56 protein-coding genes and 3 tRNA genes (1 of these 59 running past the window's edge) are annotated in these 56,933 nt (G+C 52.6%); 42 read left to right on the forward strand and 17 right to left on the reverse strand.

What is annotated here, in order from left to right:
* Positions 1-305 precede the first annotated feature (305 nt).
* A complete protein-coding gene (locus G8770_RS06650) occupies positions 306-1,328 on the reverse strand; it encodes an AraC family transcriptional regulator (protein ID WP_167183687.1) in 1,023 nt (340 codons plus the stop codon).
* Positions 1,329-1,513: 185 nt separating this feature from the next.
* Between G8770_RS06650 and G8770_RS06655 the strand changes: the two genes are divergently transcribed.
* The 14 genes from G8770_RS06655 (at position 1,514) to G8770_RS06720 (ending at position 14,833) form a co-directional block, all read left to right on the forward strand.
* Positions 1,514-1,990: a flavodoxin family protein gene (locus tag G8770_RS06655; protein WP_167183690.1), complete on the forward strand. Its 477-nt coding sequence runs from the start codon at positions 1,514-1,516 to the stop codon at positions 1,988-1,990.
* 59 nt (positions 1,991-2,049) lie between these two features.
* Positions 2,050-4,590 (forward strand): DNA internalization-related competence protein ComEC/Rec2, encoded by a 2,541-nt coding sequence (locus G8770_RS06660; protein ID WP_167183693.1) that lies wholly within the window; start codon positions 2,050-2,052, stop codon positions 4,588-4,590.
* 180 nt (positions 4,591-4,770) lie between these two features.
* Positions 4,771-5,397 (forward strand): MotA/TolQ/ExbB proton channel family protein, encoded by a 627-nt coding sequence (locus G8770_RS06665; protein ID WP_167184810.1) that lies wholly within the window; start codon positions 4,771-4,773, stop codon positions 5,395-5,397.
* A gap of 10 nt (positions 5,398-5,407) precedes the next feature.
* Positions 5,408-5,833 carry a biopolymer transporter ExbD gene (locus tag G8770_RS06670; protein ID WP_167183696.1) on the forward strand — a complete coding sequence of 142 codons (426 nt, stop codon included), beginning with the start codon at positions 5,408-5,410 and terminating at the stop codon, positions 5,831-5,833.
* Between the two features lie 3 nt (positions 5,834-5,836).
* The gene (lpxK, locus tag G8770_RS06675) at positions 5,837-6,928 is read left to right on the forward strand and encodes a tetraacyldisaccharide 4'-kinase (RefSeq protein WP_167183699.1); all 1,092 of its coding nucleotides are present in this window, start codon (positions 5,837-5,839) and stop codon (positions 6,926-6,928) included.
* A gap of 268 nt (positions 6,929-7,196) precedes the next feature.
* Entirely contained in the window at positions 7,197-7,961 is a 765-nt protein-coding gene (gene kdsB / locus G8770_RS06680; protein ID WP_167183702.1) for a 3-deoxy-manno-octulosonate cytidylyltransferase, read from the forward strand.
* Positions 7,962-8,158: 197 nt separating this feature from the next.
* The gene (locus G8770_RS06685; RefSeq protein ID WP_425050045.1) at positions 8,159-8,668 is read left to right on the forward strand and encodes a low molecular weight protein-tyrosine-phosphatase; all 510 of its coding nucleotides are present in this window, start codon (positions 8,159-8,161) and stop codon (positions 8,666-8,668) included.
* Entirely contained in the window at positions 8,668-9,729 is a 1,062-nt protein-coding gene (gene murB, locus G8770_RS06690; RefSeq protein WP_167183708.1) for a UDP-N-acetylmuramate dehydrogenase, read from the forward strand. Before G8770_RS06685 ends, murB begins: the two co-directional genes overlap by 1 nt.
* A 78-nt stretch (positions 9,730-9,807) precedes the next feature.
* Positions 9,808-10,425, forward strand: a complete 618-nt coding sequence (locus G8770_RS06695; RefSeq protein WP_167183711.1) for an alpha-ketoglutarate-dependent dioxygenase AlkB family protein — start codon at positions 9,808-9,810, stop codon at positions 10,423-10,425.
* A gap of 477 nt (positions 10,426-10,902) precedes the next feature.
* Complete coding sequence (locus tag G8770_RS06700; protein WP_167183714.1) at positions 10,903-11,556, forward strand: response regulator; 654 nt, start codon at positions 10,903-10,905, stop codon at positions 11,554-11,556.
* 191 nt (positions 11,557-11,747) lie between these two features.
* Positions 11,748-13,661 (forward strand): excinuclease ABC subunit UvrC, encoded by a 1,914-nt coding sequence (gene uvrC, locus G8770_RS06705; RefSeq protein ID WP_167183717.1) that lies wholly within the window; start codon positions 11,748-11,750, stop codon positions 13,659-13,661.
* Positions 13,662-13,763: 102 nt separating this feature from the next.
* Complete coding sequence (gene pgsA / locus G8770_RS06710) at positions 13,764-14,330, forward strand: CDP-diacylglycerol--glycerol-3-phosphate 3-phosphatidyltransferase (RefSeq protein ID WP_167183721.1); 567 nt, start codon at positions 13,764-13,766, stop codon at positions 14,328-14,330.
* Positions 14,331-14,560: 230 nt separating this feature from the next.
* A tRNA-Cys gene (locus tag G8770_RS06715) sits at positions 14,561-14,634 on the forward strand.
* A 112-nt stretch (positions 14,635-14,746) separates the two neighbouring features.
* Positions 14,747-14,833, forward strand: a tRNA-Leu gene (locus tag G8770_RS06720).
* Positions 14,834-15,083: 250 nt separating this feature from the next.
* Here G8770_RS06720 and G8770_RS06725 read toward each other — a convergent pair.
* The 3 genes from G8770_RS06725 to G8770_RS06735 form a co-directional block, all read right to left on the reverse strand.
* Complete coding sequence (locus G8770_RS06725; RefSeq protein WP_167183724.1) at positions 15,084-17,441, reverse strand: fatty acid cis/trans isomerase; 2,358 nt, start codon at positions 17,439-17,441, stop codon at positions 15,084-15,086.
* Positions 17,442-17,541: 100 nt separating this feature from the next.
* The gene (locus G8770_RS06730) at positions 17,542-18,375 is read right to left on the reverse strand and encodes a hypothetical protein (RefSeq protein WP_167183727.1); all 834 of its coding nucleotides are present in this window, start codon (positions 18,373-18,375) and stop codon (positions 17,542-17,544) included.
* Positions 18,376-18,719: 344 nt separating this feature from the next.
* Positions 18,720-19,304 (reverse strand): Maf family protein, encoded by a 585-nt coding sequence (locus tag G8770_RS06735; protein WP_167183730.1) that lies wholly within the window; start codon positions 19,302-19,304, stop codon positions 18,720-18,722.
* Positions 19,305-19,430: 126 nt separating this feature from the next.
* On the opposite strand from G8770_RS06735, the gene G8770_RS06740 reads away from it, so the two are divergent.
* The 10 genes from G8770_RS06740 to tmk all read left to right on the forward strand — a co-directional run bounded on the left by G8770_RS06740 (position 19,431) and on the right by tmk (position 27,810).
* Positions 19,431-19,967: a YceD family protein gene (locus tag G8770_RS06740; RefSeq protein ID WP_167183733.1), complete on the forward strand. Its 537-nt coding sequence runs from the start codon at positions 19,431-19,433 to the stop codon at positions 19,965-19,967.
* 42 nt (positions 19,968-20,009) lie between these two features.
* On the forward strand, positions 20,010-20,192 hold the full coding sequence (gene rpmF, locus G8770_RS06745; RefSeq protein WP_167183736.1) for a 50S ribosomal protein L32: 183 nt from the start codon (positions 20,010-20,012) through the stop codon (positions 20,190-20,192).
* A 15-nt stretch (positions 20,193-20,207) separates the two neighbouring features.
* Complete coding sequence (plsX, locus tag G8770_RS06750; RefSeq protein WP_167183739.1) at positions 20,208-21,200, forward strand: phosphate acyltransferase PlsX; 993 nt, start codon at positions 20,208-20,210, stop codon at positions 21,198-21,200.
* 155 nt (positions 21,201-21,355) lie between these two features.
* Positions 21,356-22,306: an ACP S-malonyltransferase gene (gene fabD / locus G8770_RS06755; RefSeq protein ID WP_167183742.1), complete on the forward strand. Its 951-nt coding sequence runs from the start codon at positions 21,356-21,358 to the stop codon at positions 22,304-22,306.
* 238 nt (positions 22,307-22,544) lie between these two features.
* Complete coding sequence (gene fabG / locus G8770_RS06760; protein WP_167183745.1) at positions 22,545-23,288, forward strand: 3-oxoacyl-ACP reductase FabG; 744 nt, start codon at positions 22,545-22,547, stop codon at positions 23,286-23,288.
* Positions 23,289-23,471: 183 nt separating this feature from the next.
* Entirely contained in the window at positions 23,472-23,708 is a 237-nt protein-coding gene (acpP, locus tag G8770_RS06765) for an acyl carrier protein (protein ID WP_167183748.1), read from the forward strand.
* Between the two features lie 209 nt (positions 23,709-23,917).
* Positions 23,918-25,159 carry a beta-ketoacyl-ACP synthase II gene (fabF, locus tag G8770_RS06770; RefSeq protein ID WP_167183751.1) on the forward strand — a complete coding sequence of 414 codons (1,242 nt, stop codon included), beginning with the start codon at positions 23,918-23,920 and terminating at the stop codon, positions 25,157-25,159.
* Positions 25,160-25,200: 41 nt separating this feature from the next.
* Entirely contained in the window at positions 25,201-26,028 is an 828-nt protein-coding gene (gene pabC, locus G8770_RS06775) for an aminodeoxychorismate lyase (RefSeq protein ID WP_167183754.1), read from the forward strand.
* Positions 26,025-27,062 carry an endolytic transglycosylase MltG gene (gene mltG, locus G8770_RS06780; protein ID WP_167183757.1) on the forward strand — a complete coding sequence of 346 codons (1,038 nt, stop codon included), beginning with the start codon at positions 26,025-26,027 and terminating at the stop codon, positions 27,060-27,062. The genes pabC and mltG overlap by 4 nt, the downstream gene beginning before the upstream one ends.
* A gap of 79 nt (positions 27,063-27,141) precedes the next feature.
* On the forward strand, positions 27,142-27,810 hold the full coding sequence (gene tmk, locus G8770_RS06785; RefSeq protein ID WP_167184813.1) for a dTMP kinase: 669 nt from the start codon (positions 27,142-27,144) through the stop codon (positions 27,808-27,810).
* A 60-nt stretch (positions 27,811-27,870) separates the two neighbouring features.
* Here tmk and G8770_RS06790 read toward each other — a convergent pair whose 3' ends face one another.
* Positions 27,871-28,524: a pseudouridine synthase gene (locus tag G8770_RS06790; protein WP_208022101.1), complete on the reverse strand. Its 654-nt coding sequence runs from the start codon at positions 28,522-28,524 to the stop codon at positions 27,871-27,873.
* Positions 28,525-28,646: 122 nt separating this feature from the next.
* Here G8770_RS06790 and G8770_RS06795 point away from each other — a divergent pair, with 122 nt between their 5' ends.
* The 3 genes from G8770_RS06795 (at position 28,647) to G8770_RS06805 (ending at position 31,076) form a co-directional block, all read left to right on the forward strand.
* A complete protein-coding gene (locus G8770_RS06795; RefSeq protein ID WP_167183760.1) occupies positions 28,647-29,762 on the forward strand; it encodes a DNA polymerase III subunit delta' in 1,116 nt (371 codons plus the stop codon).
* Positions 29,763-29,799: 37 nt separating this feature from the next.
* Entirely contained in the window at positions 29,800-30,156 is a 357-nt protein-coding gene (locus tag G8770_RS06800) for a PilZ domain-containing protein (protein WP_167183763.1), read from the forward strand.
* Between the two features lie 146 nt (positions 30,157-30,302).
* A complete protein-coding gene (locus G8770_RS06805) occupies positions 30,303-31,076 on the forward strand; it encodes a TatD family hydrolase (RefSeq protein ID WP_167183766.1) in 774 nt (257 codons plus the stop codon).
* A gap of 53 nt (positions 31,077-31,129) precedes the next feature.
* Here G8770_RS06805 and G8770_RS06810 read toward each other — a convergent pair whose 3' ends face one another.
* Both G8770_RS06810 and G8770_RS06815 read right to left on the reverse strand, forming a co-directional pair.
* On the reverse strand, positions 31,130-32,314 hold the full coding sequence (locus G8770_RS06810) for an MJ1255/VC2487 family glycosyltransferase (protein ID WP_167183769.1): 1,185 nt from the start codon (positions 32,312-32,314) through the stop codon (positions 31,130-31,132).
* Positions 32,315-32,480: 166 nt separating this feature from the next.
* Entirely contained in the window at positions 32,481-33,002 is a 522-nt protein-coding gene (locus tag G8770_RS06815) for a phosphatase PAP2 family protein (RefSeq protein ID WP_167183771.1), read from the reverse strand.
* Between the two features lie 264 nt (positions 33,003-33,266).
* Here G8770_RS06815 and G8770_RS06820 point away from each other — a divergent pair, with 264 nt between their 5' ends.
* From G8770_RS06820 to G8770_RS06860, 9 genes are all read left to right on the forward strand, one after another.
* Complete coding sequence (locus tag G8770_RS06820; protein WP_243760314.1) at positions 33,267-33,902, forward strand: dUTP diphosphatase; 636 nt, start codon at positions 33,267-33,269, stop codon at positions 33,900-33,902.
* A 291-nt stretch (positions 33,903-34,193) separates the two neighbouring features.
* Positions 34,194-35,174, forward strand: a complete 981-nt coding sequence (locus tag G8770_RS06825; RefSeq protein ID WP_167183774.1) for a malate dehydrogenase — start codon at positions 34,194-34,196, stop codon at positions 35,172-35,174.
* Positions 35,175-35,517: 343 nt separating this feature from the next.
* Positions 35,518-36,024 carry a DUF2244 domain-containing protein gene (locus tag G8770_RS06830; protein ID WP_167183808.1) on the forward strand — a complete coding sequence of 169 codons (507 nt, stop codon included), beginning with the start codon at positions 35,518-35,520 and terminating at the stop codon, positions 36,022-36,024.
* A gap of 133 nt (positions 36,025-36,157) precedes the next feature.
* The gene (gene bcp, locus G8770_RS06835) at positions 36,158-36,634 is read left to right on the forward strand and encodes a thioredoxin-dependent thiol peroxidase (protein ID WP_167183811.1); all 477 of its coding nucleotides are present in this window, start codon (positions 36,158-36,160) and stop codon (positions 36,632-36,634) included.
* 635 nt (positions 36,635-37,269) lie between these two features.
* The gene (locus G8770_RS06840; RefSeq protein WP_167183814.1) at positions 37,270-38,262 is read left to right on the forward strand and encodes a helix-turn-helix domain-containing protein; all 993 of its coding nucleotides are present in this window, start codon (positions 37,270-37,272) and stop codon (positions 38,260-38,262) included.
* A gap of 105 nt (positions 38,263-38,367) precedes the next feature.
* Complete coding sequence (yajC, locus tag G8770_RS06845) at positions 38,368-38,700, forward strand: preprotein translocase subunit YajC (protein ID WP_167183817.1); 333 nt, start codon at positions 38,368-38,370, stop codon at positions 38,698-38,700.
* 147 nt (positions 38,701-38,847) lie between these two features.
* Positions 38,848-39,846 carry a 1-aminocyclopropane-1-carboxylate deaminase/D-cysteine desulfhydrase gene (locus G8770_RS06850; RefSeq protein ID WP_167183820.1) on the forward strand — a complete coding sequence of 333 codons (999 nt, stop codon included), beginning with the start codon at positions 38,848-38,850 and terminating at the stop codon, positions 39,844-39,846.
* Between the two features lie 76 nt (positions 39,847-39,922).
* The gene (locus G8770_RS06855; RefSeq protein ID WP_167183823.1) at positions 39,923-40,843 is read left to right on the forward strand and encodes a 5'-nucleotidase; all 921 of its coding nucleotides are present in this window, start codon (positions 39,923-39,925) and stop codon (positions 40,841-40,843) included.
* A 191-nt stretch (positions 40,844-41,034) separates the two neighbouring features.
* Entirely contained in the window at positions 41,035-41,538 is a 504-nt protein-coding gene (locus G8770_RS06860) for a universal stress protein (protein ID WP_167183826.1), read from the forward strand.
* 159 nt (positions 41,539-41,697) lie between these two features.
* On the opposite strand, the gene G8770_RS06865 is transcribed toward G8770_RS06860, so the two are convergent.
* The gene (locus tag G8770_RS06865; protein WP_167183829.1) at positions 41,698-42,480 is read right to left on the reverse strand and encodes a sulfite exporter TauE/SafE family protein; all 783 of its coding nucleotides are present in this window, start codon (positions 42,478-42,480) and stop codon (positions 41,698-41,700) included.
* Between the two features lie 152 nt (positions 42,481-42,632).
* On the opposite strand from G8770_RS06865, the gene cysB reads away from it, so the two are divergent.
* Positions 42,633-43,607 carry an HTH-type transcriptional regulator CysB gene (gene cysB, locus G8770_RS06870; RefSeq protein WP_167183845.1) on the forward strand — a complete coding sequence of 325 codons (975 nt, stop codon included), beginning with the start codon at positions 42,633-42,635 and terminating at the stop codon, positions 43,605-43,607.
* Between the two features lie 240 nt (positions 43,608-43,847).
* On the opposite strand, the gene G8770_RS06875 is transcribed toward cysB, so the two are convergent.
* Complete coding sequence (locus tag G8770_RS06875; RefSeq protein WP_167183849.1) at positions 43,848-44,183, reverse strand: hypothetical protein; 336 nt, start codon at positions 44,181-44,183, stop codon at positions 43,848-43,850.
* Between the two features lie 44 nt (positions 44,184-44,227).
* Positions 44,228-44,953 carry a phosphoadenylyl-sulfate reductase gene (locus tag G8770_RS06880; protein WP_167183851.1) on the reverse strand — a complete coding sequence of 242 codons (726 nt, stop codon included), beginning with the start codon at positions 44,951-44,953 and terminating at the stop codon, positions 44,228-44,230.
* A 479-nt stretch (positions 44,954-45,432) separates the two neighbouring features.
* Between G8770_RS06880 and thrH the strand changes: the two genes are divergently transcribed.
* Positions 45,433-46,050: a bifunctional phosphoserine phosphatase/homoserine phosphotransferase ThrH gene (gene thrH, locus G8770_RS06885; protein ID WP_167183854.1), complete on the forward strand. Its 618-nt coding sequence runs from the start codon at positions 45,433-45,435 to the stop codon at positions 46,048-46,050.
* Between the two features lie 156 nt (positions 46,051-46,206).
* On the opposite strand, the gene pabB is transcribed toward thrH, so the two are convergent.
* Entirely contained in the window at positions 46,207-47,649 is a 1,443-nt protein-coding gene (pabB, locus tag G8770_RS06890) for an aminodeoxychorismate synthase component I (protein WP_167183857.1), read from the reverse strand.
* 737 nt (positions 47,650-48,386) lie between these two features.
* On the opposite strand from pabB, the gene G8770_RS06895 reads away from it, so the two are divergent.
* Genes G8770_RS06895 through rraA form a run of 3 tightly spaced genes read left to right on the forward strand, consistent with a single transcriptional unit; the run spans position 48,387 to position 50,115 of the window.
* The gene (locus tag G8770_RS06895) at positions 48,387-49,349 is read left to right on the forward strand and encodes an alpha/beta hydrolase (RefSeq protein WP_167183860.1); all 963 of its coding nucleotides are present in this window, start codon (positions 48,387-48,389) and stop codon (positions 49,347-49,349) included.
* A complete protein-coding gene (locus G8770_RS06900; protein WP_167183863.1) occupies positions 49,291-49,593 on the forward strand; it encodes a Rieske 2Fe-2S domain-containing protein in 303 nt (100 codons plus the stop codon). Before G8770_RS06895 ends, G8770_RS06900 begins: the two co-directional genes overlap by 59 nt.
* Positions 49,594-49,626: 33 nt before the next feature.
* Positions 49,627-50,115, forward strand: coding sequence for a ribonuclease E activity regulator RraA (gene rraA / locus G8770_RS06905; protein ID WP_167183868.1), 489 nt, complete (start codon positions 49,627-49,629; stop codon positions 50,113-50,115).
* Between the two features lie 349 nt (positions 50,116-50,464).
* Here rraA and G8770_RS06910 read toward each other — a convergent pair whose 3' ends face one another.
* From G8770_RS06910 to rne, 6 genes are all read right to left on the reverse strand, one after another.
* The gene (locus tag G8770_RS06910) at positions 50,465-50,728 is read right to left on the reverse strand and encodes a DsrH/TusB family sulfur relay protein (RefSeq protein WP_167183870.1); all 264 of its coding nucleotides are present in this window, start codon (positions 50,726-50,728) and stop codon (positions 50,465-50,467) included.
* A gap of 10 nt (positions 50,729-50,738) precedes the next feature.
* A complete protein-coding gene (locus G8770_RS06915) occupies positions 50,739-51,077 on the reverse strand; it encodes a DsrE family protein (protein WP_167183873.1) in 339 nt (112 codons plus the stop codon).
* 6 nt (positions 51,078-51,083) lie between these two features.
* Entirely contained in the window at positions 51,084-51,545 is a 462-nt protein-coding gene (gene tusD / locus G8770_RS06920) for a sulfurtransferase complex subunit TusD (RefSeq protein WP_167183876.1), read from the reverse strand.
* 89 nt (positions 51,546-51,634) lie between these two features.
* Positions 51,635-52,312 carry a Bax inhibitor-1/YccA family protein gene (locus G8770_RS06925; RefSeq protein ID WP_167183879.1) on the reverse strand — a complete coding sequence of 226 codons (678 nt, stop codon included), beginning with the start codon at positions 52,310-52,312 and terminating at the stop codon, positions 51,635-51,637.
* 178 nt (positions 52,313-52,490) lie between these two features.
* Positions 52,491-52,578, reverse strand: a tRNA-Ser gene (locus G8770_RS06930).
* 280 nt (positions 52,579-52,858) lie between these two features.
* Positions 52,859-56,005, reverse strand: a complete 3,147-nt coding sequence (gene rne / locus G8770_RS06935) for a ribonuclease E (protein WP_167183881.1) — start codon at positions 56,003-56,005, stop codon at positions 52,859-52,861.
* Between the two features lie 803 nt (positions 56,006-56,808).
* On the opposite strand from rne, the gene rluC reads away from it, so the two are divergent.
* A protein-coding gene (gene rluC, locus G8770_RS06940) for a 23S rRNA pseudouridine(955/2504/2580) synthase RluC (RefSeq protein ID WP_167183884.1) crosses the window boundary here: on the forward strand, positions 56,809-56,933 show its start. Its footprint extends 871 nt past the window's final position; the window shows 125 of its 996 coding nt (coding positions 1-125); it begins with the start codon at positions 56,809-56,811; its stop codon lies beyond the right edge, outside the window.

Consider the following 56,933-nt stretch of genomic DNA (forward strand, 5'->3'; position numbering starts at 1 on the left):
TCTTCACTACCATCCTGTCTCGTCTGAACACCTCATAACTCCTCAAAGAGTGCTGCCCCGGCATGCTGACAAATACTGGGGGTAAGGGGGAGTTGTGCCCTGAAAAAGGAAATCGTTCAAATAGTAAACTGAATCAGGGCTTGAAGCTCAAACTGGCCGCTGGCGCGGCCTTGATTGCGACGAAGCTGGGTATTGGTGAAACATCCGGGTTAGCGGTTGTTTGGCGGTTGTCACAGCAGGCTGCGTGCAGATGAGCGGTCGCGTGTTGGCAGGGGCAGTGTCTGTTCGGGGCCGGACTTGAGCTCTTATGACAGGGTTTTGCTGCGAGACTGTCGCTCTGAGCGAAATGCGCGGGGGGTTTGACCGGACCATTGCTTGAACGCCCGAGTGAAAGCCCTTGGTTCACTGAAATCCAGCAGGCGCGCCACTTCCGCGATGTTGAGGCTGCGGTTGGCTAGCAGTTTGTTGGCCAGATCACTGCGCAAGTTGTCTTTTATTTGTTGGTAGCTGGTGCCTTCGGCATTCAGCTTGCGTCTCAGGGTTTGTTCGCTGATGTCCAGTTGTTCGGCAATTTCCTGGGATTTGGGCAGCTTTAAGATGGTGTTGGGTCTGGGCTGCAGCATTTGATTGATGCGGGCCGTCAGGCTGGTGTCTTCGCCAGGAATGGTGAGCAGGTCAATGGGGGCTCGACGCAGAAACACCTGCAGTTCACGCTGGCTTTTCACCAGGGGTTGATTGAGATAATGGCGGTGAAAAACCAGCCGATTTACTTTGCTCTTGAGGTAGGTTGGGCAGCGATAAAGTACCCGGAATTCATTGGCGTCGAGCGGTGTGTAATTGATGTAGGTGCCCAGCAACTTGATGGGTTTGCCAATATACCAGCTGGCAAACCGGTGCCAGATGACGTGCCAGTATTCAATGTAAAAATGTTCAAAATCCAGCTCCGGCCGTCGAAACACCGTGGTCAGGTAAACGTGGTCTCCTTCATATTCAAGACTCATCTGCAATTCGTCAGTGATCTGATTGTAGAAGCGAATGCCTTTTTGAAGCAGTTCCTCCAGGGTTTCGGCGGTGGAGACCCAGTCGGCCATCAGGGCAAAAGTCCCATGTTTGCAGGGGTGTTCGGTAAACCCCATAAATTCATCGTTCATGGCACGACTGATGTCACCGTACAGCTTGGCCACCAGATCTACGTGAATGCGTGCTTTGGGATCTTTCAGGGGCTTTTCGGGAATGCGAGCCTGGCGCAACAGGGCCTTGGTGTCTAACCCTTTGGCAGCGGCGCCGCCCAATGCACTTTTAATGTAATGAACACCGATTGTGGCCATGGAATTGCGTTCTTGTACGACTCGATCGCTTTAGGAGTCCAAAGCTTAACAGAACTTGGCGCCTGAATAACAGGTTTTGGGGCCTGGCACCGGCCTATTGGGGGGAATCGTTATGGCGAGCGGTGATCATTCCGGCAGGGTGGGCGCCGGTGGCGATGGTGAAGGGCTTTCCGTACAATTGGATTATGACTACGCCCACCGCTAAAAAACATCTTTTGATTGTCTATCACACCCAGTCTGGCAATACCGGGCAGCTGGCAGAAGCTGTGTGGCGCGGCGCCTCCCTGGAGTCAGAGTCCGTGGAAACCCGGCTCGTGCGTGCTGCGGACGGCCAGCTGGAGGATTTGTTGTGGTGCGATGCAGTGCTGTTCGGTACACCGGAAAATTTCGGCTACATGAGCGGGATGCTCAAGGATTTTTTTGATCGCACCTATTACCCGGCAGAGCCCTATGAGTTAAATCGACCCTACGGGCTGTTCATCTCAGCGGGAAACGATGGCACTGGTGCCGTGCGCGAATGCGATCGGATCTTACTGGGCTATCCGATGAAAAAGGTGCTCGAGCCCCTGATCGCCCGGGGTGAGATTACTGCCGAGCACCTCGCCAGTGCCGAAGAGCTGGGGCAGACCCTGGCCTGTGGTTTGAGTATGGGTGTGTTTTAACCTGTTATCGTTCATTATGTGTTGAACGCGTCACGATCAGCCATCAAGGATGAAGGCTTGTGAAATTCCCAATTGTTTCTGTTCCGCTCGTTGCGGCGGCAATCTTCCGCGCCCTGTGCGTCGGTGCCTTTGCTCTGGCTGCCGGTCTTCCCCGGTTGCCGTCCTTAAACCTCTGCGTGCTTGCTGCCGTGTTGATCCTTGTCGCAACGACTTGCGTCTGGGGTGGTCTCGCCTCCGATTCCCGGAAGATAGTGTTGATAAAGGTGTGCACTGTTGCGCTGGTGTTTGTTTGGGCCATCAGCTGGGGGCGCTGGCAACTGGACGGTCGCCTGAAGCCGTCGCTTGAGGGGCAGGATGTCTGGGTGGAGGGGCGGATCGATGGCCTGGTGAGCCGCCAGGAACAGGGAGGTAATCACCAAAGCCCCGGTCGGGTCGTGCAGCGCTTCACCTTCAAGGTTGACGGTTTTTATGGTCCTGAACATCAGCGCCTGAATCATCGGCTTTCAAGGTTGCGCTTATCCGTTTACGGCGGGCCTCCTGTCTCAGGGGGGGAGGGCTGGCGTTTTCTGGTTCGCTTAAAGCGACCTCACGGTTTTGCCAACCCCGGGGGGTTTGACTACGAGCGTTGGCTGCTCAGTCGCTCGATTGCCGCCACGGGTTATGTCCGTCTCGGGAAGGTGGCCGGGGGGATTGGGGCTGTCTCCTCTGCTGAACTCGCCACTGGGGCGCGTGCCTTCCCCGGGGCGCAAAGGCTGGTGCAGAAGGATTCGCGGTTTCAGCGCTGGCGCTCCGGTTTAAGGCAGCGTCTCACCGCATCGTTGGGCGAGGGTCGGTCGTTGGCTGTTTTGCTGGCCTTAACGATGGGCGATCGGTCGCTGTTGGCTGATCAGGATACTCGAGTCATTCAGCAGATGGGATTGAGTCATTTGCTGGCAATTTCCGGTTTGCACATAGGCCTGGCGGCGGCCTTGGGTTTTTGGATTGGCCGCGGTATTGGCGCCGGGTTGAGCGTGTGTTGGCCTCTGCGGTTTTACGGACCGCATTGCGCCTGGCTGGGCGCGCTGCTCACCGCTTTTCTGTACGCCTCTCTGGCGGGGTTCTCACTGGCGACTCAGCGAGCCGTAGTGGTATTGATGGTGGCGGCGGTCTGGTATTGCTCCTACCGCCGCTACAGCGTCTGGCTGGGGTGGTGGTTGTCGATGATGGTGGTGTTGATGTTGCACCCACTGTCGATTCTGGAGCCGGGTTTCTGGTTTTCCTTCGTCGCTGTGGCCTTGCTGATGCTGGTGTTGTCACGACCCGTGAACGGATTTTCAGCCAAGGTGTGGATGCTGTTGAAAGTCCAGTTCTGTCTGTTTTTGTTTATGGGGGCTCTGCAGCTGTACTGGGGGATGGCCGTGAGCACGGTTGCCCCGCTGGTCAATATGATCGCGGTGCCCTACGTCAGTGTGCTGATTGTTCCTTTAATATTGCTGTCGTTGTTCTTCAGTGTGTTCTCTGACGGCGTATCAGGGGCTCTGTGGAAAACGGTTCATGGGTTGATCGATGGTTTTTGGTGGGGGTTGGACCTGACGCAGAGGGTGGCGACTGAGCTGTTGTTCGAGCCCGGTTATCCATTGCACCCAGGGCTGCTAATGATGGGGGGCTTGGGGTTGCTGCTGGCGATCTTGCCGGCATTCCCCGTCACCCGCCTGCTGGGATTGATGGTGGTGGTGGCGTTAGTGATGCCGGCAACGAAAGGTGACCCGCACACCGGGGTGACGGTATTGGATGTTGGGCAGGGGTTGTCGGTATTGGCCAGCAGTCAAAATAAGCACCTGCTTTACGACACCGGGCCGGGCGACTCTTCAGGCTTTAATGCGGGTGATGCTGTGGTGTTGCCGTTGCTCTATTCACGCGGGATACAAAGGATAGATCGGGGCGTGATCAGTCATTGGGATTCGGACCACAGTGGCGGTTTTGAATCTGTCAGGGCACAGGTTGGGGCGAAGCAATGGCTGAGTGGTGAAGAGCTGCCAGAGGAGGCTGGCGAGTGGGCTCGGTCTTTCAGCTTCTGCAATAAAGACCAGCGCGCTCGTGTCGGGGATTGGCGGGTGTTTGTGATCGCCGCAGGCTCTGACCGATGGCCGGAAGGAAACAACGCCTCCTGTGTTATCTTGCTGGAGAGCCAGGGGGTCAGAGTGTTGTTGCCCGGAGATGTGGAGGCGCAGAGGGAGCGGCTGTTACTGTCTCACCCCAGACTTCAGCAGCCGGTGGATGTGTTGCTGGCCGCGCACCATGGCAGCAATACCTCATCGATTCAGCCCTGGATTGATCAGTTATCCCCCCAGTGGGTGGTTTTCAGTGCTGGCTATCGCAACCGCTATGGCCACCCGCACCCCAAGGTCGTTGACCGGTATCGTCAAGCCGGCGCGCGGATTTTAACCACAGCGGATTTGGGGGCTATTGAATTTCGGCTGAGCAGTGACCGCCCCCTGAAACCTTCGCTGTCCGTCCGTCCCTACCGGCTTCAGAAACGCCGTTACTGGCGCTCTTATAACCATCCGTTTGCAGGGCTGAACAATCAACTTGCGGACCGTCTCAAATTTGAAGTGAATTAGGTATCCTATTGATACCGCTGGTGTTTTTTTGACCGCAATTAGGTTGTAATTCTCTATAGCGGGGAGTTCTAAAGGCTGGCGAGTGTGGTAAAGTCCGTCGCCTATTTGTTTTGTCGTCACTCCACGGTCAACGGCGCGAGTGACCAGGGTTTTAATAAGAAAGTTTGGGAGCAAGAAGACGTGCTGGAAATTGTATCTGCCGGTGGCTGGTTAATGTTGCCGATTATATTGTGTTCAATCGCGGTTATAGCCATCAGCATTGAACGCTACTGGACATTGAATGCTCAGAAGATTGCGCCGAAGCAGTTGCTGGCACAGGTGTGGGGCTGGATTAAAAATAACCAGCTGGACGCGGGCAAGCTCAAAGATCTGAAGCAATCATCAGAGCTGGGACAGATTCTGGCCGCTGGCCTGAGTAATTCCCGCCACGGACGGGATGTGATGAAGGACAGTATTGAAGAGGCGGCCAGTAAAGTGGTGCACGACCTGGAACGTTATCTGGGGGCGCTGGGCACCATCGCTGCCGTGGCGCCTCTGTTAGGCTTATTGGGTACCGTACTGGGGATGATTAAAGTCTTTACCGCCATCATGATGCAGGGAACCGGTAACGCCGGGGTGCTGGCCGGAGGGATTTCCGAGGCGCTGGTGACGACGGCCGCGGGGCTGTGCGTGGCTATCCCGGCAATGATTGTTCACCGCTTTTTTAGCCGTAAAGTGGATGGCCTGGTGGTCACCATGGAGCAGGAAGCGGTTAAGCTGGTGGACGCTTTGCACAGCGAACGCCGGGTCGATGTGAAGTCTTCCTGAGGGTGCCAGTGTGAAGTTTAAGCGTCAGCATCAAACGGAAGACTCCGTCAATCTAACGCCATTGATTGATGTGGTGTTCCTGCTGCTCATTTTTTTCATGGTTTCAACGACGTTCACCAAGGAAACTCATCTCACGGTAGACCTGCCAGAGGCCAGCGGACAGCCAGCGGTTGAGAATCAGCAGAATCTCGATGTTCTCATCTCCGCCGATGGCAGTTACTCGGTGAACGGTCAGTCGCTGATTAACCAGAAAACAGAAACCTTGAAAGCCGCCATCCAAAAAATCTCGGAGGGTGATTATACCAAGCCGATGACCATTACCGCCGACGCCAAGGCCACGCATCAGGCCGTGGTTACCGCGATGGACGTCGCCGGGCAGCTGGGCTTCGTTCACCTGAGCATTACCACTCGCAAACCTGCGGAAGACGGAGCTTAAGCGATGTCTTCCCCTCGGGATGGCGGTTCTGCAAACAGCGGCTCCCTTCCTCGCCCCAGAGGGCAATCGTCCTCTGGGCAGGAATTCTGGCTGAATGCCTGGTATGAAGGGCGCTGGTGGCTATGGTTGTTGTGGCCATTGAGCCTGATCCTGCAAGGCATTGCCGGCTGGCGTCGCACAAGATTGATGCGTCACGCCCAGACTCTGCCGGCCCCTGTGTTGGTGGTGGGCAACATCACCTTGGGGGGGACCGGTAAAACTCCCGTTATCATCACCTTGGTTCGTTACCTTCGCTCTTTGGGGCTCAACCCGGGTGTGATCAGTCGCGGCTACGGTGGTCATGCGCCATATTTCCCCTACTTGGTGACCCCGCAATCCCCGGTTGACGAAAGCGGCGATGAACCGTTGCTTATCGCATTGGAAACCGGCTGTCCGGTCATGGTCGGGGCCAATCGGGTGCAGTCGGTTGAAACTCTGGCGGCCCGGCATCACTGTGACATCATCCTGAGCGATGACGGGATGCAGCATTACAAGCTTGCAAGGGATTGGGAGCTCTGCCTGCTCGATGGGCAACGTCTGTTGGGAAATGGGCTGTGTTTACCTGCCGGCCCCTTGCGCGAGGCTCCCGGGCGTCTGCGGGAAGTCGACTGTGTCATACTTAACGGCGGCACGGATAAGCCTGATTTGCCGGTTGATGTGGAAGCGTTGCGCATGTCACTCATTCCTAAATACTGGTGCAATGTGTTGACGGGGGAGCGGGTTGGGCTGGATCAACTGCCTTTTCTTGCGCTGCCGGGCGTTCATGCCGTCACGGGTATTGGCAATCCGGAACGCTTTTTTACGACCCTCAGAGAGTTGGGGATTGCGGTGGAGGGGCAGGCGTTTCCCGACCACTACGCTTTCTCGGAAGCTGACTTGGCGCATATAGGCACAAAACCACTTTTGATGACAGCCAAAGACGCGGTAAAATGCCGTAACTTTGCCAAACCAGACTGGTGGTACCTGTCGGTAGAGGCTGAACTGCCGCAGGCTTTTTACACCCAATTGCATGCGTTTTTGTCAGTCACCGGGTTGAGCATAAGCGTGGCTGACTGACCTGTGGTGCAGTCAGGCAGCAGGTAGAACTTTGCTGATACGGGACGTGCTGTTTTTCAATATGCCTTTTTCTGGCGAACTATTCCAAACGACAAGCTTTAGCCGTTAGTGCCAACTCAGCAGCGACACGAGCCGTGTTGTTTTCAGCGATCTGTTTTGTGCCGGCCGCAGGTGGCGTTTGGTTTTCTGTCCCGAAGTGTCGGCCAGCAATTTTTAAGACACATGTTTTAACGAACACCTCTCCACGTATATTGACAGAGAAGAGTTTATGAAGTTTACGGTTGTGATTCCGGCGCGTTACGCCTCTACAAGACTACCGGCCAAGCCACTCAAAGAGATTGCCGGGAAGCCAATGGTTCAGTGGGTCTACGAACAGGCCTGCTGCAGTAAAGCCCATCAGGTGGTGGTGGCAACAGACGATAGCCGCATTGAAGCCGCCGTACGGGCCTTTGGTGGGCAGGTCTGTATGACCTCGGAGCAACACGAGTCTGGCACCGACCGGTTACAGGAGGTTGCTGAAAAGTTGCAGCTGGCAGCGGACGATATTGTGGTGAACGTTCAGGGGGATGAGCCGTTGATTCCCCCGGCGGTGATCAATCAGGTGGCACTCAATCTGGCCAGTGTCAAAGACGCCAGCGTGGCAACATTGTGTGAACCGATTCGCTCAAAAGAGGATCTGCTTAACCCCAATGTGGTCAAGGTGGTTGCCGATAGCGCCGGTCTCGCACTCAATTTTAGTCGCGCCCCGATGCCTTGGCCAAGAGATCATTTCGCCGCAGGTCCGGATGCGGTTGCCGGGCTGCCGGACAGTGATTTGTTTCAGCGTCACATTGGTATCTATGCTTACCGTGTGAGTCTGTTGAATCAGTTTGTCCAATGGCCGATGGCTGCTCTGGAGGCTATGGAATGCCTCGAGCAGCTGCGGGTGTTGTGGAATGGCCACCGCATCCATGTTCAGGCGTCTGTCGAGCCGGTTCCTGGCGGGGTAGATACCGAGGCTGATCTGGAGCGGGTAAGGCGGCTATTGTCGTAGAGACGATGGTCTTAGAGGCGGTGGTCGAACAAACGGCTGTTGTGGAAACGGGTGTTGCAGAAACGGGTGTTGCACTCAAGCTTGTTGTAAACCACGCTTGCCTGCAGTGAAACGCGAGCTGGGGCTGAGCGTTGAGAGAGATCCGGGCTATGCCCAGCCGGTGGCTCAACAGGAGAGGTGACCAAACGGAGGTAGCTGTGGCCGAGAAAGTAAAAGTGTTATTCGTGTGTTTGGGCAATATTTGCCGTTCACCCACCGCTCATGGTGTGTTTGCCGGTTTGGTGAAATCACAGGGGCTGGAGAAACAAATTTTGGTCAATTCAGCGGGAACCAGCGGTTGGCATATCGGGCAGCGGCCGGACGCTCGTTCTGTTGCTGCTGCCCGGGAGCGCGGAATCGATTTGTCGCGGCTGCGCGGCAGCCAGGTCAAACTGAAAGATTTTCAGGTGTACGATTATATTTTGGCGATGGACAAGAAAAACCTGGCCGATCTCAAAGCCCTTGCCCCGGATGACTTTGACGGCTGTCTGGAGCTGCTGTTGAATTTTGACCCGTTGGCGGGCCTGAATGAGGTGCCGGATCCTTATTACGGGGCACGAGATGGCTTCGAGCGCGTCATTGCTATGATCGAGTCCGCATCGTCTGCTTTGCTGGAGCATATTCAAACCCGTGATCTTGGGTATGACCAGAGTCAGGGGTCACGTTGATGAGCCGCTCACTAATCAATGACAACTCTGTTCCCTTGGTAGAAACGGCGGCTCCTTTACAGCACCGCAATACCCTCGCCGTTCCGGCCGTTGCAGAACATTTGGCGCGGGTCCAGTCGGTTGGCGAGCTCCGTGCCGCTTTGCAGTGGTGGCAGCTCCACGGGGGCGAGGCGCCAGTCATGGCCTTGGGGGGCGGCAGTAATCTGGTGTTGGCGGGGAATGTGGGTGGCCTGGTTTTGCAGATTGAGATTCCTGGCCGGGAAGTGCTGCGCGAAGATGAGGAGCACGTTTGGCTAAAGGTCGGGGCGGGTGAAAACTGGCACGACCTTGTCGAATATTGTGTCAATTGCCAGTACTGGGGGTTGGAAAATCTCGCCCTGATTCCCGGCTCCGTGGGGGCGGCACCCATTCAGAATATTGGCGCCTATGGGGTTGAATTGTGTGATGTTTTTAGCGAGTTGACGGCACTGGAGGTCAGCAGCGGCAAGCAAGTCATGTTTGGCCGTGAAGCCTGTGAGTTTGGCTATCGGGACAGCGTATTCAAGCGCGCGTTGCGGGATCAATTTATCATTACGTCTGTGACCTTCAGACTCAATAAAAAACCTGCGACTAAAGCTGCATACCCGGCATTGAAAGCATACTTCGCTGAGCATAAAGTTGACCGTCCAACGTCGCAACAGGTCTTTGAGGCTGTCGTTGCAGTGCGTCGCAGCAAGTTACCCGACCCCGGGGATATTCCTAATGCGGGCAGCTTTTTTAAAAACCCGCTGGTGTCACTGGAGCAATTTAATCAGCTTCAGCGGCGCTATCCCGATTTGGTGGGTTACCCTGCTGAGGCCAATAGGGTCAAACTGGCCGCCGGATGGTTGATTGATCGCGCGGGTTGGCGAGGTTATCGGCACGGGCCCGTGGGCGTTCACAATCACCAGGCGCTCGTCATTATCAACCCAGGTTGCGGCACCGGTGACGAGGTGCTGGCTTTGGCGAGGTCTATTCAGGCTGATGTCCAGAAAAAATACGGAGTCGTTCTGGAAATCGAACCCAGAGTTTACGGAGCCTAAGAGGAAGGGTTTGGGTTTTTGTAAGCGTTATTTTGAGTCTTCGACCGTTTAGATGCCATAATAAATGAGAGGGGTGTTATGCAGTCATCGCTTTTTGCCTCTGCTGAACCGCAGCGTTTTATGTTACAGGGGGGGGAGTTGACGCTTTACCCTCAATGGGTTTCCGAGAGGAAAGCCTGTTCGCTGTTCCGCTGGTTAGAGAAAAGTTTGGCTTGGGAGCAGTCGGTTATCCAGATTTATGGGCGCCCGGTGGTGATCCCCAGGTTAAATGCCTGGTACGGTGACCCTGGGTGTAACTACCAGTATTCAGGCTACCGGTTGCCGCTGAATGCATGGCTTGACCCCTTGTCCGAGATCAGAACGCGATTACATGATGAGCTGGGGGTTGAAACCAACTCGGTGTTGGCAAACCTCTATCGGGATGGTCAGGACAGTGTGGGATGGCACAGTGATGACGAGCCTGAATTAGGGCAAAACCCGGTGATTGCCTCCCTGAGTCTGGGGGGCGAGCGACGTTTCAGCTTTCGGCATCGCCGTGATAAAACAATGCCTCCCTTGCATTTGACATTAACACCGGGCTCTTTATTGGTAATGTCTGGGGCCGTGCAGCACAACTGGCACCATTGCTTGCCCAAGTCACGCAAGGTCACTGCGCCAAGAATTAACCTGACCTACCGAAAGGTCGTTACCGTTTAGTGCAACAGGCAGACAACGATTTGAAGAAAGTAATGTACGATCGTCATGTTTTTTCACAATCGGGGTTTATGGTGAGGCTAGGGGAGTACTCGCTACATTCTGCTCAACTCAATGTGCACCAGCGCCTGTAGTGCGCGGGCAATCAATCTTGTTAACCGGCCCGGGCAAGTCAGGTGGCTCAATTGTCCTTCCATTTGTCTGTTTCGACCGTCTGCGAGTTTGAAGGGGTGGGATAATAATAGCGCCGATTGGGAGCGTTGAATGGATCAGTTATTACCCGTAAATCGAGATGCTGTGAAAATTGTTTCTGGGACGGAGTAAAACGCTATAAAATGATAGCTTTATACCACTTGGATCTAGGATTAGTGTTATCCAAATGGTACATTCTGGCATTATCAAGGAACCAGTCTCATATCAGGGAAAAAAGAAGAAAACCAACCTAGTGAAGAGCCCTGTGTGTGGGCCGGAGACGTTGCTTTGACTAAAATATTGGTGGTCGATGACCACGAACTTGTCCGGATGGGATTGGTTCGCATGCTGTCCGATGTCAGCGAATTTGATATCGTCGGCGAGGCAAGCTGTGGGGAAGAGGCTTTAACTTTAACCCGTGAGCTATCACCCGATGTGGTGCTGATGGATGTAAAAATGCCGGGTATCGGTGGCATTGAGGCCACCAAAAAGCTGTTGGCCGTTCACGATTATGTGAAAATCATTGCGGTGACAGCCTGTGATGACGATCTCTTCCCTACGCGCCTTCTGCAGGCCGGGGCAATGGGGTATGTCACCAAGGGCGCTGGCCTCAATGAAATGATTAAGGCGATTCGCGCAGTGTGTGCCGGTGAGCTTTATATGAGCAACAGTGTGGCCCAGCAACTGGCGCTGAAAAACTTTGGTGGCAACCAGGCTAAAAAATCACCGTTTGAGTCTTTGTCAGAACGGGAGCTGCAGACCGCCATGTTAATTGCCAACGGCAAAAAAGCGCAGGAAATTGCAGACACCTTCTGTGTGAGTCCTAAAACGGTCAACAGTTACCGATATCGTATTTTTGACAAGTTGAGCATCAACAGCGATGTTGAGCTGACCTTGTTGGCCGTCAAGTACAACATTTTAGACGTTGAGACCATTATTTAATCTCCTGCCTGAATAGAACCCTCTGCCTGACAGGGTAAGAGGGGATTCGACGTTTGTTGTTTTGACCCCGGCGGGGCCCATGCGAATGCTTCGGGCTGAATTCACTGTTGCTTAATCCTCTGCTTTCGGCCAGCTGAATGGTACACTGGCAGCGATAATATATTTGGATTGATCGCACCCGACGTACCATTATGGCTAGTTCAGATCGTAACCCCCTTTCTGCTGAGGCTGACAACTCTGAGTCAGTCGCTGCGAGTGTTGCTGAAAAATCACGCGCGACAACTTCTGAATTTGACGCCAAGGGCTTTCTTAAGCAGGTCACACGTCAATCCGGCGTTTATCAAATGTACGGCAGTGAAGGCAACATCCTTTATGTCGGCAAAGCCAAAAACCTCAAAAGTCGTCTTGCCAGTTACTTTCAGTCCTCAGGTCTGGCGCCTAAAACACGGGCTCTGGTGGCCCGTATCCGGCATGTGGAAGTGACCATAACGCCGACTGAGATGGAGGCGCTGCTGCTTGAGCAAAATCTCATCAAGCAGCAGCGCCCGCCCTATAATATCCTGTTGCGCGATGATAAATCATACCCCTATATCATGTTCACCAGCGGTGATGCATTTCCTCGCCTGGCCATGCATCGGGGCTTGAAGCGCAAAGGAATAAGCTATTTTGGCCCCTTCCCGAATGTGGGGGCGGTGAAGTCCAGCCTGTCTTTCCTGCAAAAAACTTTTCGTTTGCGCCAATGCGAGGACAGTGTTTTTCACAATCGCACGCGGCCATGTTTGCAGCATCAAATTAATCGCTGCACGGCGCCCTGTGTCGGTTTGATCAATGAAAAAGAGTATCGCGACGATATTCGCCACGCAGAAATGTTTTTACTGGGAAAAAGCGATGTCCTGGTGAAAGAGCTGGCGGATCTTATGGAGGCGGCATCGGCCGAGCTCGATTTTGAAAAGGCGGCTGAGTACAGAGACCAGATTTCAGCCCTGAAGCGCATCCAGGCTCAACAAATTGTAGAGAGTGGGTCGGCGGATGTGGATGTGATTGCCCTTCACCAGGAGGGAGGTTTGGCCTGTGTTCATGTCCTCTACATACGCCAGGGGCGGATTATGGGGAGCAAAAGTCATTTCCCCAAGGGGCAGCTGATTGGCGAAGAAAGTGAAATCTTACAGGCCTTCCTTGGGCAGTTTTATTTGCAGTCTGTCGAGCGGGATTTCCCCAAAGTCGTTTTGTTAAGTCACACAGCCGAAGATCTGGATGTGCTCAGTGAGGCGATACAGGCGCAAACTGGTCGGCAAATTGTTTTTCAAAGTAATTATCGGGGTCAGCGGCTGCAGTGGATGCAGCTGGCAGCGTCCGCCGCGAAAGAAAACCTTCAGGCGCAGATCGCCAGTAAACAAAACACTTTACAGCGGTTTGAAGCGCTGCAGGATGTGTTGGGGCTTGAGTCCATGCCTGAGCGGTTGGAGTGTTTTGACATCAGCCACAGTCACGGTGAGCTGACGGTGGCTTCCTGTGTCGTGTTTGATATCAATGGTCCGCTAAAAAGTGATTACCGCAGATTCAATATCGAGGGCATTACCGGTGGTGACGATTACGCGGCAATGGAGCAGGCTTTACGTCGGCGTTATACCCGCTTGCAAAAGGGGGAGGGGGCCCTGCCGGACATTCTATTGATTGACGGCGGTAAGGGGCAGTTGCGTCGGGCGGAAGAGGTCTTGTCGGATTTGGCGGTCACAGGCGTGTTGATGATTGGTGTAGCCAAAGGTACGACGCGCAAGGCGGGGTTTGAAACCCTGATATTACCGGATAACGCGGGGGAGATGACGCTGGCCTCCGACTCGGCGGCCTTGCACCTGATTCAGCACATACGCGACGAGTCTCACCGGTTTGCCATTACCGGGCATAAACAGCGCAGGGACAAAAAGCGCCGAACCTCACGGCTGGAGGACATCCCGGGCATTGGCGCCAAGCGGCGACGTGAACTGTTGAGGCATTTTGGTGGATTGCAGGAAGTGAAAAAGGCCAGTGTCGGAGATTTGGCCAAAGTGCCCTTGATCAGTAAAAAAATGGCGGAAGATATTTACAGTGCACTAAACACCGAGTAACTTTCAGACCCTTAAAGGCAGTGATATGTCATTATTAAAAGTGATATAGACACTGTTTCCTTGAAATCAAGACCAACCGTTGGTTGGCGTAAACGAGCTGTTATGAACCTTGCCAACCAACTGACCTTATTCCGTATTGCCCTGATTCCTCTGCTGGTGCTGGTCTTTTACTTGCCGTTTGATTGGAGTTACCCCTTGTCGGCAGCCGTATTCACGATCGCCGCGGTGACCGATTGGCTGGACGGCTATGTGGCTCGGCGCTACGATCAGTCCACACCTTTTGGCGCATTTCTGGACCCTGTGGCGGATAAGCTGATGGTGGCAGTGGCCCTTGTCTTGCTGGTTGGCGACCACGCCAATGCCTGGTTTGCCATTCCGGCAGTGATTATTGTGGGGCGGGAGATTGTCATCTCGGCCTTGCGGGAGTGGATGGCAGAGCTGGGTAAGCGGGCGAGTGTCGCGGTCTCTTTCCTGGGCAAATTCAAAACTACCATGCAGATGGTGGCAATCATTGTCTTGCTGGCTTTCAATCCGGATCAATATCCGAATTGGCGACTTGTGGGGTACGTGACCTTGTATCTTGCTGCGGGCCTGACGTTGTGGTCTATGATTATTTACCTGAAGGCCGCCTGGCCTGAGTTGATGGCAGAAGAGGGCGTGACGAAATAGTCAGCCAGTTGAAGGCACACACTTCTTTAGCATTAAAGGGTCGTGTTTTCGTCAGTGGGATCAAGGCATTGCAGGTTCAAGCAAAGAAAGACTATTAACTCCTTGACTCTAAAAGAGATATCCGTAAAATGCCTCCCACTTCACCGGCAGGTGAAATCAGTAACTTGAATGGGTGCTCTTTACTGCCCATATCAAGGTACACATTGTTCAGGAGTCCTCCTGAGCTCGAAGGCGCGGTGGCAGAGTGGTCATGCAGCGGACTGCAACTCCGTGTACGCCGGTTCGATTCCGACCCGCGCCTCCATTTTCTTGTTTTGGATCAACGATGTATTGATCAGACTCCGGGCTTACAACGCCTGACTCTGGTGATCCAGTGACAAGTAGGGTGCCATCCCTACTATAAAAAACCTCCCTTAGCCCGGATGGTGGAATTGGTAGACACAGGAGACTTAAAATCTCCCGATAGCAATATCGTGCCGGTTCAAGTCCGGCTCCGGGCACCATTTCAAAGATCTTCTCCAGAGCTGTTGCTCTAGCAAGATAACCGACCACAAAATGCAGGCTACTCGCCACAAGTCCTGACTCTTCAGTCCGGCTATCTGTTCTCCAGACTCCTTTGATGTAACTGCCTGTCACTGTGCCGGCATTTTAGCCTGATCGGGCCCGCAGCGACGCCTTGCTCGTTAGCCTTCAGTGGTGACGCTCTTCGTTTGAAGTTGGCACTTGGGGGTGAAGCCACTTGCAGTTGAGAGGTCAGCGGTTCTCGAGTCGACTCAAGTCGTAGAGTCCCGCCGTTATGGGGTTCGTTTGGCGGTTGAGTTTGTGCAGTTGGTCGCTGTAAGCCCAGAAGTTCGGGTTTGTTCTGCGAATGCCATGCCTGGACATGAACAACTCATAATCACGGTCATTCTTGATTGCCTGTGCGTCCCGAACCAGCAGAGGCAGTTGGTTGTGGGTGGTGTACCAAAAGGCTCCAGGGTATGAGCTGATCAGCCCTTTGGCGACTGTGACCGAATCTTCCTCAGGGATTCGATTGGAGCTCTCCTTGAGCAGGCTGGTGATATTGGTGTGAGCGTTATTGTGCAAAACGCTGAACAATTGTACCTGTCCCTGATCGTCTTCGAGGAACAGAATGACTGCCTGCGGAAGTTGGGCTGCGGCGAGACCGGACACGTTTCCCAGCAGTTGCAGGTTATGCTTGATGTCTGCAGTCAGTTTGGCCTTTTCCGGGTAATGTGAGGTGTCGATAACCGGCGCCAGATGTTGCTGCAGTCGATCATAGAGTTCATTGAGCGGTGTATCCGTTTTGTAGGTGATGTCGGTGGGTTTGAAGTAGTTGCGGCTGCCTTCGTTGACAAAGTTGCGGCTGGCGCTGTCGGCGCCCCGGTACCATTCCGCCCACTGCGCTTCCTGGTTTTGGGCTGGCAGCAGGGACAGAAAATTCATCTCACTTTCCATGCGCAAAAAGTCCATGTAGAGACGTGTGATTAACTGATGGCCGACATTTCCGTAGACATCGAAACCGGCGACCAGGAGGTAGTGGATACGTTCGAGAATTGGGTAATTGATGATCCAGGCGGTTTTGGGTTTGGTGCCAACGAGCCCTTTAACGACACTGGCGCTGTCAAAGTGGCGAAACACGGTCAGAGCGGCATTGGGGTTCTTGCCATCGCCATCCCAAATGATTTTTTCGTCAAGGCTGATGTGGTTTTTTTCAACAAAGCGTTTGTTGGCTTCATATTGGGCTTTCAGGTAATTCTTGTGGAGAGAGGAGTACTTCACCCAGTTCGAGATTGGCCGAAGGGTGCTACCGGTTTCGGTGGGCAGCCGTAAGTGAGCGCCTTGTGAAGCAAGGAATTTGCTGGCGGCTTCCGGGTCTACGAGGTCCGGGCTCATAAAATAAACCCAAAAGCGATCACGAATCACATTGAGAGCGACCTGTCCTCGACAGACGGGCCCTTTGATAAACCCCATGATGGTAAATTCCGCTTCTTCCAGCATAAAGCGGTATCGCGATTGAGGTGGGATTTGCTCAAATGCAATGAAAGGATTGCCGGCGACCATAGGGTCGTAGGACGGGAGCGAGGTGACCTGGTAGCTATCGTTGAGAAACCACTTTTCCCAGTCGTTCAGCCTTTTTTCATTTAAAGCGTAGGGCATGTGAGTCTTGTCGAGCCGGGTGCTGACGCTGTGCTGCAGGCGGTAGTAAAACTCATCGGTGTTGGGGGAGTCATAGGGCCGTCGGGAGGCAATGATTTTGATGGGCTTTCCCGGTGGCGTGGTGGAGCGCACCAGCTTGAAAAAATGTTCCGATGAGACTTCGTCAAAATACAATGCCCCTAAAAACAGGTGCTCATATATGTATCGACTGACCAGTTGGTTCTTGAGCGGGGTTTGGTTGAAAAATTGTTCCCATTGATGGATTTTAATGTGCAGCTCTGAAGGTAGGGGGGGCTCATCGGGTAAGGGTGCACCGTTGGCAAGCCAAGAGATAATGGCGTTGTGCTCTTGCGAGCTGAGGGGCGGCAGGCCGTATGGCATGCCCCAGTTGGCATGCTTTTGGGCGAAGCTGTCAAACTCCTCGATTTTGGGGCACTGATAGTCACGGTCTATATTGACAGTGATGTCGCTGGGCAGCAGGGCTTGCGTGTTGGCTGGGTGTTGTTTTTTGAGCTCCAGCATCTTGAATATCAGGCTGCCTTCAAGGTTGGCGTTGACAGACTGTAGGCGTTCATTCAGGACCGGGTGAAATTCGGCTTCGCGCCATTCTTCGATGGTGTCGTGATCAACAAATAACCGGCTCGGTGAACTGGCCGTTAAGCGCAGGCCATCGTACACCAGTTCTTTGCTGGCCCCCCGCTGTATGCCTGTGGTGGAGGACATTTTCAGTTGGCAGGGGGCGTCGTAGCAGCCGTGGCAAACAGTGCAGCGGTTTTCCAGTATGGGTTTGATCTTTTGGTTGAAGTTTTCGCCCAGTGGCTGGTTGTAGGCGACGGTTCTTTCTCTGGGGTGTGGGGCGCCGTAGAGTTCGTCCAAAGAGCTGCTTAAAAGTGCAGCACAGCCCGTTAGAAAAAAGATCAGACTGAGGAAGGCAGCATGCTTAAAGGACATTCCGTTTCTCTTCTGTGTTGATTTGTCTGTCAATCACAGTATAGGGAGTTTTGCTGGAATGACACGGAATGTGGCGGGTGAATTAAGCGCCACAACTGTATTAAATGATACCGCGCGTCTGGCTTTTCAGTTGAAGCTGTTGGGCAATCCCGGCGCAGGCATCGATATAGTCGACACCGCGCAGGCGCCGGATGCGAGCCTTTTGTTGTTCAAACCAATTGCTGCAAAAGGCGAGTTCAACCGAGTTGTTTAGCGTGTGGTGCGCTGTGGGGTGGTCGTCTTCAATGAGCAGCCAGTGGACCGGTAGGTTCTCAATTCGATACTCCAGTCCTGAGTCCAATAAGGCTTCGAATAAGTTCTTCAATGCCGGGTCGCGCTTTTCCATGGAATAGTTAATGACCTGGGCGCCCTTATTCTGCAGCGCCTCTTTGGCCGCTGTTGGGGAGAGTGCGCGCACGGCAAGGTACTTTGTTCTTCCTTCCGGGGTTTCCTCCGTCGGAGCTCTCTCTGGTTGTGGTGTTAAATGCCGCGTCGCAGCTGCTTGTTTGACGGCTTCGATGGTTTTGACCGTTGTTTCGGGTTCGATTTTGGCTTTGGCTTTGGCTTTGGCTTTGGCTTTGGCTTTGGCTTTGGCTTTGGCGTTGGTTGTGGGTGACGATGGGTGGGCTGTTATGGGTGAGGCTTCGGGTTTTGGGACGGCTGGCGACTCAATCAGCAAGTCAATAGATTGCTGCAGGGCGGGCTTGGCCGTTTCTGCTTTTGCGGCGTGCGACCTCTTGTGGGTGGCGCGCTGCTTGGCTGTTTGAGCGGTGCGTTCGGCTCTTGCCTTTGGCGTGGATGGGGTGGCTGAGGCTCTCGCTTCGGGTGCGGAGCCAAACAGGTCGAGGTTTTCCTGAAGGACATTAATTTCATTGTTGGTCAGAAATTTTGACATGGGGTCAGTGTCTTTCTCGGTGCTGTTGTTGGTGTTGGGCGGTCATGGCTAAAGGTCGGCTGCTGGATGGCATTGAGCTGTGTCTGCGGTGTTGAGCGCGCCTTGATGTAAAATTCTGCTATTAATCCTTGGCCCACCTAATTTAAAGCGCAACACGGCTTAAGGTGTTTAATGTTCAGCATGGGCTGATTGGTTGCCCGGGTTCTTTCAAGGCTCGATCCAGGGGCGGGGGATTCTACTTAAAAGAGCCTGACTGACCAAGAGCAAGATGTGTCATTTTCATAAAATGTCTGATGTGTCTTGCCATTTGTTGATGTTGTTTTGTGCTGACCCTCTCCGGTGAGTCATTGCCGGAGGACGTCGATCCCTTCATTAAGCAGCAGGTGTGTGAGTTGAATCAGTGGGAGCCCGATCAGGCTGTTGGGGTCATCGCCGCGGATGTATTCGAACAATGCAATGCCGAGACCTTCTGACTTGAAGCTGCCAGCGCAGTCATAAGGGGCTTCTTTGCGCAGGTAGGCGTCAATCTGGGGCTGCGTCAGTTGGCGGAATTTCACTTCATAGCATGAGCTGGCGTATTGCATGGTGGCGGTGGCGCTATTGAAAAGAGCCACGCCCGTATGAAAGTGCAGGGTGTTGCCACTGGCCGCCTGGAGTTGCTGGCAAGCCCGCTGGTGATTGCCGGGTTTACCAATGGGTATGCCGTTCAGTTCGGCGACCTGGTCAGAGCCGATGATTAAATGGTTGGGGAAGCGCTCTTTGAGTGCCCTGGCTTTCGTTTCAGACAGTCTTTGGGCGATACTGTTGGGGCTTTCGCCGGTGTGGGGTTGCTCGTCAATGTCTGGACTGGCGGCCACGAACGTAAGTCCAAGTTTTTCAAGAAGTTGCTGACGATATCTAGAACTGGATGCAAGGACAATATGGCTCATAAATCACACATTTTTAAGGCGAGGTGTGTATTTTAATTATTTCGGTGAGAAATTGTGTAATTTCATACAGTTATCTGGTGATTTTTCTTTGACAGCGGGGGGCTGACTCCCTAAAATTGCGCGCTTATGTCAAGTACCCCCTTAAATACTCAGTTGCCGCGTTATATCGATCCGCGGAAATTTGCCCAGCAAGGGCTTGGTTTGGAAGGCAATATTGCCGTTTCCGAGCTTAGCCGTTTGATGGATGTTTCCCTTAACAATAGCGATGAAGTAAAGGTTGTACTGGAGTTCGGTGTCGATGAAGAGAGACATCGCGTGATTACGGGGCAGGCTAAGTGTGTATTAACCGTAATGTGTCAGCGATGCCTTGGGCCAACTGAAGTTCCTCTGGAAGCCGAGTTAAATCTGGCTATCGTCTGGGATGAAGAGCGGGCCAAGCAATTGCCTAAAGCCTTGGATCCTGTGATTCTGGGGGAGGGGCAGGCGGATATCTACACGATTATCGAAGACGAATTATTGCTGAATCTGCCGATGGTGTCCTACCACGATGAGGACTGTGTTGAGCGGACCAGCTTTGGTGATGACGAGGCTGAAGAGAAGGCCGAATCGTCCAATAACCCGTTTCAAGTGTTGGAGCAATTAAAGGGCTCGCCGAAATCCTGAGGCGCCCCGGTTCCGGCGAACTTTGAGCAATAGGAGTCAATAATGGCCGTTCAAAAAAGTAAGAAAACCCGTTCCAGACGTGGCATGCGCCGCTCACACGACGCTCTGTCCGGACCGACTTTGTCTGTAGATCCTACCAGCGGTGAGAAGCACCTGCGTCACAATGTGACTGCAGACGGTTTCTACAAAGGCCGTAAAGTAGTTGATACCGGTAGCGACGATTAATTCGGATTAATTCGTTTGCCAGCTCAGCTGACTCTTGCAGTTGATCTTATGGGCGGGGACTTAGGTCCCCGTTCTACGTTACCTGCCGCACTAAACTTCGCTCAAGCCAATCCTGAACTGGCCATCATCCTCGTCGGCGAAGCATCCACAGCTCCCTCTTCATTGCCCGATAACGTTCACTTTGTCGTCTCGACACAAGTGGTTAGCATGTCGGATAAACCCGCCTATGCCTTACGCAATAAGCAGGATTCTTCCATGTGGAAAGCCATAGATCTGGTTGCCCGAGGGGAGGCTCAGGCTTGCATCAGTGCCGGCAATACGGGTGCATTGATGGCCATGGGCAAGTACCTTCTAAAAACCTTTCCTGGCATAGATCGGCCGGCCATATGCAAGGCAGTTCCTACGGCTAAGGGGGCCAGTTATGTGCTCGATCTGGGGGCGAACGTCGATTGCACCTCCGAGCAATTGGTCCAGTTTGCGTTGATGGGCAGTGTCCTGGCGGAAACGGCCGGTGTCAGCTCACCATCTGTGGGTTTGCTGAATATAGGCTCGGAAGATATCAAGGGAAATGAGCAGATTCGTCTGGCTTCGGCGTTGCTTGAGTCAAATGACCACTTGAATTACGTTGGCTACATTGAGGGGGATGGGATCTTCACGGGCGCGGCAGATGTGGTGGTTTGTGATGGTTTTGTGGGCAATGTGGCGTTGAAAGTGAGCGAAGGGGTGGCCCGTTTGCTGGCCTCGTATTTGCGGGAATTGCTGGAGGGTGGCTTTTGGAATCGACTGGTTGGCCAGATTGCCCGTCCTTTGTTGCTAAAATGGCATACCAAATTTGACCCTGCCCGTTATAATGGCGCGAGCTTCCTTGGTTTACAGGGGGTGGTGGTTAAAAGCCACGGCTCGGTTGATGCAAAGGGGTTCGAGTGTGCTCTGGCGGTGGCCAAAGAGCAGGCGGCGGGAGATATACCGAATAAAATCAATCATCAAATAGCCGATTGTCTCCATTAATCTGAGGAGTTTACGGCTGGGTTGGTGTGAGATGACTCTGAATGAGCTTGCTTCAAAGGGGCAGGTTTGTCACAAAATAAAGAATAAGGTGCGTCGATTGGTTTCTCGCGCATTACAATGGAATTTTAAAATTTATGTCAATTGAGGCTTCTAGTATGGTTTCTACTGTGAATGAACAGCTTGCATTTGTTTTTCCTGGGCAGGGCTCGCAGAAAGTAGGAATGTTGGCTGAGTTGGCGGAGCAGTTTCCTGTCATTGAAGAAACGTTTTCACAAGCCTCGGCTGTCCTGGGCTATGACCTGTGGCAACTGGTGCAAAATGGTCCGCAAGAAGAGCTGAATCTCACCGAGCGGACTCAGCCAATGCTGCTGACCGCCAGTGTGGCTCTGTATCGCGTTTGGTCTGACAAAGGCGGCCAGCAGCCCGTTTTGATGGCCGGACACAGTCTGGGTGAGTGGTCCGCACTGGTGTGTTCCGGGGTTGTGGCGTTTGAGGACGCGGTTAAGCTGGTGCAGCTGCGCGGTAAATATATGCAGCAAGCCGTTCCGGCGGGTGTGGGGGCGATGGCGGCCATTATTGGTTTGGACGACGAGGCTATTAATGCGGCGTGTGCCGCTGCAGCCGGTGACGAGGTGGTGGCTGCGGTAAACTTTAACTCGCCCGGCCAGGTGGTTATTGCGGGTCATGCCGCGGCGGTTGAACGCGCCATTGAAGGCTGTAAAGAGGCGGGCGCCAAGCGAGCCCTGCCCCTGCCGGTGAGCGCTCCATTCCATACGTCCTTGATGCAGCCGGCTGCCGATAATCTGGCCGACCAGATCCTGGCAACGACTTTTTCAGAGCCGACGGTACCGGTTGTGCATAACGTGAATGCGAAAACCGAGACGGATCCGGAAAAAATTAAGACTTTAATGATTGAGCAGATTTACACGCCGGTACTATGGGTAGATTGCACCCTGGCTTTGGTTAAGGCGGGTGTAACGCAGGTTGTTGAGTGTGGTCCTGGCAAGGTATTGTCGGGCTTGTGTCGTCGTATCGATAAGGGATTGTCCGCATTTTCGACGGAAACCCCGGCTGATCTGGACAAAGCTTTGGCTGAGTTGTCGTAAATAGGCTAAGTTGTTCGAGGGCGTTCATCGAATACGCTGGTTTGTTATTTTAAGCTGTTGTGCGCTGGCGGTGACATTGCTGGGTAGAGACGGTTGATTTATAAATGACTGTCCTGTGCTTAAGAGCTGCTATTGTGCTGTGACGTCTGGGACAGACAGAAAGGGTGCTGCACGAGTTGGCATCGCTGATATGGGTAGATCTTGCCTCGGTAAGTATGATTGAAGGAATGAATTGTCTATGAGTGTTAATGGTAAGGTCGCTTTGGTAACAGGTGCCAGTCGTGGAATTGGCGCTGCGATTGCAGATCATCTGGGCGCAGAAGGTGCTGTTGTTGTGGGCACGGCAACCAGTGAATCTGGTGCGGAAAAAATCACAGCTCGCTTTGCCGAAAAAGGCATCAAGGGCGTTGGCAAGGTTCTGGATGTGGCGGATGCTGATTCTGTGGCCACCTTGTTGAAAGAGGTGCAGGCGGATTTTGGGGCGCCGGCGATTCTGGTTAACAATGCGGGAATTACAAAAGATAACCTCCTGATGCGCATGAGCGATGATGAGTGGTTTGACGTGATCAACACCAATCTCAGTGCGATCTATCGTTTAAGCAAGGGCTGTCTGCGCGGCATGATGAAGGCTCGCTGGGGGCGCATCATCAATATCAGTTCTGTGGTTGGCTCCATGGGAAATGCCGGCCAGTCTAACTATGCCGCAACCAAAGCGGGTGTTGCCGGTTTTGCTCGAGCCCTGGCCAAAGAGGTTGGCTCTCGCGGCATTACGGTGAATACCGTGGCGCCTGGCTTTATTGATACGGACATGACGAAAGAGTTGTCTGAAGAGCAAAAAGAGTTGATGCTGTCACAGATTGCCCTTGGGCGATTGGGGCAGCCGGAAGAGATTGCTGCGGTAGTGGGCTTTCTGGCAAGCGACGCCGGGGGCTATATTACGGGTGATACGCTGCACGTAAATGGCGGCATGTATATGGCGTAACTCTTTGTTTTTGCGAACATTTTCTCGTATTAACAAAGATTTTTAAGCGGATGCGTTACAACGTGGGAAATTCGATGTAGAATGCCCCTTTAAGTTGTTTGTCCAAATTATTAGGGTTGTCTCCTGTTTGGGGAGCAATTCAAACTGCGAACTATTTATTTCAATTAGGAGTTGAAAATCACTATGAGCAGCATTGAAGAGCGCGTAAAAAAGATCGTTGCAGAGCAACTGGGCGTTAAAGAAGAAGAAGTAAAAAACGAAGCCTCTTTCGTTGAAGATCTGGGCGCTGACTCTCTGGATACTGTAGAGCTGGTTATGGCTCTGGAAGAAGAATTCGAAACTGAAATTCCTGACGAAGAAGCTGAAAAGATCACTACCGTTCAGCTGGCTATTGATTACGTAAACTCTAACCTGGGTTAATCCCCTGTTAGCGGCTGATCGTAAAGCCAATCGTTTCAAACAGGTTTGAAACGTTTCAAGAAAGCCGTTCTATTGCAAGATAGTGCGGCTTTTCTGTGTTTGCCCTATAAAAATTGATTAAAATTTCTTGGTGTTTCAGGGTGATGATCAGCACCCATGCTCAGTGAAAATATTTCATTGAGGTTGTCCGAGAATCGTAAGGAGGCTGTGTGTCGCGTCGTAGAGTAGTTGTAACGGGTCTTGGAATGGTAACGCCACTGGGTAATGATGTGGCCTCTACCTGGAAAGGCATTCTCGAGGGTCGCAGTGGTGCTACCCCCATTCAAGCCTTCGATGTATCGGCTTTTACAACCCGGTTCAGTGCCCCGGTTAAAGATTTTACGGTTGAACCTTATTTGCCGGTCAAAGACGCACGGAAAATGGATCCATTTATTCAGTATGGAATGGTCGCCGGCATTCAGGCATTTGAAGATTCAGGTCTTGAAATCACCGAAGAGAATGCCTGTCGCATCGGCGCTGCTATAGGTGCAGGTATTGGCGGCATTGGTTCTATTGAAGACGGCACACACATTATTGATACCAAGGGGCCTCGAAGAATTTCTCCGTTTTTTGTACCAGGTGCCATTATTAACATGATTTCTGGCAACCTGAGCATAAAGTACGGCCTAAAGGGGCCGAACATCTCTGTCGTTACGGCATGTACCACCGGTACGCATAATATCGGCCTGGCGGCACGGATGATCCAGTATGGCGAAGCGGATGCCATGGTCGCCGGCGGTGCTGAAATGGCCTGTACCCCAGTGGGGCTGGGAGGCTTCGCAGCCGCCCGCGCGCTGTCTACCCGCAACGAGGATCCCCAGGCGGCCAGCCGGCCGTGGGACAAGGATCGTGATGGTTTTGTGCTTGGCGACGGTGCCGGTGTGGTGGTGCTCGAAGAGTATGAAATGGCTAAAGCCCGCGGCGCAAAAATTTATGCCGAGTTGATTGGGTTTGGCATGAGTGGTGACGCCTACCACATGACGTCACCACCCGAGAATGGTGAGGGCGCAGCTCAATCTATGCAGAACGCGATTAACGATGCCAAAATCGACGTGGCCGACATTAACTACATCAATGCTCACGGTACCTCGACGCCTGCTGGCGATGTTGCAGAATGTAAAGCGGTGAAAACCGTGATGGGCTCATCGGCCGGTGAAGTGGCCGTCAGCTCCACTAAATCGATGATTGGGCATTTGCTGGGTGCTGCGGGCAGTGTTGAGGCGATATTCAGTATATTGTCGATCCGCGATCAGGTCGCGCCCCCCACGATTAACCTGGATAATCCCGATGAAGGGTGTGATCTCAACTTTGTGCCTCACATTGCGCAAGAACGTAAAATTGAAGCCGCATTGAGCAATTCATTTGGTTTCGGCGGCACCAATGGTTCTTTGCTGTTCCGCAAATTACCTTAATCAGTCATGACGCCGGGGGCAGGGCCCTGGCGTCGCTAAGCATGACGGTTATTTCTGTTAACGGGCAGCTTGGCCCGTCAGTTTCTGCCCTTGATCGCGGTCTGGCCTTTGGTGATGGCGTGTTCGAATCCATGCGCCTGCTCAAGGGGCAGCTTCCGCTGTGGTCTTATCATCGCTCGCGTCTGGTGGAGGGGTGTCAGCGCTTAAGTATCCCGGTTGATATAACATCGGTGGAAAACTGGGTGCAAAAATTAATTTCAGATGCGGCCGCTGAAAAAGCCGAGGGCGTCCTCAAAATAATCGTCACTCGGGGTGCCGGTGGTCGGGGCTACGGTATTGATCCAACGCTGGTGCCGACGGTTGTCTGTAGTTTGCATCCGCCTCCACCGGCCTTGTCCCGGCAGCCTGTCAATTTACATTTGTGTCAGCAGCGTTTATCCATCAACCCCGTATTGGCAGAAATCAAACACCTCAATCGCCTCGAAAACATCTTGTTAAAGGCAGAATGCCAGAAGGCCGGTTTTGAGGACGGATTAGTGATGGATGCTGATGAGCGGGTCGTTGAAACCACCAGCAGTAATGTGTTCTTGGAACGCGATGGCCAGCTCTATACTCCAAGCCTGAAAAATTGTGGTGTTGATGGGGTGATGCGCCGTTTCATCATCAACGAGCTTTTGCCGGTGTTGAACATTAATGTCGAGATTGCCGCTATTGATTTAACGAGCTTGCCGACGTTTAACTCGGTATTTGTTTGCAACAGCGTTCGCGGCATTGTTGAAGTGTCAAAAATAGGTGATGTCATTTTTTCACCTGGTGAGGTTATTGATCAACTTCAACGGGTACTGTCAGAGAGTCGATTTGGTTCATGATACGCAAGGTGTTTCTGTCTCAATGGTTTCGATTGTTACTGGCCTGTGTGCTGGCTATAACATTGTCAGCAGGTCTGTATTTGTGGAAGTGGTTGCATACTCCCACTGAAGTGCCAGCTGAATACCGAACCTATGAGTTAAAAGCGGGTGATTCATTGCATCGGGTGATTTACCATTTTTACCGGCAGCAGAGCTTTACGTTTCCGCGAATATTGATTCTCTATGCAAAGCTTACTGAAACCACCAATGTTAAATTGGGGGAGTATGAACTTCCAGATCAAATCTCACCGGTAGAATTATTGCACCTGTTCCATGCTGGCAAGGTTAAACAGCGAACTTTGACGTTGGTGGAGGGTATTACTTTTGCAGACGCAGTGCGGGAAATAAGTGGTCAACAACACATTCAAACGGTGCTGGCCGATCACAGTGCGGACACGTTAAAAACGCGTCTGGGTATTGATCATACGACTCCGGAAGGCTGGCTGTTTCCGGACACCTATGTGTATTCCAAGCACACCAGCGACTGGGATTTGATACAGCAAGCCTATCGCCGAATGCGGGATGTTCTGGAGGCCGAGTGGCAGGACCGGGCAAGCGATTTACCCTACAAGAACGCCTATGAAGCATTGATCATGGCCTCTATAGTTGAAAAAGAGACCGGTGCGCCTCATGAGCGAGCAGAAATAGCGGGGGTATTTGTCCGTCGGTTGCAGCGAGGCATGCGATTGCAAACAGATCCGACGGTTATTTATGGTATGGGTGATCAATACCAGGGAAAGATTCGCCGTAAAAACCTCAGAGAACCGACCCCATACAATACCTATATGATTAACGGGTTGCCGCCAACGCCCATCGCACTGCCAGGACGGGAAGCCATTCATGCGGCGTTACACCCAGCCGAGGGTAAGACTTTATTTTTTGTTGCCAAGGGGGATGGAACTCACCAGTTTTCGGTGACATTGGCCGAACACGAAGCCGCGGTAAAAAAATACCAATTACAACGCTCATCTAATTACCGTTCTACGTTACAGTAATTCATTGAGTGATTAACTTGATGCCGACTTCAGGCTGAAACAGGAATTCAACGTGTCGATTAAAAACACTGACAATACGCTGGTATCTGACGGGCATGGAGCTTCACTTCAGTCTGGCAAGTCCAGCCAGCCAGGAAAATTCATCACGCTTGAGGGCACTGAAGGGGTTGGTAAAACCACAAACCTGGAATTTATTCAGTCCTACCTGAGAGCGAAAGGGGTTCCCCTGTGCGTGACTCGGGAGCCGGGTGGTACGCCTTTGGCGGAACAAGTGCGTGAATTGTTACTGGCTAAGCGCGATGAAACCGTTGATGAAACCGCTGAACTGCTGTTGATCTTTGCAGCCCGTGCGCAGCATTTGAACCAGGTTATCCAGCCCGCGCTGGCCCGAGGCGAATGGGTTTTGTCAGACCGTTTTACTGACGCAACCTACGCCTACCAGGGGGCTGGTCGGGGGTTGTCTTGTGAGGTGATCGCGACACTGGAACAGTTGGTGCAGGGTGAGCTGCGCCCGGACCTGACGATCGTGCTTGATATTGATGTTGCGACCGGCCTGGCGCGTGCAAGTCAGCGTGCGGCACTGGACCGTTTTGAACTGGAAGCCGTTGAGTTTTTTGAAGCGGTTAGGCAGGGTTATCAGGCGCGCGTAACGGCTAACCCTGACCGTTATCGGGTCGTCGATGCCGGGCAGGATTTAAGCGCAGTGCAGAGTGATTTAAAGCTGGTGCTCGATCAGTTGCTGCCTTAACTGAGGGAGTGGGAATGCCTTTTGGGTGTTGCGAAGCGACGAGGATTGGTTAGCGCATCGTCAAAAATCCGGTTGGGAGACTATTTCCAGGGTTTCCCCGGTAAAGGGGTGATCGAAGCGTAGCCGGGTCGCGTGCAACAGCAGTCTTGAGGACGCAGATCGAGCGCGGTCATCGGCATAAAATTCATCCCCCAGAATGGGGTGTTTTATAGCCTGCATGTGGACCCGTAGCTGATGGGAGCGGCCGGTTACCGGTTTCAGCTGCACGCGGGTCCGGCTTAACGCTGGCGTCTTTATATCTTCCGGGACTGCCTGCCTGGAGAGTACCTCAAAGTCGGTATGAGCGCTTTTACCGTGTTCCTCGCAAACTTTCTGCTTAGGCCGGTTTGGCCAGTCACAGATCAGCGGCAGAGTGACGCTGCCTCGGTCCTGAGCGACCAGGCCGCTGACCACTGCGGTGTATTCCTTCTGAATATGGCGCTGCTCAAACAGCCGACTTAAGCGCTGAAGCGCTGCCAGGCTTTGCGCGATAATGACCAAGCCGGACGTTGCCATATCAAGGCGATGGACAATGCGACTGTTGGGGTGCTCGGTCAGCAGTCGGTTTATCAGGCAGTCCTGCTTATCGGGGCCTCGGCCCGGCACGGTCAGCAGCCCAGCAGGCTTATTGGCTATCAACAGGTGGTCGTCGTGATGAAGGATATCGATGGCCAATGTAAGTCCCTTGAATGATGTGTGTGGTGGTGGGCGTTAGGTGTGAATGAGACCGTTAAATTATCGCAAAAGACCCCTCATGTTGTTAAGCTTTACGCTCTGAATTTTTAGCTAAATAGCCCATGGTCACTGAAACTGAAGTAATCCGAGAAAGCTTGGCAATCCCTTATGCGTGGCAAATGCAACCGTGGGAAAGGCTGTGCCTGCAAAATGGTGATCAAAAATTGCCCCATGCCTTGATGTTTAACGGACAGCGAGGGATAGGCAAGCTGCACTTTGCCAGGGCGCTGGCGGTGTTTATGTTGTGCCTGTCCCCGGTGAACCGGGTTGCCTGTGGGCGCTGTAAGGGCTGTGAACTCAATCTTGCCGGGACGCACCCTGATCTTTTTGTGCTGAGGCCTGACGAGGGCAGCAAAGTGATCAAAATTGATCAGGTGCGGCGATTGACGGAGTTTTTCTCCAAGACGTCACAGCAGGGTGGTAAAAAGGTCGCCATTATCGAGCCTGTTGAGGGACTTAATGTCAATGCGGCCAATGCTCTGTTAAAAAGCCTGGAAGAGCCTTCTGGTGACAGTTCGTTGCTGTTGATCTCTCATGTGCCAAGTCAGGTCATGGCGACCATTAGAAGTCGGTGTCAGCAGCTGAGCTTCCCCATTCCCAACGTGAAAGACAGCCTCGCCTGGTTAACCCCTTTGGCGGTGGGGCGCGATGCAGCCTATTTGCTGGATTGTGCCGGTGGCGCGCCTTTAGCCGCCCTGGGTCTGTTGAAAGGGGATGAGTTGGAACAGCGTCAAGCGCTTGCCGACGGGCTTTTGGCTCTCGCCGAAGGTCTCAATTCAGCTCTGGATGTGGCGGCTGACTTTCAGCGAGGAGAACCGTTGCCTTTGATTGAGGCTATTATGCAATGGTTGCAGTTGGGGTTGAAGCAGCAGCAAGCCGGGCAGCAGTATGACGGTCAGTCGTTAGCGGCCAGTTCTCAACAGCTGGCCGACACCGCTAAGCAGCCGGATAAGTCGTTGAAAGAGATTCAATTGATCGCGATCATTGCTGCAGTGCCGCACCAGATTCTTTTTCGCTTTTGGGACAAGGTGGTTGTGATTAAGCGTCAGTTGCTGAGCAGTGCCAACCCGAACAAACAGCTGGTACTGGAAGAGCTGATGATGGACTGGCAGGCGCTGACGAAACAGTCGGTTAAAATCTCTCAAAGTAGACAGCAGATGATGAATGGATTACTTTAAGCGCAGAATCACAGCGCGGGTTAATGAGTGAGATACTATGCAAGGATTTGGTGGCGGCGGCACGCGTAACGGTATTTTGTCTTTGACTATCAAAGATAAAGCCGTGTTATACGCAGCTTATATGCCGTTTGTTCAAAATGGTGGGTTATTCATTCCTACCAACAAAAGCTACAGCTTGGGCGATGAAGTGTTCATGCTGCTCAATTTAATGGACGAGCCGGAAAAAATTCCTGTGGCGGGAAAGGTGGTCTGGGTGACACCAAAAGGGGCACAAGGCAATCGCGCTGCCGGTGTCGGTGTACAGTTCAGTGATCAGGACGATACCGCAGCAAAGAAAATTGAAACCTACCTGGCGGGTTCTCTTGAATCGGATCGCCCCACCCACACCATGTAACTGTCGCGACGGGTAAGCCTATTGAAAAGCCAGGGAGACCTGGCTTTTTTCGTCAGCAATGTCGGTGATCCGGGGGCTGTAGTTAAGGTACAGTTAAGCTGCAGTTAAGCCGTAGTTAAAAAGTTAAAAGAAGTAACGAGGTTAGTATGCTAGTTGATTCACATTGCCACCTGGACCGTTTGAAACTGGATAAATACGACGGTGACTTAAATGCGGCGTTGCAGGCGGCCCGTGAACGCGGTGTCGGTAAAATGTTGTGTGTGGGCATTAGTCTCGATAATCGCCAGGCGGTGACGGCTCTGGCAGAAGCGCATACAGATGTTGTTGCTTCGGTGGGGGTTCATCCCCTTGATGTGGACGCTGGTTTGGCGACTGAAGCGCAATTGGTGGAGTGGGGCAAGCACCCCAAGGTCGTGGCGATTGGTGAAACGGGCCTCGATTACTATTACAGCGACGACAGTAAAGACATACAGCAACAGAGTTTTGCCACTCATCTGCGTGCGGCGGGGACTGCCGGGTTACCGGTCATTGTTCATACTCGGGATGCCCGTGAAGACACGCTCAACCTGATTCGTGAACATGGTAATGATGAGAGCGCCGGTGTGCTGCACTGCTTTACGGAAAGCTGGGAAATGGCCTCCGCAGCGATGGACTTGAATTATTACATTTCCCTGTCGGGCATTGTTACGTTTAAAAATGCCGAAGAGCTTCGTGAGGTCGCCAGAAAAATGCCTCTGGATCGACTGTTGGTGGAGACCGATTCGCCTTACCTGGCGCCAATTCCCTATCGCGGCAAACCTAATGAGCCGGCTTTTGTGCGCGAGGTTGCGGCTTTTGTCGCAGACCTGAAAGGCATCAGTTATGAGAAACTGTGTGAAATTACCGGTGAGAACTTTCATCGTTTATTTCGCAAAGCTTAAACATCACGTCTGAGCGCCGCGGATAATTTACCCCCCCCCCTCCCCCTCAACAGTCAACAGCTGTGGGGTGTTAAGCCGTTACCTGGGGTTGCCCCGAGTTTGATTTCGCTTTCCATTGAGACGTTTTCCGGGCCGACTTGATGATGACCCGTGACGCTTGACTGACTCCACAGTCGTTGCGACAGGCTCTCAATGGGCTCGCGCTGAGGGGTGGTTAGCCACTCAACAATGGCTTTTGCCACATCGGGGTAACGACAGGCCGGTTTTGCTGGGCTGTTGAGCCACTCTCGGATCTTTATTTCAGACAACTGCTCCATGCTACTGCCCAGCTCCAGTGTCTCCAGAGCCAAAGCGTTGGAAAGCTGCTCCATTTGGCCTTGCAACGGCTTGACCAATACCCGTTTGCCCAGGGAAAGTGCTTCACTGGTGAGTTCAAAACCCGCGTTGCATATCACCCCGCTGGACTGATGCAGGTCCCTCTTGAACCCCGTCACGCTTAATGGGCGCAGAGACACGTTCCCCTGCTCGCTAGCTGCAGAAAACTCACCGTAGTAGACAAAGTGCGCGTGTGTCATTTTTTGCAGTAGGGGAATGACTTGTGCCGGTGCTTCAAAGCCCAGGTAGACTAATATGCTTTGGGGGCGCTGCCCGTGAGATGGTTGCTCAGGTTCTTGTGTGACGACGGCGCCGTTGAAACCCGCATCGGGCCGGTCACTATTCTCAACGGGCAGGTCGACAATAGGCGGCAGAATGGGTTGATCAAAGTGGTGCCAATGCAGCCCCAGTTGCTGCTGACCCGGTGCAAAGTGTTTGATAATCGCCTTCGATAACCAGGAAGCTCCGGCAACTGGCACGGCGTGCTGAAACGCATATTGGTGTCCCAGCGTGATGCAGGGCCTGCCCTGGAGCTTTGCCGCCCAGGCGGTGACTGGCTCAAAGTCGCAGATCACCAGATCGTAAGCGCTCAAATCCAGTTGGCGGATATCGCGAAACAGCTGCAGAAAATTATTGCGTCTCGCGGTTTCGATGGGGCGAATCTTGCCTTGGTGGGTGGCGAAGCTGAGACCATCAAGGCACTGCCAGTCTCCAAAAATATTCATGTCAAAGTAGTCGGCACGGGGACGGCCGGAAAACAGATAATCCACGTCAACGTGGGATGCGCGTAAATGTTTGGCCATGGCGCGTGCGCGACTGATGTGGCCATTACCGGTCCCTTGAACACCATAAAATAATTTCATATTGCTCCTAATGGTTCCTTCATTGCCCTGAGTCTGAGGGCTGGGTCTTATGCAGGTGGAACGGTTGCAGGTTGAACTTAAATCGTTTGAGTGTTTCTCGGATGAACCTATGTCGTATAAACCTAGGTCGTATAAATCTAGGTCGTATAAACCTAGGCCGTATGCACTACGGTGTCCCAAAAAGGCACAGCGTCATCACCGCGATGCTCAATCCCAGCAGCGCGCCAGCGACTGTGTCGGTGGGAAAATGGACCCCCAGTAAGACACGGGACGTGCCCACGGCGCAGGCCCAGGGGTAGAGCACCCAGCCTAGCGTCGGCATCAGCTGGTAGAGCAGGGTGGCGGCCAGAAATGCCGCCGACGTGTGCCCCGATGGGAAGCTGAACTGATCACTGGGCTGTACGACACTTTTGAAGCCGGGAATTGCCTGTGGCGGGCGGTTGCGGCGAAAGTGTGATTTCAGTACAAAGTAGAGGCTCCGCTCTGCCACAAAGGCGGCCAGCATCAACGTCAGCATCGGGTAGTTCTGGAGGATTAGCAGCAGCAGTGCGGCAATACCGTAGAGGTGACCGTCAGCGGTTTTGGATACCCAGCGACTGACTTGAGTCAGCTGTCGAAGATGGCGACGCCGCAGACACCAGTCAAAGGTAAGCAAGTCATAATGATGCAGGTTCTGTAATAATTTCATGAGCGGTTGCCCCATGTGTCAGAGTTCATGACTTTAATGCAGGTTGTTATGGGTTTGTCGCTGTGGCTTTTCCGGTTCAGCGAAGCCCGCGCTGTTCTTTTCGGATATTTCATCATATGAAGCAGGTTATGTAGCCCTTGTGACAGGCAGATGAGGTTATGGTGACAGTTTCGTGTCAATGTCAGGTGATTACGGGCTGTGGTGACGCGGGGATGTTTGCTAATATGGGGCCTTGAGATTGCCATACGATGCATTGGGGGACGAATGCCGCAACAAGCCATACAACAACAACTGAAAACCATGCTGGAACTGCAGGACAGTATGAACACCAAGGTCAACGCCGAGTGGCGAAACCAGAACTTTGCCTGGTATCGCGCTATCTGGATCGAGTGTGGTGAACTGCTGGATCATTACGGCTGGAAATGGTGGAAAAAGCAGACTGCCGATGTCGAACAGGTTCAGTTGGAGCTGATTGATATCTGGCATTTCGGTTTGAGTATTTTGCTGCAATCGGGTCAGTCACTGGACTCCATCACCGCAACGGTGGAGCGCGAGTTGGTTATCGCCACCGATGAAACCGACTTTCGTCAGGATCTCGAGCGGTTTGCCGCCGACGTGTTGACCCGCAAAAGCTTTTCAGTGGCAGAATTTGGCCGCTTATTGGCTGGAATGAACATGGATTTTGATATGTTGTTCAAGGGCTATGTGGGTAAAAATGTACTGAACTTCTTCCGCCAGGATCATGGCTACCAGGACGGCTCCTACGTCAAAATCTGGAATGGCAAGGAAGACAACGAGCACCTTGTTGAAGCATCCATGTTGCTGGACGCCTCCAGCGAGAGCTTCAAAACAGAACTCTATGACGCGCTGAGTGAGAGATACCAGGCGGTCACGGCCTAGTGGCCCGCGGATTGGCCGAGTTTAAACGTGGGGCAGCGGTGTGCCTCACGGCGTTCTGAGCTGCACTCGTGTGGGGCATGAATATTCACGTGCCACACGGATAGCTCGGGAGATTGCCGGCTTTCTTGTCTTTTGGCATCAAGATCCCGGGTTTTAGTCAAGGTGCCAACGGCCAAGGGCACAGTTTTTGGTGCATTTTTCTGTTGAATCCCTATAATGGCCCACCGCCAGATGGGTGTTTTTCAACGCCTATCCCCACTTTCTTAAATAGAGCGTAAACGGAGATTTATTGTGAAAGCACCCGTACGTGTTGTCGTGACTGGCGCCGCCGGTCAAATCAGCTACTCCTTGTTATTCCGCATTGCAGCCGGTGAAATGCTGGGCAAAGATCAGCCTGTCATCCTTCAAATGCTGGAAATTACTCCTGCCCTGAACGCTCTGAAAGGCGTTGCTATGGAGCTGGACGACTGTGCATTCCCTCTGCTGGCGGGTATGGTTTGTACTGACGATGCTAACGTTGCTTTTAAAGATGCGGATTACGCATTGTTGGTTGGTGCGCGTCCGCGTGGACCGGGTATGGAGCGTAAAGATCTGCTGGCCGCCAACGCTGCGATCTTCTCTGTACAGGGTAAAGCGATCAACGATCACGCTTCCCGCGACATCAAGGTTCTGGTTGTGGGTAACCCTGCCAACACCAACGCTCTGATTGCCCAGCGCAATGCCCCAGACATCAACCCCCGTCAATTTACTGCCATGACTCGTCTGGACCACAACCGTGCCATGACTCAGCTGGCTCAGAAGACTGGCAAAACCATCAACGATGTGAAGAAACTGACCATCTGGGGCAACCACTCTTCCACTCAGTACCCAGACATTCACCAGACTCTGGTTGACGGTACTGACGCCATCAGCTTGATCGATCAGGCCTGGTACGAAGGTGACTTTATTCCAACCGTACAGCAACGCGGTGCGGCTATTATCGAAGCTCGTGGCGCCTCTTCAGCGGCTTCTGCTGCTAACGCCGCTATCTTCCACATGCGCGACTGGGCACTCGGAACTGAAGCGGGTGACTGGGTTTCCATGGGTGTGTACAGCGATGGCAGCTACGGCATTCAGGAAGGCCTGATCTACTCTTTCCCTTGCGTGTGTAAAGACGGCGACTGGGAAGTTGTTCAGGGTGTTGAAATCAACGAGTTCTCTCGTGAGAAGATGACAGCCACTGAAACAGAGCTGGCTGAAGAGCGTGATGCGGTAGCAGACTTGCTGCCTTAATTCGCTTTAACCTGTGCCGGTATCTGTCTGTAGGGTATTTTGAAGGCAGGCAGCCTCCGGCAGGGCAAAAAATGGCAGTCAATCGATTGCCAGTAAAAAAGCGCGGATGTCCGCGCTTTTTTTATGTCTGCAGGTTTTGAGTTTTGATCCGCTTGAGGGCGATCGGGCTATTTTAAATACTGTTTTAAGTATGGCTCTTAATATTCAGATTTAGTGCAGCAGTGGCCTGGTTGCGCTGCTAGCATTAAATTGTCGTGCAAGTGGACACTACAAAAAAGAGGTAAGACAGGGGAGGGGCAGGTCTTACTGACCGTCAGGCAAGCAGTCTGGAGCTCGAACAGCTATGGTCAAGATACAGCGAGACTTGGGCGATAACACGTCAGTGGTATTGGAGCCTAACCATTCTTTATCCAGTGAGGCGCAGGTTTTTCTGTTGCTGGGGGTGTTTGTTCCGGCGGCATTGGCCAGCGTGTTGTTTTTTGCCTTAGGGGCCTGGCTGGTAATCCCCTTCATACTGCTGGAAATGCTGATTCTGGGCGGAATGCTGTATTTGGTCCGGTTACGCTGTGCCAGCCGTGAGGAGCTGTTAATTACGAGGCATTATGTTGCGGTGAGAAAGCGTCTTGGCTCCGTGTCCCGTTTTTGGAGTTTTGATCGTTCCCATCTGTCGCTGTTGCTGGGTAGGGATGAAACAGACACCTTGCATCATGTCACCCTGTGTGGAGACGGAGGCCTGGTGGAAGTCGGGGATTTTCTCAGCGTCGAAGATTTGCAGCTGCTCCTGGGGCAGTTGAATCAGCAGGGGTTAAGAGTGAAAGCCCAAATAGAGTGGGGATATTTGAGCTGTTGAATATTTGATCTGGTGGTGCCGGTTCCCTCTCTGTGCGGGCACGACTGGCGGTCTATTGAGTCTATCCGTGGCCATGAGGTTGCTGAGGCATATATAATTTAGTCTCAGAAATTGCATAAAGGAATACATCTCCATGGCTTACCCCAAAATCGGAAATCTCGCACCGGCCTTCACGCTTAAAGATCAAAACGATAACACGGTTAGTCTCAAAGACTTCAAGGGTGAGAAGAATGTCGTCCTGTATTTTTACCCCAAAGCCATGACACCCGGCTGTACAGTACAGGCTTGCGGATTGCGTGACAGCAAAAAGGAACTGGATAAACACGATGTAGTGGTTTTGGGGGTGAGCCCGGACCCTGTTGCCCGCCTGCCCAAATTTATTGAGAAGCAAGATCTGAACTTTACTCTTTTGTCGGATGAGGATCACGCCATTGCGGACAAGTACGGGTGTTGGGGAATGAAGAAGTTTATGGGTAAGGAGTTTATGGGGCTCATCCGCACGACTTACATCATCGGTAAGGACGGTCGGCTGAAGTGCATCATGGATAAGTTCAAAACCAAATCCCATCACGATGACGTCATCGCCAAGCTCGACGAGTTAGGTCTGTAGTATTTAGTTTCTCTAGATAGGAGCCACTCGCAGGCGGTGGCTCCTGTTGGCGAAACACTGTTGTTCGAGATATACGTTGTGCCCCGAACGGCAGCCTGAGACGCAACCAGGGACGGGTACAGTCAGCGTCTGGACTCAGCTGTCGACCTGGCGGCGCCTCACCATTAACACTCCCGCTTTCATCTTTCATCTTTCATTGTTCCGCTGGCCTGCCTGAGTGATTGGGCTTGGCCGGGCAGACGCTCCGTGCTCATCACATCGGAAATGCGGTGGGTTATCCGCTGCTAAGGTCTCTCTTGGAAAGCCCTTGAGCTGGCTAAAACGCGATCATTTCGGGTGTTTCTGGGTCATACTTCCGTCCAGTGTACAAACTGTGATCTGTTTATAAAATCTAATGATTTGAATCATCTAATATTAATAATTTCTGGCACTATGGAGTTTTGGTTAACAACATTGAAGTATTGTCACTAAAAACAACCTTTTGGCGCGTATCAGGCTGGTTAATTGTCCGTATAAGGAATAGTTTGACCCCCCAACTGACGACCCTCAGATAAGAAATTATCAGACGATTGACTGAAAATGAGGGCGTTATCTAATTTTCAGGTCATTAAAGCTATCAAGGTCGTTCAAACACTATGGTAGAACAAAAGGAACTGCTCGTTTCTGCATCAAAAGCTGCCTTAGAGGGCAACTCACCGCTGTCAAATGACCTGGTGGCTAACAACCTCCAGACAATGGATGGCCGTTTGCGGTGCTTACTCGCTTTATTGACGGATTATTACGAAGGTTTTCTTCCGCATTCTGAGGCTTATCTGAATGCGGGCCGACTGATGTTTCAAGCGGATGAGGCGCTTTTGCTTCGTTTACGCTTTTTGCAGGATGATGCTGTTGTGGAGGCACACAGCGGCACAAAATTATCTGAGCTAGACGCCATAGGAAAGGATAGCCCTTGGTGCAGCTTGGCTGTAGAGCAAAAAAGGACCATTTTTACCGACAATTCTTGTGTGAACTCTGATGCCGTGTCCTATACTGATTTAGTCGTTCGGGGATATCTCAGTTCACCAGTGTTTGTCGCTGGTCAGCTCTACGGAGTGCTTTGTTTTCTGAAGGGCGAATCCAATCAAACTGGCTTTACAGATGAAGACATCGAAACTATTGAATTAATGGCAAAAGGAGTGGCCAAGATGATAGAGCTTCAGAGAGTTCAACCTATCGATCCTGAAAAGCTGCGTGCGGGCTTTGGTGCTGATGGCGTAAGGACATTTGAAGAATATGTACAACAGGCGCGTTTGCCGGAAGTTTACGGTGTGCCTGGACGTGTTGTAGAAGTGCTGCAAAAGCGCATAGGGAAGTGCTCGTTATCCATTGATTTTATTGCTGAAGAGATGAATCTCTCCAAAAGGACGCTGCAACGTCGGCTACAGCAACAGCGAATCAGTTTTGCTCAGTTACGTGATCAGGTGCGCTTTCACCACTCCATCACCTATCTGGTAGAGCAAAACATGAGCATTGACAGCATCTCGGCTTCTTTGGATTTTTCCGACAGAACCAGTTTTACCAATGCTTTCAAGCGCTGGACAGGGCTGTCGCCCAGTACTTTTCGAAAATTATTTCGCGATTATGCTTAAGAGGGGATATTGCCCCTCATTTTCTTCATTGTTGATTGCCTGAGAATGGCAAAGACGGTAGAGTTTCAGGCTTTAAAATCTACTGTGTAGCAACGAGGAATATAGATGGAATTTTTCATCCCCGCCGCGATGGCGCAAGCTCAGGCTCCAGCCCCACAGGGTAATCCGATGATTACCCTGGTTATGTTTGGTGGCCTGTTCATTTTCATGTACTTTTTTATGATTCGTCCGCAGCGGAAACGTCAAAAAGAGCACCAGGAACTGGTGACAGCGCTGGGTAAAGGGGATGAAGTGGTGATGAACAGCGGAATGCTGGGTAAAATTACCAAGGTCGATGAAAACTACATGGTTATCGAAACCGGCAATAATGTTGAGCTGAAGTTTCAGAAATCCGCTGTCCATGCGGTATTGCCGAAAGGCACCATAAAATCTATCTGATAAGTGAAATCGATCCGTTCCAGTGCGGTCATTTCGTTTGAGAGATGAATAAAAAGGCAGCCAGAGGCTGCCTTTTTTGTGCTTGTTTGCTTTATGATTCAGTCAGTACCTTAACGTTACAGTCTCACACTCCTGGCAGATATTTTCATGTTTACGTTCCCCAAGCGCCTGAATCTTGCTTTAACACCCACCCCGTTACAGTATTTAACCAGAGTTTCTGCTGAGTTGGGGGTCAACCTTTGGGTTAAGCGAGATGACCTGACCGGCAGTACCTTGAGTGGCAATAAAGTTCGCAAGCTGGAATTTGTGTTAGCAGAAGCTATCGAGCAAGGTTGTAACAGCATCGTAACTTGCGGTGGCCTGCAGTCCAACCATTGCCGAGCTACGGCGTTATTGGGGGCCCAGCTTGGGCTAAAAGTGGCCCTGGTGTTACGCGGTGAAGAGGCGGGGGCGGCCGATGGGAATTTATTGCTCGATCATTTAGCCGGTGCCGACATTCAGATGTACCCGGTCAGGGAGTATCGTGATTCATTGGGGCAATTACTGAATCGTGCGGCAGATAAACTTAAGCAACAAGGCTGCCAGCCTTTTGTCATACCCACCGGAGCCAGTGATGGCATAGGTATTTGGGGGTACATTGCCGCCGCCAGGGAGCTGGAAGCCGACTTTAGCCAGCACCGTATCGTACCCAGTCACATAGTATCAGCGACCGGGTCTGGGGGGACTCAGGCCGGACTGACCCTGGGTGCCCATCTTTTGGGCTGGTCCACCAAAGTGTTGGGCATGGCGGTGTGCGATGATGAGGCTTATTTTAAGGCGAAAGTTCGTTCCGATATGCGTGACTGGTATGATCGATATCAGCATATGCTGAGCGATTCGGTTGATGTGGAGCAGTGCCGTATTCATGTCAATGATCATTACATCGGGCCAGGTTACGCGAAAGCTGAACACGACGTTTTTGAAACCATTGCGTGGCTGGCTAGAACGGAAGGGTTGGTACTTGATCCGGTGTATACCGGTAAAGCTTTTCACGGTCTGGTAGAAGAGATAAAAAAAGGGGCGATGGCGGGTGCCACAGACATCGTCTTTGTCCATACCGGGGGGATTTTTGGGGTTTTCCCTCAACGGGACCAATTCGATTTTTAGCGTGAGAGTCCGATTCGGTCAATCGTGTTGCAACCGACCATAACCGCAGGAAACTGACAACTAAGGCGACGTACCTATGAGCCATGCGAACGGCAGAAAACTGGTGATAGCGATCTCCTCCAGAGCATTATTCGACCTCGGCGACAGTCATGAAGTGTTCGAAGCAGAGGGGCTTGAGGCTTATTCCCGTTATCAGATTGATCATGAAAACGATGTGCTGACACCCGGCGATGCTTTTTTTGTCGTGCAGAAATTATTGCATCTCAATGATCAGCTGGAGGGGGAGCCCAGGGTTGAAGTTATCCTGCTGTCACGCAACAGTGCGGACACCGGGCTGCGAGTTTTTAATTCCATTGAGCATTACGGCTTAAAAATTTCGAGGGCGGCGTTTTGTGGCGGCGAGAGCCCATACCGGTATGTCTCAGCGTTTGGCTGTCACCTCTTTCTCTCGACAGATGCCGATGATGTGAAGCACGCTCTGGATCATGGTATTGCAGCGGCAACATTAATGGCTTCCAAAACCCGTTCCGATCACGGCGATCAATTGAGATTTGCGTTTGATGGCGATGCGGTTTTGTTTTCCGATGAATCGGAGCGTGTTTTCAAACAGCATGGGCTCGATGCGTTTACGGAAAAAGAAAAGGCCGATGCCCGCAAGCCGCTGTCCGGCGGGCCTTTTAAAGAGTTTCTTGCGGCGCTGCAAAGCCTCCAGAAAGAATTTGCCCACGACCTTGTTCCGCCAATCAGAACCGCTTTGGTGACTGCGCGTTCAGCACCTGCCCACGAGCGGGTAATACGCACGTTGCGGGCATGGGATATCCGCATCGATGAGTCTTTATTCCTGGGGGGCATGGACAAGGGGAAATTCTTAAAAGCCTATGGGGCTGATGTTTTCTTTGATGATCAAAAGAGTCACTGCGATTCTGCCCGAGGGCATGTGGCTACTGGCCATGTGCCCCACGGCATTGCGAATGAGTTTATCCCGGAGGATACATAATGTGCCAGATGGCAAAACAGCGTTACCTCTGAATTTTAACCTCTTCGTCTTAAATATTTCATTAATAGATTATTTTGCTCTACTGCCTTCCTGCAACCTACACAGTGCTATTCTTCATGTTAAGAATGTTTAACACATAAGACGTATTTATGAACTATGCGGGTTCGTTTTGGGGGCCAGGTACTGGGAGAATGATTCGAAAGATAGTCTTCGCGACAGATCTTGGGCCGTTTGCAGGGCACGCCTTAGAGCACGCCCTGGATTTGGCTGCCAATATCAAATCGAAAGTTACTGTTGTTCATGCCGTTGAACCGCTTAGTAGTTACGCCCAAGCCATGGTGTCAGCCTACGCTGAGCTGGAAGCCCTGGACCCTCACGGTAGTGTGCTGAAGTCTATTAAACATCAGATCCTGACGTCCCTCGCCAGCGAGCGCTCCGACCTGAAGCCCGGTTATGACTGGATAGAAGATGTTGTTGTGGAGCAGGGCAAGCCTGCCGAGGTGATTCTGTCGCAGGCGCAGCGGTTAAATGCTGACCTGATCGTGATGGGCAGCCACGGGCCAGAGTCGATGGGCAAAAATGTGATCGGTTCTGTCACTTCTCGAGTTTTGCAGCTCTCCAAAGTCCCGGTTTTCATGGTGCCTATGATCAGCCCCAGCAATTGGTGTCGTGTGGCATCAGAAGTCGTTCGTTGATACCGTTATTGGGTCATTTACCAGCTTGAAGCCCTTTTTTTCCCCACAGGTCCGCCTCCGTTAACACCTTTCAACCCTTGGTTAACACCTTCCAGCCCTCTGGTTAACACTTTCCAAACCCTGTTAGTCCCTCTCGGGATGGTTTAGCCCCAAACCGTCTTAGAAAAGAGCAAATTTGACCCCCAGCCCCATCAAAATGAAGGCCAGTATGGGTTGAAGTACATGGTTGGGAAGTCGGGAGCCGATTTTCGTTCCGAGACTGACTGCCGGTAAAGAGCCTATCAACAGGCAGCCAAGCAGCATGAAATCAACATTTCCCAAAAATATCATATGACCAACACCGCCGACCAGTGTGAGTGGGACTGCGTGGGCTATGTCGGTGCCGACGATGTGTCTGGCTTGTAATGCCGGGTAGAGCACCAGCAGAATGGCGGTGCCGATAGCCCCTGCACCGACGGAACTCAGGGTGACGAAGACCCCCAGGAAGATGCCCATGACAAATGTCAGGGGTTTTGAGTTCAGCTGCAGCCACTTTTTCTCATGAGGGCTGGCCTTGGGCTGAATTCTGGATTTAAACAGCAGCACCGCGGAGGTCAGTAGCAACATCACTCCCAGGCTGGAGGTCAGGATCTGCTTGTATTCATCCGCATTGGCAAACACGGATTTGAGCAGCAGGGTGGTTGCTATGGCTGCAGGAATACTGCCGGCCGCCAGCGTCCTGACGATGGACCAGTTGATGTGGCCTTGGCGCTGGTGAGAAATGACCCCTCCGGCTTTGGTGACGGAGGCATACAGCAGATCGGTACCAATCGCCACATGGTAGGGAAAGCCGAACAGGATCAGCAGGGGAGTCATCAGAGACCCCCCGCCAACGCCGGTAATGCCGACTGCCAGCCCTACAGCAGCGCCAGCCAAGATATAAAGTAAGATCAAGATATCCATCAATATATAGACTATGGTTATGTATAAGGTGGCTGGCTATAAGTAATTGCTAAAAATAGGTTGGCAAATATATCCATTTCTTACTATTCTGGAAAAGAATATTTTTTTATATTTTTATAATCAATTTCAGTGCCAGGCCATTTGGAGGGCTTATGAAACTGCAGCAACTGCGATACATTTGGGAAGTTGCCCATCATGATTTGAATGTATCCGCGACCGCCCAAAGTCTCTATACATCACAGCCAGGGATCAGCAAGCAAATACGCCTGTTAGAAGACGAGCTTGGGGTTGAGGTTTTTTCACGGAGTGGGAAACATTTAACGCGTATTACACCGGCCGGTGAGGCTATTCTCAAGACTGCCGGCGAAATTTTGCGCAAGGTAGAAAGTATCAAGCAGGTTGCCCAGGAATTCAGCAATGAAAAGAAAGGCAGCTTGTCACTGGCAACCACCCACACCCAGGCGCGTTATGCGTTACCGGGTATTATCGAAACCTTCATCAATCGCTATCCAGACGTCTCTTTGCATATGCATCAGGGCACACCTATGCAGATCTCTGAAATGGCTGCAGATGGCACGGTAGACTTCGCCGTGGCAACGGAGGCTCTGGAGTTATTCAGTGATCTGGTGATGATGCCCTGTTACCGCTGGAACCGTTGTATTGTGGTGCCGAAAAATCACCCCCTGTGCCAAGTGTCACAGCTGACGCTGGAAGACGTGGCTAAACACCCGATTGTGACCTATGTCTTTGGCTTTACCGGGCGCTCCAAGCTGGATGAGGCCTTCATTGAGCGTGGCCTGGCTCCCAAGGTCGTTTTTACCGCTGCAGATGCGGACGTGATTAAAACCTATGTTCGCTTAGGGCTGGGCGTGGGTATTATCGCGAAAATGGCTTATGACGAGGAGTTGGACAGTGATTTGGTGGCTTTGGATGCCAGCCACTTGTTTCAGTCCAGCACCACCAAGATCGGTTTCCGGCGGGGTACTTTCCTGCGGGGGTATATGTACGAGTTTATAGAATTGTTTGCTCCACACCTGACGAAAGAGGTGGTGACCGGCGCGCTTAACTGCCACTCCAAAGTCGAAGTTGAAGAGTTGTTTTCCCATATCGAGCTGCCAACTTATTAAAATGCCACTCATCAGCGCTAACAAGCTAAGATCTGCGACCCGCATTGGGACGAAAGCTGGGGCATCGGGGGAAAGGGCGGTGCTGATAACGGCGGCAGATCACCAGGTGCAGGAAAAGGTCAGTGCAGAATTAAAGGGTCGATTATAAATCAATACTAAAAAGGAGGCCTCAGCCTCCTTTTTGGGTGTTAGTCGATGGTGTTTACCTGCACCACCGATGCCCTCTGAGAGTGCCTGTTTTTACAGGAAGTCCAGATCGGGGTTGTCATTCATAATTTCTTTCAGTTCTTCTTTTTCGCTGGTTTGCTGATCGAGTACTTCTTTGACGAATTTGAAGTACACCGTGTAGACCACGGGATCCTGGCCATCTTTTTCCACAACGAAGAAGGGCGCGCGGATAACTGACAGCTCCTTGGCAAGTTGCATTCCCGGGCTGTCTGCGTCACGTTCATCGGCCACCAGGATTTCGTCAATAAACTGCATTTGGCCACTGGTTTCGAGTTTATTGAGCACATCACCGCATTTTTGACACGGTGAGCCATCCGCTAAAATCTTCTTTACTAATGTGATTTTCACTAAAACATCCTCTTTGTCGATTTGACGGGGCAGGGGCAAATCATTTATTTCTCAATGTTATTTGCGTGCAGACCACATTCTTTTTTGGTTGCTTCTTCCCACCACCAACGGCCTTCCCGCTCATGCTGCCCCGGGCCGATAGGACGTGTACAGGGTTCGCATCCAATGGACACAAAGCCCCGGTCATGCAGGGCATTATAAGGCACGTCATTGCTGCGAATATAGTCCCAAACCTGTTTTGAGCTCCAGTTGGCCAGAGGATTGAATTTGGTCAGGCTACTGTTTGGGCGGGCGAAGACTTTATCGTCCTGAATCACCGGGATTTGGGCGCGCGTGCCGGGGCTCTGGTCTTTGCGTTGGCCGGTGACCCAGGCGTCCACTTCCAGCAGTTTTTGGCGCAGAGGGGCGATTTTACGGATACCGCAACACTCTTGATGGTTGTCCTTGTAGAAGCTAAACAGTCCTTTTTCCTGAACCAGTTCACGGACCGCCGAGCCGTCAGGGCTGACGACATCAATGTAAATACCGTAATGATCCCGAACCTTTTCGATGAACTGGTAAGTTTCCGGATGCAGCCGGCCCGTATCAAGGCAAAACACCTCAACATCAGGGTCTATCTTGTGAGCCATATCGACCAGCACAACATCTTCGGCGCCACTGAACGAGATGGCTATGTTGCCAAACTGTTCAATAGCAAATTGAAGGATCTCCTGTGGGGACTGGCCCTGCAGTGTTTTGTCGATATCGACGACATCTAATAGTTGAGACATGTTTCTGTCCTGGTTTGGCTAATCACGGTGTTGTCAGGGTGCGGTGCCGAGCCTTGGTACTTGCTTCTGCAACCGTTAATGGCGGTTTGAGGCAAAGTATTCGGTACTGGGGAGGACTCGTACAGCTGAAATCTAAATTGGCGCGAAGGATACCAGAGGTCTATCCAACTTAAAAATAATCTGAAGCAATAGCGTTATAACCAATTTTATTTTTGCTTCTTTTAGGGGATTTCGGGCGGGGCAGATTGGTCTCGCTGCCGTGTCCGGGCGCTGAACCCGGAAACACGTGTCAGCTAAGCCGACCTCAGCGGTAGGGGGAGAGGCCAGTCCGGTGGGTAAATGTAGTCAGTAAGCGGGCCAAACGGCCCTTTGGATTGATTCGGCTGACCGAAAAGGGTAGATTGCCAGCGTTTCAACAGTCTTGATGACCTTTGGGTCGCCGACCAATCACCAACATACATGATAGTAGGAGCTTGTTTGTGGAATTAGCATGCTTGGATTTAGAAGGGGTTTTGATTCCCGAAATCTGGATTAAATTTGCAGAAAAGACGGGGATCGAAGCGCTAAAGGCGACCACTCGTGACATTCCAGATTACGATGAATTGATGACCATGCGTCTGGCTGAGCTGGACAAGCACAAACTGGGGCTCAACGAAATTCAGGAGGTCATCTCCACACTCAGCCCACTCGATGGCGCTGTAGAGTTTGTTGATTGGCTGCGAGCACGCTTTCAGGTGATTATTTTGTCTGATACCTTCTATGAATTTGCCGGTCCCTTGATGAAGCAGCTGGGTTACCCCACGTTGCTGTGTCACAAGCTCACCGTTGATGGATCCGGCCGCGTGACGGATTACAATATCCGCCAGTCCAACCCCAAACGTCAGTCCATTGTTGCGCTGAAGTCCTTGTACTATCGCACCATTGCCGCTGGCGATTCTTACAACGATACCACCATGCTGGCTGAGGCCGATGCAGGTATTCTGTTTAAGGCGCCGCAGAATGTGATCACTGAATTCCCTCAGTACCCGGCAGTTCACACCTATGAAGACTTAAAGCAGGAATTCATCAAGGCCAGCGTGCGTCCGTTAACGCTTTAAGTTCAGGCTGCCCTTAACAGGGGAAAAGCGTGTTTGCTGCTCAGGCCGTTATGCTCGAGCAGCGTTCGCTGTGGGGGCTGATACCCCGGTTTGAGCGGTGAGCGCCAGCGCTATTGGCCGCTTGAGAGGGCAGGGTATTGGGCCCCGGGGCGGCCCTCAAATGTTGTTCAGCGTTTCCAGTATCACGCCTATTTTCGTGAGTGATTCCTGATACTCCTGTTCGGCCGCGGAGTCCGCAACAATACCCCCGCCGCCCCAGACAAATAACTCCTTGTGATTGGCCGCGATGGTACGAATGGCGATGTTGGTGTCCATTTTACCGTCAAACCCTATATAGCCAATGCTGCCGCAATAGACAGAACGCCGACTGACCTCCAGCTCTTCGATGATCTCCATGGCCCTGATTTTGGGGGCACCGGTAATCGACCCGCCGGGAAAGCAGGCGGCTAACACGTCGGCAGGTGTCACGCCTGGTTGCAGTTCACCAGTGACCGTACTCACCAGATGGTGCACGTTGGCGTAGCTTTCCAGATCAAACAGTTTGGGGGTCAGGACGGTGTGTGGCTGGCAGACCTTGCTCAGATCGTTGCGGAGAAGGTCGACGATCATAAGGTTTTCCGCTTGATCTTTCGGACTGTCCAGGAGAGATCGGGCAAGCCTCTGGTCTTCTGCGGGTGAAGCCCCCCTGGGGGCCGTGCCTTTGATCGGCTGAGTCAGGATATTGACTCCATCACTCTGTATAAAGCGTTCAGGTGAGAGGCTCAATACGGTTCCGTATTCCGTTTCGAAAAAGCACGAAAACGGTGAGGGCAGCTCCTGACGCAAGACTTTGTAGGCCTCGAACAGGTCCCCCTCGTAACGGGCGCTGTAACGCTGGGCAAAGTTCGTTTGGTAACAGTCGCCTTCGGTGATGTACTGTTTGATTTGCTCTACCTTTTCAAGGTAAGAGCCTTTCTCGGTATTGCTCTTTAGCCCAGTGATGGTAAATGCGCTGCCAGGGTCTTCCTGCGACTCGGTTGTGGTTAGCCTCTGTATTAACAGGCTGGTGTGCTCGGGGTTGACCTGGTGTCTCACAATCAATGTTGAACGTTGCAGGCGGTGATCCTGGACAATAGCCCAGTCATAAACCCCCATCAGGGCTAACGGCAATAACGAGTCATCTTGCTTTAGGTTCTTCAGGCCCTCCAGTTCTCGACCCAGGTCATAGCCCAGGTAGCCCAGTGCTCCGCCCGTAAAAGGGAGTTCTTGGTTGAGCGCTGCTGGCTGGGGGTCACCTGGTGTCAGGGGGGTTTCCTGGCGGATTGCGGCCCAGGTATTGCCATAGAAAGTCGTAGTCGCCAGGGGGCTGCCGGCTATGGAATGAGACCCTATTGCGTCGGGTGGCAGGCTTATGCAGCGAGTCCCTGTGTCGTCGGAGATGATTTGTTTGCGAGGGGCTGCGCTAAGTATGTCGAAGCGACCCTGGTTGTTGTGCTTGCTCCCGCTGTCGAGCCAGATGGGCCAGCCCATCGGGCGAATGATTGAAAAGTACTCTGAACTGTCCTCGCGGTAGGGCAGGTCATAAGTGAGTATGTTGCTTGGCGCTTGCGATTCGCACATGACTCAGTTCCGGCTTGGGTCGAGGGCTCTTGGGTCTGGCGCGAGGGGCATAGATCCAGGGCGCTAATTGGGCCTGGCCAATAAAGCAGCAGGGCCTTAAAGCGCGGCATTGTAGTGCCTCAGCCAAGGTTTTTCTATCTTTAACTGGCCCTCAATTATACCCTGTAAATCGTCGTGTGTTTGTTCTTATGGGTTCGCTGCCGCAGGAATGGATCGCTAATGGCCTCGTGAGTAATAACGGTGTCCTTTCAAGGGGTGGCCGATTGTTGTTGAAATGAATGGATGCTGTAGCACCGAGGTGAAACAGCGGGGACACTCGATGGCGACGCTTTTGGGGCGGGATTTGACGAACTGCTATGGGTTTTTGAGGGCCGCAGTGATGCTAGGCCGGATGAATTCTATTGGCTCAAACTCTTTTCTGCAGCTAATCTTAGGGTACATTAAGAATCCCCGAGTCGACGGTTTTGCAGGTTTCACTGGCGAGTCCGGGTGGCTTAATGTGGTTTGGCTTCAACCGGTTGGGGGAGGCGCTAAGTCGGTTATATAAGGTGTTCAATGGGTGGCCTATGCGCTGCATGAAGGTATTCAGCAGCGAGTCTTTCGATGACAGATTCCGATTAAATATTCCGATCCGAGTGAATTTGGGTATTAAGTTGGTGTAGGTTCGTTTCAGATTGGTCTGCTTATGGTTGAGGTCTGTCGTGAAGAGCAGCAGTTCTTTTTTTCCCGCACGTTTAATGAGTGCTGAAGTTCAGCAAGGCTTGGCTGAAGATGTTTATCTGTTAAAGCCCAATAACAGCCTCGACCACTCGGTTGAATTGGCCTTAACGCATTTATCCCCTTTAGGTGAGTCAGAAACCTTACGGTCTCAGCGGCCTGCGCTGGTTTTGATACATGGGTGCTATCAAAATCGGAGATTATGGTGGACCGACTCCGGGCCTTGTCTCGCCAAAGAGCTGGTTTCCCATGGCATAGATGTTTGGCTTATGGAGTTGCGTGGCCACGGTGTGTCACCGGTGAATCAGTGTTATGAAGACAATACGCTCGAAGACTATGCTCGCTATGATCTGCCGGCAGTGGACCAGTTTGTGGCGGAGCACTCCCGAGGACCGGTAAATTGGCTGGGTTACGGTACGGGGGCGGGGGCGCTGCTGGCTTCAATCGCCCTACATTCGTTGCCGTCCGAATCCACGGGGCTGGTGATGGGCATGGGGGTTCCTTTCTTCAAGTCAAACTGGTCTCGAATTCCGGGGGTGTCTACGCTGCTCGCTGCTGGCAGAGGCAAAACCGACAGCCACCTGGGGCCTGAGTCTGAGTCCATGTCGTTTTTGCAGGGCCTGGCCAAGGAGAGTCAGTGGTTTGCACGGCGCGGGGTGAGTGTCGGGGTGGACTTGTGGCGCGAGCTTACCGCTACGGGTAAGAGTATCCACTGGTTGTGCTCGGATGAGTGTCTGAACCAACTGGATGACGGGTTTAACTCCTTACAGACCCAAGGGTTGCTGCACACAGTCTTGGATGAGCCGGTACTGGATGATGAGGTCGCCCAGGAGCACATCGTGCCCAGCTTGACGAACGCAGAAAAAGTCGACAGTCTAGCGGGCAAAATCGTTCAGCTGCTGGATACTGGAGGCGCGTCAGGCTGTGTTTCACCCACTGGAAAAACTTCATCTGTTACACGAAGGTTACAAGCGGGCATTTAAAGTTGGCCACCTGCACCTTCTCTTGATCCAATCTGAAGGCCGTACGTTTCTCATCGAAAACCGTTGCCCTCATATGGACTCACCCCTGGGCAATGGTTCAGTCCGCCAGGACATCATTCGCTGCCCGAAGCACGGGATTGAATTCAATCTGTTAACCGGTAAGGGCAGTGCACCAGGCTGCCTGGCCCCTCTCAAAATCTTTACCCCGGCCTATGAAGGTAATCTTATCGGGATTGTGCTATAACGGCGCAAATTGACAGCGTTTTTAGGAAGTTTTATGGAATATATTACCCCTGACTTGTGTGATGCGTACCCTAAGCTGGTCCAGGCCGTAGACCCAATGTTCAATAACTACGGCGGGCGACGCTCATTTGGTGGTGAGATGGTCACCATCAAATGCTTTGAAGATAATTCATTGGTGCGTGAACAGGTTGCCCAGCCGGGCAAAGGCAAGGTGTTGCTGGTGGATGCCGGTGGCTCGTTGCGCAGAGCCTGCCTGGGTGATGTGCTGGCGGAAAAGGCCGTCAAGAATGGATGGGAAGGGATCATCATGTATGGCTGCATTCGGGATATGGATGCCATTGCGGCTTTGGATTTGGGGGTTCAGGCGTTAAATACGCACCCAATGAAAACCGAGAAAAAGGGTATTGGAGAATTAAACGTCAAAGTCACTTTTGGTGGCGTGACCTTTACCCCCGGGGAATATGTTTACGCGGACAATAACGGTGTTATTGTTTCCCCGAAAGCACTTGAGATGCCAGCGTAATATTTGCCTTTACCGCTGCTTTTTAAACACCCGCCGAACAGGTGGCTACTTCCAGGCTGCTTGTGACGAGCTTCTCATTGATTGAGTGGTCTATCTATCTCTCAATCAAGGGTGACTCTGGCTGTTTGAGTGTAACTCAATGATACCCCCAACGATTTGCGCGCTTCACGGTCAGGGCCTTGTTTGCTTGGGCGGGCTTGGGCGTTCGGGTCTCTCTTCGCTTCTGGCTTCGCTTCTGGCTTCGTTACTGGGGCTTCGTTGCCGGGCCACTTCTTTTGTGTGCCGCCAGGTTCAACGCTCTCGGGTTCATCGCAGGCGTCAATAGCCACAGAGACAAGGTTTAAGGCTGCTACCAGCTGACAATCGGGTGATGTTCAACGCACAATTCTACAAATTGTGGATAGGTGATGCGGTGTACGCCAGACTCGTTCGGCATCCGAACATCGCGACGGTTTAAATCTTCCGCCAGGGCATAACAGTTCTTCGGCAGTGTCTGACGGCTCGCCCATTCAACTCCGTCCTCGATTAAAACCACGCAATCGTTTTCAAGGATAACGCCGTATTGCTTTTGAAACTCTCCCTGGGGGCATTGATTGATAATGTGCAGTGTCAATGGCGTGTCCTCAAAAGTGAAATACGGTGTCGTGAGACGCGATGAGCTGGCCGGCTTGCCGATGGTCGATGCATTGGGTGGGCAGGATGAAATGGCTCTGATCCAGTTGCCGGGATACCAGGCTTTCGCGGAGTGCGTAGACCTCCTGAACGCCATACATGGCAAGGAGGCCAAGTTGTTCTTTGAGCTCCTGGTTGTCGGCCTCTGGCGTGAGTTGAAGCACACCATCTTCCATGAACAGAAGAGCAATCTGCTGATCAAATACACTGCAGGTTAAAATGGCATCGATGCTGTCTCTGGTGAAGAGTCGGTCCGACGGCGGGCGCTTAATGATGAACAGGATCTTCATGGGTTGCTACCGGAAGGTGATCGTTCGATCGCTATGAATGGCGGCGTCAGTGAGCTGCCCGAGTCCGGAGATTTGAAAGCCCGGCAGTAATCGCAGGCAGGCTTGTTCAGGGTGTTGGCCTTCTTCTTCACTGATCAGGCCCCGTTTCAAGGCTGCGCTAACACAGACCACCAGATCCAGCTGGTGCTGTTTGCTCAAATCGCTCCATTGTTTGCCGGTGTGGCCGTGTGGCGCAGCGTGTGTGCCAGGGGCAGAGTAGGCTGCCGCGCCTGGGGCGTTGCTGTCCGGGAGAAATGCCTGGTGCACTCCGTCGCCATAAAAAAACACACGATAGAGGCTGTGGCCATGTGCCAGCAGTGTTTTGGCAAAGTGCAGGGCAGTTTGTCCTCCTGGTGGAGGGGCGGCGGATGACTCAGTTCCCGAGGGAGAGTGGCCTGAGGAGCTGTAGACGATCAACGAGAAGATCATGACGTATCTGTGTGACTGGCGGCGCTGGCGAAGAATGGCAGGGCGTGCAATAAAAAAAGCCCCGTAGAGGGGCTTTTTATGCGGCTCACTTAATCGTTGCTGGTTGCGCCGATGAGGTGCAGCAGGCTGACGAACAAGTTGTAGATATTGAGGTACAGAGACACTGTTGCCATCACGTAGTTGGTTTCACCGCCGTTAATAATGCGGCTTGTGTCATACAGGATGAAGCCTGACATCAGGAACACAATTGCGGCACTCAATGCCAGGTGAACGCCTGCAATGTTGACACCGAAAAAGCCGGCAACCACGAGCGCCAGTGCACAGAGCACAACCACAATCAGGCCAGTGACCAGAAAGCCTCGCATAAAGCTGAAGTCTTTTTTGGTCGTCAGTACGTACCCGGACAGGCCAAAAAACACGAGCGCGGTTCCGGCCAGGGCTTGCATAACGATCTGTGAGCCGTTGGTCATTTGCAGGTAATGGTTAATGGTTGGGCCTAAAGAGGCGCCCAGTAATGCCGTAAATCCGAAAACAACGTAGATGCCACTGGCAGAGTTGGCTGTTTTGGGGAGAACAAACCAAACGATACCAATGGCCGCCAGGTTCATCATCAGGGCAACACCGTGACCAAGTCCAATGGCCATAGAAATGGCGCACGCCACGGCACTGACACCCATAGTCATGGCCAGCAGCATGTAGGTGTTCTTCAAGACCCTGTTGGTTGAGACGCCGGTCTGCGTTCGCGTCTGTGTGTAGATCTCTTGCATGGTCAATCTCCGTTGAGAATCGGTTCCAGTGTTTAAATTAATAATACAAACAGTGTACTTAAAATCAAGATACTTAACATAACTAATCAAGTAATGTTTTGTGGTTATAACAGATTTAATCGTTTGATTTTAAAAAAGAAAGTGGTGCTTGAGAAAGGAGTCGGTCGAAGGGGGAAAATGGCGGTGGGGTAGGGATTCGAACCCTAGGAGCTGTTACACTCAACGGTTTTCAAGACCGCCGCTTTCGACCACTCAGCCACCCCACCGGAACGAAGCGAATTATACAGAGGTTTGGCTTTACGGCAACCCGCTAAGCCATTATTTTTTAAGGAAAATGAATCTTTTTTTTAAAAAGCAGATCTGTTGGGGGTGAAGGCGTGTTGAGCGGGTTTGAGTGAGCGGCGCGGTGACTTGAAAAGCCATAAAAAAAGCCCCTGAGCGGGTCGCTCAGGGGCTTTTGGGCGGCTTGGTTAGAACCTCAACCTTGCCATCGTTTTCTGCGCTGCCGGTTAACGGCGACGACGTCACCGTTAACCCTCGCTTACTTTACCCGCGCTTGTGACGCGGGTCGTTCGCCGGACGCTCCAGCGGACGGGGGTTGTGAGCGATTTCAGCGGCTTTGGAAGTATCCAGTGGTGCACTCAGTGAAGCATTGATGTTCTGGCTGACCACCTCCAGGTTGACGACGGGACGAGGGTTTAGTCTCGGGTCATTACCGGGGCGGCTGTAGCCAGGACTTTTTGTTTCAGTGACCTGGGTCGGAGCTTCCGGCATCACTTCAGCCGCTTCCTGAGCTGTTTCCGGGCGAGCTTCTTCGACGGCTTCCTCGGCAACTTCCTCTACAGCGGCTACAGGCTCTGACGCGGTAGGGGCCGCAGGAGCTGCCTCTTCGGTCTGGCTGTCTTGCGCAGGCGGCTCCACCGGATTGCTGGCAGCGGCCAGTTCAGGTTCGGCTTCAGCGACAGGCGTTGTGGCCGTGAGAGCAGGTTCTTCGGTCGTGGTTACCGTCTCTGAAGCCGCTTTTGGGGCGGTATCCGCCGCAACTTCCTGAGCGGGCTCTGGTTGCTCAGCGCCAGCCTCTTGCGCGGTCTGCACCTCGGGTTCTGCTTTGGGCTCCAGGGGCTCTGCTACAACCGGCTTTTCAGTTACTGTCGAGGCCTCGGGGGCTGGCTGCTCGGTATTCGCTTCAGACTTGTCGGTGAATTGGAAGTCTTTGGCTTTGGCTGGTTGCTTGTCGCCCTCAGCAGCGGGCTTGTCCAGAGGTTCGCTCTTGGGTTTTACTGCCTTGGTTTCAGCTTGCTTGGTTTCTGGGGACTTCGCCTCAGGGGTGCCGGCTTGATCTTTGGCGGTGCTTTCAGTCTTGGCGGCACTCACTGGCTGAGTAGCGGCTGTCTCCGGGTTGGCCGATTCTGCAGCGCTGCTGCGGGTGACTGCAGGCATCTGCTGGCTGTCAATCGCATCGCTTACCTGCTTGTTCAGGGATTCCACTTCTTTGTTTTCGGAGGACTGATTGGCGTTGTCCCGGCGGCCACGACGACGAGGCTGTGGCTTGCCACGCTTATTCGCTGGTCGCTTGGATGGGCGATCGTCAGTGCTGGTTTCCGGGGTGGCTTCCTGCTTGGCTACAGCTGGCTGTGCCTCTTCAGCGTTGCGAGGTTTGCGGTTGTCGCGGTCGCGGCGGCGGTTAGGACGTTCGCTGCGCTGCTCGCCTTGCTCTTCCTGAGTGTTGCGACGATTGCCACGGTTGTCATTCCGGCTGTCGCTGCGGTTATCACTGCGGTTATCACCACGGTTGTCGCTGCGATTGCCTTCGCTACGAGGGCTGCGTTTCTCGCTGCGGTTATCTTCGCGATCATCGCTGCGGCGGCTGTCGTCGCGACTGCGACGATTGCGGTTGCCGCCACCGCTACGACGGTTGCGTTGATTGCGATTACGCTGTTGCTGCTCGCGTTTCTGGCGTTTTTCTTCTTCCTCTTTTTCCTTGGCTTTCGCTTCCGGGTCACCAAAAAGCGCGTGCATGATGCGGGTCATCAGGCCGGCAGGTTTAGGCTCTTCTTTCACCACCGGTGTCGGAGCCGGAGCCATGTCCGTTGGCTGCAGCTGCTGAACGGCAGGCTTGGGAGGGACGGGCGCATCTGCTTTGGGGGCCAGCACGTCTTCGTCGGCGGACTCTTCGCTGGCGGAAACGATCTTGTAGCTGGTTTCCACGGTTGAGGCTTCGTCGTCTCGCAGGCGCAGTACTTCAAAATGGGGGGTGACCATTTGTTCGTTGGGCACGATCAGTACGCGTGTGTCATTGCGGTTTTCGATGCCAGAAATGGTCTTGCGCTTCTCGTTCAGCAGGTAGGTGGCGACAGAAACTGGGGTGATCGCGCGAATTTCAGCGCTGCGCTCTTTCTGCGCTTCTTCCTCAACGAGGCGAAGAATAGACAGGGCAATCGATTTGGTGCTGCGGATGGTGCCCTGGCCGCTACAGCGTGGACACACTTTCGAGGTGGTCTCGCCGAGGGATGGGCGCAGGCGTTGACGGGACATTTCCAGCAAGCCAAAGCGTGAAATACGCCCCACCTGAACACGGGCGCGGTCCATGGAGAGGGCATCGCGCATACGGTTTTCGACTTCACGCTGGTTGCGTACCGGCTGCATGTCGATGAAATCGATGACGACCAGGCCGCCCATGTCTCGCAAGCGCAACTGGCGAGCAATTTCGTCGGCGGCTTCGAGGTTGGTGCGCAGGGCGGTTTCCTCAATGTCACTGCCTTTGGTGGCCCGGGCCGAGTTGATGTCGATGGAGATCAGGGCCTCAGTCACATCAATGACAATCGAGCCGCCGGAGGGCAGCTTCACTTCACGCTCGTAAGCTGTCTCAATCTGGCTTTCGATCTGGTAGCGATTAAACAGCGGGGTATCGTCCTGATACAGTTTTACCTTGTTGCCGCTGCCAGGCATCATCTGGGCGATGAGAGCTTGCACCAGATCGTAGGATTCTTTGCGATCCACAATGATTTCGCCAATATCGAGGCGCAAATAATCTCGGATGGCGCGATAAAGGACGTTGCTTTCCTGAAACAGGAAGTTGGGGGCTGGTTGATCGTCTGCGGCCACCTGGATGGAGGTCCAGAGTTTCAGCAAATTGTCCAGGTCCCACTGTAACTCTTCGGCGCTGCGGCCAACACCGGCGGTGCGAACGATGACGCCCATCCCGGAAGGCACTTCAATTTTGCTCAGGGCATCGCGCAATTCAGCGCGGTCTTCGCCGTCGATGCGGCGTGAGATACCACCCGCACGTGGATTATTGGGCATCAGCACCAGGTAGCGGCCGGCCAGGCTGATGAAGGTGGTCAGAGCGGCACCTTTGTTGCCTCGCTCTTCCTTGTCCACCTGAACCACGATTTCCTGACCCTCTTTCAGGACATCCTTGATGCGGACGCGACCTTCGATCTCGCCGGGAGATTTGCTGAAATACTGACGGGAGATTTCTTTTAAGGGGAGGAAGCCGTGACGTTCAGCGCCGTAGTCGACAAAAGCGGCTTCGAGGCTGGGCTCAATGCGAGTGATTTTGCCTTTGTAAATATTGGCTTTTTTCTGCTCGCGGGTACGGTTTTCAATGTCGAGATCATACAGCCATTGGCCGTCGACCAGTGCTACGCGCAACTCTTCGGGTTGAGTTGCATTGATTAGCATTCTTTTCATGTGTTACCTGAATGGTTGGCACACAAAGAGAGGGCAGTCCGCTGAAGAGCGTGGGAGATCAGCCTCGCGTTCACCATTCGCTGCCGGGTCAATTATCAGGATTGATCGCCCTCTCGGGCAGTCATCCTGACAAACATACAGGCTCGAATGGTCGGCTGTTGGGTAATCAGGTCAAAAAACAGCAATAACGAATTCGTCAGATCCTTTCCTTGGGGATAAGGGCCTGTGTTACTGCTGTTTGTTGGTTTCCGTCACCATGGACTCTATTTTTACACCAACTGACTTAAGCTGGTGTCTTGAATGCAGGCGTTTAAAGTCGTGCAGAGCATGTCTGTTTAGGGTTGTAGGGGCTTAATTAGAGCCGCTGTAGAACCGCATGGGCAGTTATGCCTCAGTGTTGCTTCTGCATGTTAACTTCAGATTCACCTGCATCCGAATGAGTATCTCTTTATCACGATCTTTTTACGGATGACCCGCTACAAAGTGGGCGGTTGTCATCGGACACCCGAGGTGAGAGGTCAATTAACGGCCTTTTCATCGTCGTTGGTGTCATTGTCTTGTGGGGCTGTCTGGAAGGGGGGTGATGTCACCAGGCTTCTCGCGTTCCGACTTCCAGCTATCATAAGCCCTGTCTGTCAGCGGTATTCCCTAGCAACACGCCTTCTTTTGCGGTGTCCGGAAACCTGCCTGTGCAGACCTGACGACTATAGCAATAAACTGCTTGACCTTCAAATGCTGGCCGTATTTGGCTGAAAATAAAGGGGTTTTGGGGTGGAATTGGTGAAAACAGGTATAATGCGCTCATGAAAACACACACAGATGCAGTGACCTCAGCCGGTCAACCCCAAACCCCCAAGGTTCAGCTTGTCGAGATCGATGCCGATCGCGCTGGCCAGCGGATAGACAATTTCTTGCTTGGGCAGCTCAA

Source organism: Pseudomaricurvus hydrocarbonicus, from assembly GCF_011602365.1.
GTDB lineage: Bacteria > Pseudomonadota > Gammaproteobacteria > Pseudomonadales > Cellvibrionaceae > Pseudomaricurvus > Pseudomaricurvus hydrocarbonicus.

Excerpts from the sequence above, each read along its gene's own strand:
- rne (WP_167183881.1), bottom strand. The coding sequence starts at position 56,005 with ATGAAAAGAATGCTAATCAATGCAACTCAACCCGAAGAGTTGCGCGTA.
- uvrC (WP_167183717.1), top strand. The coding sequence starts at position 11,748 with ATGGCTAGTTCAGATCGTAACCCCCTTTCTGCTGAGGCTGACAACTCT.
- pabB (WP_167183857.1), bottom strand. The coding sequence starts at position 47,649 with ATGTGCGAATCGCAAGCGCCAAGCAACATACTCACTTATGACCTGCCC.
- G8770_RS06650 (WP_167183687.1), bottom strand. The coding sequence starts at position 1,328 with ATGGCCACAATCGGTGTTCATTACATTAAAAGTGCATTGGGCGGCGCC.
- G8770_RS06830 (WP_167183808.1), top strand. The coding sequence starts at position 35,518 with ATGGTCAAGATACAGCGAGACTTGGGCGATAACACGTCAGTGGTATTG.
- G8770_RS06915 (WP_167183873.1), bottom strand. The coding sequence starts at position 51,077 with ATGAAGATCCTGTTCATCATTAAGCGCCCGCCGTCGGACCGACTCTTC.
- G8770_RS06860 (WP_167183826.1), top strand. The coding sequence starts at position 41,035 with ATGATTCGAAAGATAGTCTTCGCGACAGATCTTGGGCCGTTTGCAGGG.
- yajC (WP_167183817.1), top strand. The coding sequence starts at position 38,368 with ATGGAATTTTTCATCCCCGCCGCGATGGCGCAAGCTCAGGCTCCAGCC.
- G8770_RS06730 (WP_167183727.1), bottom strand. The coding sequence starts at position 18,375 with ATGTCAAAATTTCTGACCAACAATGAAATTAATGTCCTTCAGGAAAAC.
- G8770_RS06740 (WP_167183733.1), top strand. The coding sequence starts at position 19,431 with ATGTCAAGTACCCCCTTAAATACTCAGTTGCCGCGTTATATCGATCCG.
- G8770_RS06725 (WP_167183724.1), bottom strand. The coding sequence starts at position 17,441 with ATGTCCTTTAAGCATGCTGCCTTCCTCAGTCTGATCTTTTTTCTAACG.
- G8770_RS06695 (WP_167183711.1), top strand. The coding sequence starts at position 9,808 with ATGCAGTCATCGCTTTTTGCCTCTGCTGAACCGCAGCGTTTTATGTTA.
- rpmF (WP_167183736.1), top strand. The coding sequence starts at position 20,010 with ATGGCCGTTCAAAAAAGTAAGAAAACCCGTTCCAGACGTGGCATGCGC.
- mltG (WP_167183757.1), top strand. The coding sequence starts at position 26,025 with ATGATACGCAAGGTGTTTCTGTCTCAATGGTTTCGATTGTTACTGGCC.
- G8770_RS06855 (WP_167183823.1), top strand. The coding sequence starts at position 39,923 with ATGAGCCATGCGAACGGCAGAAAACTGGTGATAGCGATCTCCTCCAGA.
- G8770_RS06735 (WP_167183730.1), bottom strand. The coding sequence starts at position 19,304 with ATGAGCCATATTGTCCTTGCATCCAGTTCTAGATATCGTCAGCAACTT.
- G8770_RS06805 (WP_167183766.1), top strand. The coding sequence starts at position 30,303 with ATGCTAGTTGATTCACATTGCCACCTGGACCGTTTGAAACTGGATAAA.
- pgsA (WP_167183721.1), top strand. The coding sequence starts at position 13,764 with ATGAACCTTGCCAACCAACTGACCTTATTCCGTATTGCCCTGATTCCT.
- murB (WP_167183708.1), top strand. The coding sequence starts at position 8,668 with ATGAGCCGCTCACTAATCAATGACAACTCTGTTCCCTTGGTAGAAACG.
- G8770_RS06655 (WP_167183690.1), top strand. The coding sequence starts at position 1,514 with ATGACTACGCCCACCGCTAAAAAACATCTTTTGATTGTCTATCACACC.
- fabG (WP_167183745.1), top strand. The coding sequence starts at position 22,545 with ATGAGTGTTAATGGTAAGGTCGCTTTGGTAACAGGTGCCAGTCGTGGA.
- G8770_RS06880 (WP_167183851.1), bottom strand. The coding sequence starts at position 44,953 with ATGTCTCAACTATTAGATGTCGTCGATATCGACAAAACACTGCAGGGC.
- cysB (WP_167183845.1), top strand. The coding sequence starts at position 42,633 with ATGAAACTGCAGCAACTGCGATACATTTGGGAAGTTGCCCATCATGAT.
- lpxK (WP_167183699.1), top strand. The coding sequence starts at position 5,837 with ATGTCTTCCCCTCGGGATGGCGGTTCTGCAAACAGCGGCTCCCTTCCT.
- G8770_RS06850 (WP_167183820.1), top strand. The coding sequence starts at position 38,848 with ATGTTTACGTTCCCCAAGCGCCTGAATCTTGCTTTAACACCCACCCCG.
- acpP (WP_167183748.1), top strand. The coding sequence starts at position 23,472 with ATGAGCAGCATTGAAGAGCGCGTAAAAAAGATCGTTGCAGAGCAACTG.
- G8770_RS06800 (WP_167183763.1), top strand. The coding sequence starts at position 29,800 with ATGCAAGGATTTGGTGGCGGCGGCACGCGTAACGGTATTTTGTCTTTG.
- G8770_RS06815 (WP_167183771.1), bottom strand. The coding sequence starts at position 33,002 with ATGAAATTATTACAGAACCTGCATCATTATGACTTGCTTACCTTTGAC.
- G8770_RS06840 (WP_167183814.1), top strand. The coding sequence starts at position 37,270 with ATGGTAGAACAAAAGGAACTGCTCGTTTCTGCATCAAAAGCTGCCTTA.
- bcp (WP_167183811.1), top strand. The coding sequence starts at position 36,158 with ATGGCTTACCCCAAAATCGGAAATCTCGCACCGGCCTTCACGCTTAAA.
- G8770_RS06865 (WP_167183829.1), bottom strand. The coding sequence starts at position 42,480 with ATGGATATCTTGATCTTACTTTATATCTTGGCTGGCGCTGCTGTAGGG.
- G8770_RS06795 (WP_167183760.1), top strand. The coding sequence starts at position 28,647 with ATGGTCACTGAAACTGAAGTAATCCGAGAAAGCTTGGCAATCCCTTAT.
- rraA (WP_167183868.1), top strand. The coding sequence starts at position 49,627 with ATGGAATATATTACCCCTGACTTGTGTGATGCGTACCCTAAGCTGGTC.
- pabC (WP_167183754.1), top strand. The coding sequence starts at position 25,201 with ATGACGGTTATTTCTGTTAACGGGCAGCTTGGCCCGTCAGTTTCTGCC.
- G8770_RS06810 (WP_167183769.1), bottom strand. The coding sequence starts at position 32,314 with ATGAAATTATTTTATGGTGTTCAAGGGACCGGTAATGGCCACATCAGT.
- G8770_RS06925 (WP_167183879.1), bottom strand. The coding sequence starts at position 52,312 with ATGCAAGAGATCTACACACAGACGCGAACGCAGACCGGCGTCTCAACC.
- G8770_RS06895 (WP_167183860.1), top strand. The coding sequence starts at position 48,387 with ATGAGTGCTGAAGTTCAGCAAGGCTTGGCTGAAGATGTTTATCTGTTA.
- fabD (WP_167183742.1), top strand. The coding sequence starts at position 21,356 with ATGGTTTCTACTGTGAATGAACAGCTTGCATTTGTTTTTCCTGGGCAG.
- tusD (WP_167183876.1), bottom strand. The coding sequence starts at position 51,545 with ATGATCTTCTCGTTGATCGTCTACAGCTCCTCAGGCCACTCTCCCTCG.
- kdsB (WP_167183702.1), top strand. The coding sequence starts at position 7,197 with ATGAAGTTTACGGTTGTGATTCCGGCGCGTTACGCCTCTACAAGACTA.
- G8770_RS06820 (WP_243760314.1), top strand. The coding sequence starts at position 33,267 with ATGCCGCAACAAGCCATACAACAACAACTGAAAACCATGCTGGAACTG.